53 protein-coding genes and 1 riboswitch (1 of these 54 running past the window's edge) are annotated in these 57671 nt (G+C 68.8%); of the genes, 30 read left to right on the plus strand and 23 right to left on the minus strand.

Going from position 1 to position 57671, the window contains the following annotated elements; all coding sequences use genetic code 11:
* Positions 1–225: 225 nt before the first annotated feature.
* From ACH442_RS10440 to ACH442_RS10465, 6 genes are all read left to right on the plus strand, one after another.
* Complete coding sequence (locus ACH442_RS10440; RefSeq protein ID WP_396337675.1) at positions 226–1449, plus strand: NAD(P)/FAD-dependent oxidoreductase; 1224 nt, start codon at positions 226–228, stop codon at positions 1447–1449.
* A 9-nt stretch (positions 1450–1458) separates the two neighbouring features.
* On the plus strand, positions 1459–2616 hold the full coding sequence (locus ACH442_RS10445) for a hypothetical protein (protein ID WP_396337676.1): 1158 nt from the start codon (positions 1459–1461) through the stop codon (positions 2614–2616).
* A gap of 763 nt (positions 2617–3379) precedes the next feature.
* Positions 3380–8257, plus strand: a complete 4878-nt coding sequence (locus ACH442_RS10450; RefSeq protein WP_396337677.1) for a DEAD/DEAH box helicase — start codon at positions 3380–3382, stop codon at positions 8255–8257.
* Between the two features lie 750 nt (positions 8258–9007).
* Positions 9008–9760 carry a hypothetical protein gene (locus tag ACH442_RS10455; protein ID WP_396337678.1) on the plus strand — a complete coding sequence of 251 codons (753 nt, stop codon included), beginning with the start codon at positions 9008–9010 and terminating at the stop codon, positions 9758–9760.
* Positions 9761–10244: 484 nt separating this feature from the next.
* The gene (locus tag ACH442_RS10460; RefSeq protein WP_396337679.1) at positions 10245–11174 is read left to right on the plus strand and encodes a restriction endonuclease; all 930 of its coding nucleotides are present in this window, start codon (positions 10245–10247) and stop codon (positions 11172–11174) included.
* A gap of 510 nt (positions 11175–11684) precedes the next feature.
* A riboswitch (cyclic di-AMP (ydaO/yuaA leader) is annotated at positions 11685–11763 on the minus strand.
* A 364-nt stretch (positions 11764–12127) separates the two neighbouring features.
* A complete protein-coding gene (locus ACH442_RS10465) occupies positions 12128–13141 on the plus strand; it encodes a hypothetical protein (RefSeq protein ID WP_396337680.1) in 1014 nt (337 codons plus the stop codon).
* A 396-nt stretch (positions 13142–13537) separates the two neighbouring features.
* Here the strand turns inward: ACH442_RS10465 and ACH442_RS10470 are convergent, their stop codons facing one another.
* On the minus strand, positions 13538–13705 hold the full coding sequence (locus tag ACH442_RS10470; RefSeq protein WP_396337681.1) for a hypothetical protein: 168 nt from the start codon (positions 13703–13705) through the stop codon (positions 13538–13540).
* Positions 13706–13773: 68 nt separating this feature from the next.
* On the opposite strand from ACH442_RS10470, the gene ACH442_RS10475 reads away from it, so the two are divergent.
* The gene (locus ACH442_RS10475; protein WP_396337682.1) at positions 13774–13902 is read left to right on the plus strand and encodes a hypothetical protein; all 129 of its coding nucleotides are present in this window, start codon (positions 13774–13776) and stop codon (positions 13900–13902) included.
* Between the two features lie 73 nt (positions 13903–13975).
* The gene (locus ACH442_RS10480) at positions 13976–14596 is read left to right on the plus strand and encodes a hypothetical protein (protein WP_396337683.1); all 621 of its coding nucleotides are present in this window, start codon (positions 13976–13978) and stop codon (positions 14594–14596) included.
* 334 nt (positions 14597–14930) lie between these two features.
* On the opposite strand, the gene ACH442_RS10485 is transcribed toward ACH442_RS10480, so the two are convergent.
* The gene (locus ACH442_RS10485; protein ID WP_396337685.1) at positions 14931–15713 is read right to left on the minus strand and encodes a helix-turn-helix domain-containing protein; all 783 of its coding nucleotides are present in this window, start codon (positions 15711–15713) and stop codon (positions 14931–14933) included.
* Positions 15714–15787: 74 nt separating this feature from the next.
* On the opposite strand from ACH442_RS10485, the gene ACH442_RS10490 reads away from it, so the two are divergent.
* The 8 genes from ACH442_RS10490 to ACH442_RS10525 all read left to right on the plus strand — a co-directional run bounded on the left by ACH442_RS10490 (position 15788) and on the right by ACH442_RS10525 (position 21343).
* Positions 15788–16291, plus strand: a complete 504-nt coding sequence (locus tag ACH442_RS10490; RefSeq protein ID WP_396337686.1) for a hypothetical protein — start codon at positions 15788–15790, stop codon at positions 16289–16291.
* Between the two features lie 69 nt (positions 16292–16360).
* Complete coding sequence (locus tag ACH442_RS10495; RefSeq protein ID WP_396337687.1) at positions 16361–16681, plus strand: ArsR/SmtB family transcription factor; 321 nt, start codon at positions 16361–16363, stop codon at positions 16679–16681.
* Complete coding sequence (locus ACH442_RS10500; RefSeq protein ID WP_396337688.1) at positions 16678–17184, plus strand: SRPBCC domain-containing protein; 507 nt, start codon at positions 16678–16680, stop codon at positions 17182–17184. Before ACH442_RS10495 ends, ACH442_RS10500 begins: the two co-directional genes overlap by 4 nt.
* 111 nt (positions 17185–17295) lie before the next feature.
* Positions 17296–17931, plus strand: a complete 636-nt coding sequence (locus tag ACH442_RS10505) for a GntR family transcriptional regulator (RefSeq protein WP_396337689.1) — start codon at positions 17296–17298, stop codon at positions 17929–17931.
* Between the two features lie 72 nt (positions 17932–18003).
* Positions 18004–18693, plus strand: a complete 690-nt coding sequence (locus ACH442_RS10510; RefSeq protein WP_396337690.1) for a cysteine hydrolase family protein — start codon at positions 18004–18006, stop codon at positions 18691–18693.
* Between the two features lie 3 nt (positions 18694–18696).
* Positions 18697–19356 carry a cysteine hydrolase family protein gene (locus ACH442_RS10515; RefSeq protein WP_396337691.1) on the plus strand — a complete coding sequence of 220 codons (660 nt, stop codon included), beginning with the start codon at positions 18697–18699 and terminating at the stop codon, positions 19354–19356.
* Positions 19353–20966, plus strand: coding sequence for a regulator (locus tag ACH442_RS10520; protein ID WP_396337692.1), 1614 nt, complete (start codon positions 19353–19355; stop codon positions 20964–20966). The genes ACH442_RS10515 and ACH442_RS10520 overlap by 4 nt, the downstream gene beginning before the upstream one ends.
* 8 nt (positions 20967–20974) lie before the next feature.
* Positions 20975–21343, plus strand: coding sequence for an AtzH-like domain-containing protein (locus ACH442_RS10525; RefSeq protein ID WP_396337693.1), 369 nt, complete (start codon positions 20975–20977; stop codon positions 21341–21343).
* Positions 21344–21349: 6 nt separating this feature from the next.
* Here ACH442_RS10525 and ACH442_RS10530 read toward each other — a convergent pair whose 3' ends face one another.
* Both ACH442_RS10530 and ACH442_RS10535 read right to left on the minus strand, forming a co-directional pair.
* Entirely contained in the window at positions 21350–22246 is an 897-nt protein-coding gene (locus ACH442_RS10530; RefSeq protein ID WP_396337694.1) for a glycosyltransferase family 2 protein, read from the minus strand.
* A 171-nt stretch (positions 22247–22417) separates the two neighbouring features.
* On the minus strand, positions 22418–23032 hold the full coding sequence (locus tag ACH442_RS10535; RefSeq protein WP_396337695.1) for a DNA-directed RNA polymerase II: 615 nt from the start codon (positions 23030–23032) through the stop codon (positions 22418–22420).
* A gap of 104 nt (positions 23033–23136) precedes the next feature.
* Here ACH442_RS10535 and ACH442_RS10540 point away from each other — a divergent pair, with 104 nt between their 5' ends.
* The 3 genes from ACH442_RS10540 (at position 23137) to rpiA (ending at position 25721) form a co-directional block, all read left to right on the plus strand.
* Entirely contained in the window at positions 23137–24360 is a 1224-nt protein-coding gene (locus ACH442_RS10540; protein ID WP_396337696.1) for a GNAT family N-acetyltransferase, read from the plus strand.
* Between the two features lie 187 nt (positions 24361–24547).
* The gene (locus ACH442_RS10545; protein ID WP_396338119.1) at positions 24548–24970 is read left to right on the plus strand and encodes a hypothetical protein; all 423 of its coding nucleotides are present in this window, start codon (positions 24548–24550) and stop codon (positions 24968–24970) included.
* Between the two features lie 49 nt (positions 24971–25019).
* Complete coding sequence (gene rpiA, locus ACH442_RS10550) at positions 25020–25721, plus strand: ribose 5-phosphate isomerase A (RefSeq protein ID WP_396337697.1); 702 nt, start codon at positions 25020–25022, stop codon at positions 25719–25721.
* On the opposite strand, the gene ACH442_RS10555 is transcribed toward rpiA, so the two are convergent.
* From ACH442_RS10555 to ACH442_RS10565, 3 genes are all read right to left on the minus strand, one after another.
* Positions 25718–26635, minus strand: a complete 918-nt coding sequence (locus ACH442_RS10555; protein ID WP_396337698.1) for an alpha/beta hydrolase — start codon at positions 26633–26635, stop codon at positions 25718–25720. The two genes, rpiA and ACH442_RS10555, sit on opposite strands and share 4 nt — an antisense overlap.
* Positions 26636–26637: 2 nt before the next feature.
* Complete coding sequence (locus ACH442_RS10560; RefSeq protein ID WP_396337699.1) at positions 26638–27834, minus strand: DUF1015 family protein; 1197 nt, start codon at positions 27832–27834, stop codon at positions 26638–26640.
* A gap of 265 nt (positions 27835–28099) precedes the next feature.
* Entirely contained in the window at positions 28100–28726 is a 627-nt protein-coding gene (locus ACH442_RS10565; RefSeq protein WP_396337700.1) for a disulfide bond formation protein DsbA, read from the minus strand.
* A 127-nt stretch (positions 28727–28853) separates the two neighbouring features.
* On the opposite strand from ACH442_RS10565, the gene pepN reads away from it, so the two are divergent.
* Positions 28854–31412, plus strand: a complete 2559-nt coding sequence (gene pepN, locus ACH442_RS10570; RefSeq protein WP_396337701.1) for an aminopeptidase N — start codon at positions 28854–28856, stop codon at positions 31410–31412.
* A gap of 127 nt (positions 31413–31539) precedes the next feature.
* Entirely contained in the window at positions 31540–32079 is a 540-nt protein-coding gene (locus ACH442_RS10575) for a Uma2 family endonuclease (RefSeq protein WP_396338120.1), read from the plus strand.
* Here ACH442_RS10575 and ACH442_RS10580 read toward each other — a convergent pair.
* Positions 32076–32459 carry a DUF5130 family protein gene (locus ACH442_RS10580; protein WP_396337702.1) on the minus strand — a complete coding sequence of 128 codons (384 nt, stop codon included), beginning with the start codon at positions 32457–32459 and terminating at the stop codon, positions 32076–32078. The genes ACH442_RS10575 and ACH442_RS10580 overlap by 4 nt on opposite strands.
* Positions 32446–32733, minus strand: a complete 288-nt coding sequence (locus ACH442_RS10585; protein WP_396337703.1) for a hypothetical protein — start codon at positions 32731–32733, stop codon at positions 32446–32448. Before ACH442_RS10585 ends, ACH442_RS10580 begins: the two co-directional genes overlap by 14 nt.
* A gap of 205 nt (positions 32734–32938) precedes the next feature.
* Between ACH442_RS10585 and ACH442_RS10590 the strand changes: the two genes are divergently transcribed.
* Both ACH442_RS10590 and ACH442_RS10595 read left to right on the plus strand, forming a co-directional pair.
* A complete protein-coding gene (locus ACH442_RS10590; RefSeq protein WP_396337704.1) occupies positions 32939–33403 on the plus strand; it encodes a hypothetical protein in 465 nt (154 codons plus the stop codon).
* The gene (locus tag ACH442_RS10595) at positions 33400–34191 is read left to right on the plus strand and encodes a class F sortase (protein WP_396337705.1); all 792 of its coding nucleotides are present in this window, start codon (positions 33400–33402) and stop codon (positions 34189–34191) included. The genes ACH442_RS10590 and ACH442_RS10595 overlap by 4 nt, the downstream gene beginning before the upstream one ends.
* On the opposite strand, the gene ACH442_RS10600 is transcribed toward ACH442_RS10595, so the two are convergent.
* Positions 34192–34749, minus strand: a complete 558-nt coding sequence (locus tag ACH442_RS10600; RefSeq protein ID WP_396337706.1) for an HNH endonuclease — start codon at positions 34747–34749, stop codon at positions 34192–34194.
* A 190-nt stretch (positions 34750–34939) separates the two neighbouring features.
* Between ACH442_RS10600 and ACH442_RS10605 the strand changes: the two genes are divergently transcribed.
* Genes ACH442_RS10605 through ACH442_RS10615 form a run of 3 tightly spaced genes read left to right on the plus strand, consistent with a single transcriptional unit; the run spans position 34940 to position 37749 of the window.
* The gene (locus ACH442_RS10605; protein ID WP_396337707.1) at positions 34940–36037 is read left to right on the plus strand and encodes a mechanosensitive ion channel family protein; all 1098 of its coding nucleotides are present in this window, start codon (positions 34940–34942) and stop codon (positions 36035–36037) included.
* Positions 36034–36429 carry a globin gene (locus tag ACH442_RS10610; RefSeq protein WP_396337708.1) on the plus strand — a complete coding sequence of 132 codons (396 nt, stop codon included), beginning with the start codon at positions 36034–36036 and terminating at the stop codon, positions 36427–36429. The genes ACH442_RS10605 and ACH442_RS10610 overlap by 4 nt, the downstream gene beginning before the upstream one ends.
* Before the next feature lie 57 nt (positions 36430–36486).
* Complete coding sequence (locus ACH442_RS10615; RefSeq protein ID WP_396337709.1) at positions 36487–37749, plus strand: PKD domain containing protein; 1263 nt, start codon at positions 36487–36489, stop codon at positions 37747–37749.
* Positions 37750–38147: 398 nt separating this feature from the next.
* Here ACH442_RS10615 and ACH442_RS10620 read toward each other — a convergent pair whose 3' ends face one another.
* From ACH442_RS10620 to ACH442_RS10640, 5 genes are all read right to left on the minus strand, one after another.
* A complete protein-coding gene (locus tag ACH442_RS10620; protein ID WP_396337710.1) occupies positions 38148–38729 on the minus strand; it encodes a YbjN domain-containing protein in 582 nt (193 codons plus the stop codon).
* A 129-nt stretch (positions 38730–38858) separates the two neighbouring features.
* Positions 38859–39518: a hypothetical protein gene (locus ACH442_RS10625; RefSeq protein ID WP_396337711.1), complete on the minus strand. Its 660-nt coding sequence runs from the start codon at positions 39516–39518 to the stop codon at positions 38859–38861.
* The gene (locus ACH442_RS10630; RefSeq protein WP_396337712.1) at positions 39515–39934 is read right to left on the minus strand and encodes an acyl-CoA thioesterase; all 420 of its coding nucleotides are present in this window, start codon (positions 39932–39934) and stop codon (positions 39515–39517) included. Before ACH442_RS10630 ends, ACH442_RS10625 begins: the two co-directional genes overlap by 4 nt.
* Positions 39927–41603, minus strand: coding sequence for an energy-dependent translational throttle protein EttA (ettA, locus tag ACH442_RS10635; RefSeq protein ID WP_396337713.1), 1677 nt, complete (start codon positions 41601–41603; stop codon positions 39927–39929). Before ettA ends, ACH442_RS10630 begins: the two co-directional genes overlap by 8 nt.
* A 95-nt stretch (positions 41604–41698) precedes the next feature.
* Positions 41699–42196 carry a hypothetical protein gene (locus ACH442_RS10640; protein ID WP_396337714.1) on the minus strand — a complete coding sequence of 166 codons (498 nt, stop codon included), beginning with the start codon at positions 42194–42196 and terminating at the stop codon, positions 41699–41701.
* Positions 42197–42363: 167 nt separating this feature from the next.
* Between ACH442_RS10640 and ACH442_RS10645 the strand changes: the two genes are divergently transcribed.
* On the plus strand, positions 42364–43761 hold the full coding sequence (locus tag ACH442_RS10645) for a trehalose-6-phosphate synthase (protein WP_396337715.1): 1398 nt from the start codon (positions 42364–42366) through the stop codon (positions 43759–43761).
* Positions 43762–43821: 60 nt separating this feature from the next.
* Here ACH442_RS10645 and cobA read toward each other — a convergent pair whose 3' ends face one another.
* Genes cobA through cobC form a run of 3 tightly spaced genes read right to left on the minus strand, consistent with a single transcriptional unit; the run spans position 43822 to position 47164 of the window.
* Positions 43822–45030: a uroporphyrinogen-III C-methyltransferase gene (gene cobA, locus ACH442_RS10650; RefSeq protein ID WP_396337716.1), complete on the minus strand. Its 1209-nt coding sequence runs from the start codon at positions 45028–45030 to the stop codon at positions 43822–43824.
* Positions 45027–46079 carry a nicotinate-nucleotide--dimethylbenzimidazole phosphoribosyltransferase gene (gene cobT / locus ACH442_RS10655; protein ID WP_396337717.1) on the minus strand — a complete coding sequence of 351 codons (1053 nt, stop codon included), beginning with the start codon at positions 46077–46079 and terminating at the stop codon, positions 45027–45029. The genes cobA and cobT overlap by 4 nt, the downstream gene beginning before the upstream one ends.
* Entirely contained in the window at positions 46076–47164 is a 1089-nt protein-coding gene (cobC, locus tag ACH442_RS10660) for an Rv2231c family pyridoxal phosphate-dependent protein CobC (protein WP_396338121.1), read from the minus strand. Before cobC ends, cobT begins: the two co-directional genes overlap by 4 nt.
* A 39-nt stretch (positions 47165–47203) precedes the next feature.
* Between cobC and ACH442_RS10665 the strand changes: the two genes are divergently transcribed.
* The gene (locus tag ACH442_RS10665) at positions 47204–49345 is read left to right on the plus strand and encodes a transglycosylase domain-containing protein (RefSeq protein ID WP_396337718.1); all 2142 of its coding nucleotides are present in this window, start codon (positions 47204–47206) and stop codon (positions 49343–49345) included.
* Positions 49346–49663: 318 nt separating this feature from the next.
* On the opposite strand, the gene ACH442_RS10670 is transcribed toward ACH442_RS10665, so the two are convergent.
* Both ACH442_RS10670 and ACH442_RS10675 read right to left on the minus strand, forming a co-directional pair.
* Positions 49664–50365, minus strand: a complete 702-nt coding sequence (locus ACH442_RS10670) for a TIGR03086 family metal-binding protein (protein WP_396337719.1) — start codon at positions 50363–50365, stop codon at positions 49664–49666.
* Positions 50366–50562: 197 nt separating this feature from the next.
* The gene (locus ACH442_RS10675) at positions 50563–52641 is read right to left on the minus strand and encodes a cobyrinate a,c-diamide synthase (protein WP_396337720.1); all 2079 of its coding nucleotides are present in this window, start codon (positions 52639–52641) and stop codon (positions 50563–50565) included.
* Positions 52642–52779: 138 nt separating this feature from the next.
* Here ACH442_RS10675 and ACH442_RS10680 point away from each other — a divergent pair, with 138 nt between their 5' ends.
* Both ACH442_RS10680 and ACH442_RS10685 read left to right on the plus strand, forming a co-directional pair.
* Positions 52780–53820, plus strand: a complete 1041-nt coding sequence (locus ACH442_RS10680; protein WP_396337721.1) for an SURF1 family protein — start codon at positions 52780–52782, stop codon at positions 53818–53820.
* A gap of 10 nt (positions 53821–53830) precedes the next feature.
* Complete coding sequence (locus ACH442_RS10685) at positions 53831–54367, plus strand: hypothetical protein (protein ID WP_396337722.1); 537 nt, start codon at positions 53831–53833, stop codon at positions 54365–54367.
* On the opposite strand, the gene ACH442_RS10690 is transcribed toward ACH442_RS10685, so the two are convergent.
* From ACH442_RS10690 to ACH442_RS10700, 3 genes are all read right to left on the minus strand, one after another.
* A complete protein-coding gene (locus ACH442_RS10690) occupies positions 54362–55900 on the minus strand; it encodes an ATP-dependent DNA ligase (protein WP_396337723.1) in 1539 nt (512 codons plus the stop codon). The genes ACH442_RS10685 and ACH442_RS10690 overlap by 6 nt on opposite strands.
* Positions 55901–56241: 341 nt before the next feature.
* Complete coding sequence (locus ACH442_RS10695) at positions 56242–56535, minus strand: hypothetical protein (protein ID WP_396337724.1); 294 nt, start codon at positions 56533–56535, stop codon at positions 56242–56244.
* Positions 56536–56564: 29 nt separating this feature from the next.
* Positions 56565–57671, minus strand: partial view of an FAD-dependent monooxygenase gene (locus ACH442_RS10700; protein WP_396337725.1) — the 3' portion only. Its footprint extends 372 nt past the window's final position; 1107 of the gene's 1479 nt are visible here — the last part of the coding sequence; the start codon falls outside the window, past its right edge — the gene reads right to left on this strand; its stop codon occupies positions 56565–56567.

Genomic DNA, 57671 nt, shown 5'->3' on the forward strand with positions numbered 1-57671 from the left:
GACGGCGCCGGCCCTGCGATCAGGGGACTATCTAGAGCAGAGTGCTGGGGATTCATCAGGCCTACGTACAGCGCAGGGTCGCGAGACCCTGTAGTGACCGAGGCCACCTCCGGACACAGAGGCCGGCCTAGCCCGAGTCCCACAAGGCGACCATCACTCAGCATGCCGCCGACGACCACCTGCCCCCAAGGCTGGAGCGAGCGAGGTCGAAGTAGTCTGGGTCTTGTGAGCCCCGAAAACTTCGACGTGATCATCGTCGGCGCAGGACCCGCAGGGGCCACTGCAGCACTCGCCATCCTCAAAGAGGCACCGACGCTGTCGATCTGCTTGATAGATCGTGACGAATTTCCACGCGACAAGTCTTGCGGTGACGGACTTGGGCCTGGGGTTCGTCGTGTACTGCGTGAGCTGGATGGGCTCGAAGTTGTCGCCGACGCTCCAAGCCCTCCGGCGGTCCGAGTCGGTGGTCCTGACGGCTGGGAGGGCTACGCAGAAGGCCCCCAGGTTCAGGGTAAAGATCTTTCTGGCTTTGTTCTCCCGCGATTTGTCTTCGACGCGCGACTCGTGGATCTTGCCCGGAAACGTGGAGCCACTGTCATCGAACGCACCAAATTCGTAAGCTCCAAGCTGGTCGACGGCCAGCGCGCGATTTCGGTGTCTCACGACGGTCAGACGCGTACGCTCCACTGTAAGATTCTTGTCGGCGCGGATGGAGCCTATTCTCGAGTGAGACGAGAGTTGGGCGTCGGCAAGGCGTTGGATAAAGATACGCACATCGCGATGCGCGCATATGCCAAAGTTAATTTCGCGGGACTGTCTTCCGGCGAAGCGCCAGGGCTTCGCCTAGATTTCGACGAGCAAACTCTTCCTGCCTATGGATGGGTATTCCCGACTGGAGATGGCGAAGCCAACGTCGGAGTTGGCATACCCCTCACCATTCTCAAGAAGCGCCAACAGGATCTCGGTAAGCTACTTGATGACTATGTGGCGGCACTAAAGTTGCGAGGGATCCATGTCGAAAGCATCGACCGCCGCCTCAGCCACCTCTTACCGCATGCCGCCAGTGTGCCACGAATGGCACATGACCGCGCCGTTCTCATCGGAGACGCTGCGTCCACGATCAACACACTCAGCGGTGAGGGAATCTATTATGGAATGGCGGCCGGACAACTTCTAGGGAAGTCTCTAGCCGCGGCCACGGGGGAGAATCCCGATGACATCAATCGCGCCCTCCGGACGTTCGAGGAAGAATTTCGCAAAAAATTCCGACTTCACTTCCTGAGTTGCGCCGTTGGCCATAAGTTCCTTCGTTCCAAAACTTGGGCCCGAGCGGTTATCAAGGCTAGCGTAAGAGATCAGCGAGTGATGGATGACGCTGCATTCTTGTTGTTCGATGAGCAGCGAATGAAGGTATCGACGGGGTTGCGAATCTTGAGGCACGGCTTCTAGAGTTGACATGTGACCCCTCTACCTTGGACGGTCGAACGCCCTGATCTGCTGCTTGCAGAGCGCTTAGTAACCCAGCAGCAGATCCGAATGCTGACGCCGTACTGGCGTATCGGATCGCGCGTCGCCCGATGGGGGCCGGCGAGGCGGATTTGGAAAGCCGCCATGCCCTTTTCGCAGTATACGTCGGCCCCTGTGCCCTTGGCTGCATCTGTGGTACTAGGAATTCCACCCTACCTCATATTCGTCGTTTGGATGATCCAACGCGTTAGCGATGTCGCAAGTGTCGACTTCCAGTGGCGAATGTGGGTCGCGGGTATCTGGATTCTCGTATCTCCTGCGCTCATTACGGAGTGGGAGAGGCGCTTTCTGACGCTTCATGGCGTAATGATCGACACTGCGCCCGACGATGGCTGGGATGTTGGACGCCTTGTTCGTGTTGATGCGATTGCCGCCAAGCTTTGGTATTCTTACGTCGGCGTGACGGGAATTTTAGTCCCCGTTGGATACCTGTTGAGCCGAGATTTTTTCCGCCAACGAACCGGTCCGGTAGACGTCGATGACGTGTACTTCTGGATTGGCCTAATCATCATTGTGATGCTTGGCATATCATTCGGGGTAGGCAACTGGGGAATCGCAAAAACTCTTGTCTATTCATGGAATGCCCTCGATAGAGAAATTTCTTGGAACCCCTTCAAGCCGCGTCAGGTTGCAGGCTTCGAGGCGCTATCCTTCTTCGCTTACTCTACCGGCCTGCTTTATTCGCTGGGAGCGGTCTTCCTTCCCGGCGTTTATGAAATGATTCCCGACCTACCGATAGGTGCAAGGTTCATCGGGATTGCCATTGCAGCTGTACTTATTTGTGGCGGCTCAGCAGTTTTCATTCTTCCGTCTATTTGGATTCACCGTGTAGCAAAGGCTCAACGGGATTCCGCGCTCGAATCCTACTCAAAGGTTCTGACAGATTTGAATGCGGCGGTCTTGGTAGACGCGCCTGGCGTGGATTTTGCTGCCATGTCGAACAGAGTCAGCGCCATCGCATGCCTCCGGTCTTTGATAGCTACTCAGCGGACCTCTCCTTCGGCGGTTTGGCTTGGAACTCGCGTTTTCGCGCTATTCTTGCTGCCCTTGATCGTAAGTGCCGCACAGGCGGTAGTTGGCCTGAAGTAACCATTCCGGAATGGTTAATGGGGCCGTGAGCGACAGGGTATTTATCAAGCCCCGGTTCGATGGAGAGTTATTTAGTTGTTTTCCGAGGGTGCGACTGTACACCCCCATCTCACTGACCGTGAGCGCAGCGGCCTGCTGGTCATACAGTTGACAATCCCGGATCGGCCGAACTCGCGCTAGGTCCGATACCCGCGGCCCTTCCTGTCGTGGTCCGTGAGGTCATGGTGGAAGCCTCATCCATCGCGACGATCACCAACTGGCTCGCTCCGACACTGGGATAGCGAACGCTCCTCCGCCACGTCCCTCATATCATACTTGGTAAATATTGGCACTAAGCCGGCTCTGTAAACAAGGCCGCCTTAATGACGACCCTGCGTAGCGCCGCGTTCAGCAACCATCGCAGCACTGGCGCAACCGGCTGGTTTCGTTAAGGCATCTCAGGGCTGGGGCGCCGTCGTTGACTTGAACGAGGGCGATGCAGGGCTGGGCCCTAAGGCCGTTCGTACCGGCGATCACGAGTCCGCTTGCCGCTGTTGGGATGCCGCCGAAGTCGTGACAGGTAACGCTGAGTGCGGCTGGCGCGATACGCGTTCCAGAAGTAAAGCCCGCTGGTCGATGATGGCTCGCTCCCTAGGAGTTATCACTTGGCCGAGCACTATCGCGGTAGTGACCTCAGGTAGCAGTAAAGTCCTGAATACTTCCGATGCCATCTTCTCGGTGCGCCAACCCGCGCGCCGTCGACTGTGATAGGAGCCGAGGCGCAGTGGCGACGACCACGACGGTGCATGACGTCATCAAGGCGATCCGCGACGACTCCGGCGTGAACCGCGACCGCGGTACCCGCTTCGAGGAGCTGATGCTCCAGTACCTAAGCACTGACCCGCAGTGGACCGAACAATTCAGCCGGGTGTGGATGTGGGCTGACTGGCCCGGAACGGCGCACGATAAGCGGGATACCGGGATCGACCTGGTGGCTCAGGATCGAGAGACCGGGAGCTTCTGCGCGATCCAGTGCAAGTTTTACGAGCCGCAGCATACAGTAAGTAAGGAGGACATAGACTCCTTCTTCACAGCATCCGGCAAGGGTGGCTTCACCCGCCGGATCATCATCTCCACAACCGAGAAGTGGGGCGTCCACGCTGAGGCCGCACTAGACGATCAGCAGATTCCCGTCACCCGTATCGGCTTGTCCGACATCGCCAACAGTCCTGTGGAGTGGCATTTGCCGGCGGTTGGTGAGCCGGTTGAAATGACTTTGAGGGCGAAGAAGTCGCTGCGCAAGCACCAGCGCGAGGCCATCGACGACGTCTTTGCCGGCTTTGAAAAGCACAGCCGCGGCAAGCTAATCATGGCGTGCGGGACGGGCAAAACCTTCACCAGTCTGAAGATCGCAGAGCGATTGCTGAAGGACCGTGCCCAGAACGAGGGAAACGAGCACGCTACCGTCCTGTTCCTGGTTCCCTCTATCGCGTTGCTGTCACAGACACTCCGAGAATGGTCATATGAGGCCGAGGTGCCGCTGCGTAGCTTCGCGGTGTGCTCCGACGTGAAGGTCGGCAAGCGCCAGGTCTTGGGTGACGACAATGATATGTCCACCCACGATTTGGCCCTACCCGCTACTACCGACCCCGATCGGCTGATCGAGCAGATAGCCAGCGTGGACGCGACTCCCGGACTAACCGTGGTGTTCTCCACTTACCAGTCCATCGCCACGATTTCTGAGGCGCAGAAGAAGGGCCTCCCCCGCTTCGACTTGATCCTATGCGACGAGGCCCACCGCACCACCGGCGTCACGCTGGCCGGCCACGATGAGTCGGCCTTCGTCCGTGTCCACGACGACGACGACCTGAGCGGGAACCGCCGCCTCTACATGACCGCGACCCCGCGCATCTACAGCGAGGACACGAAGACGGAGGCGAAGTATGCAAACGCCGTCCTTGCCTCGATGGACAACGAGCAGACGTACGGTCCCGAGTTCCACCGCCTGGGCTTTGGCCAGGCCGTGGAAAGAGGCCTTCTCACCGACTACAAGGTCCTGATCCTCACGGTCGACGAGGGTGTGGTAGCGAAGACCCTCCAACAGGGCTTCGCAGGTGGGACATCCGAGCTGAACCTCGATGACGCAGCAAAGATCATCGGCTGCTGGAATGCAATGGCCAAGCGTACCGGCACTTTCGCGGACGGCTCCGGGTTCGCCGAAGGTGAGACACCCATGAAACGGGCGGTCGCCTTCGCCCGCTCTATCGCCGACTCCAAAGCGATCGCCGCCCGCTTCAACGAGGTCGTTGACGCCTACGACGACGCCGACGATGAGGTACTGCACTGCGAAGTTGACCACGTCGACGGCACGTTCAACACCCTGCAACGCAACGCACTGTTGGATTGGCTCAAGCAGGATTCTGGCCCGGCCAACGCTCGCATCCTGTCCAATGCCCGCTGCCTGTCCGAAGGCGTGGATGTCCCCAGTCTGGACGCCGTTCTCTTTCTCCACCCTCGCAACTCCGTAGTTGACGTCGTCCAGTCCGTCGGCCGGGTTATGCGCCTGGCCCCAGGAAAGAACTACGGCTACATCATCCTTCCTGTCGCTGTGCCCGCCGGCATGCCCCCGGAGAAGGCACTTGCCGACAACCAGCGATTCAAAACGGTTTGGCAGGTCCTTCAAGCCCTGCGTGCCCACGACGACCGCTTCAACGCGACCGTCAACCAGCTTGAGCTCAACAAACAGAAGCCTGACAACAAGATCGGCATCGGCAGCATCGGCGCTGGCGACGAGTCTGTCGGCGATAAGGATGGTTCCAGCACCATCGACAGCGCCAAGGCTGCCAAGGAGAAGGAAGCCCAGAGCGCCCAGCACATCCAGGAGGCGCTGTTCTCCGTGAGCGACTGGCGGGACGCGGTCTACGCGCGCATCGTCGACAAGGTCGGCGAACGGCACTACTGGGAGGACTGGGCTAAAGACATCGCCCAGATCGCCGACCGCCACGTCACTCGCATCAAAACCGCGCTGACAGTCGCCGAAAAGAAGGCTGCCTTCGACGAGTTCATCGGCGAACTGCGGGCGAATATCAATCCCGGCGTCAGCGAGGCCGACGGCATAGACATGCTCGCCCAGCACATTGTCACCAAACCGGTCTTCGACGCTCTATTCAAGGACTACGGTTTCGCCGACCACAACCCCGTTTCCAGGGCTATGCAGCGGATGCTCGACATCCTCGATGATCAGGGCCTGGACGCCGAAACGAAGACACTCGAAGGTTTCTACCAATCGGTGAGGGTCCGCGCCGAGGGCATCGACAACCACGAGGGCCGCCAGCGGGTTATCGTCGAACTTTACGACAAGTTCTTCAAGACTGCCCTGCCGAAAACCGCCGACGCCCTCGGCATTGTCTACACCCCCGTCGAAGTCGTCGATTTCATCATCCGTGCCACAGACCAGGCCCTTACCAAGCACTTCGGTCGTTCTTTGTCCCACGAGGGCGTTCAGATCATCGACCCGTTCGCCGGCACCGGCACCTTCCCCGTCCGCCTCCTCCAGTCCGGCCTGATCAAGCCGACGGACCTATTGCGCAAGTACACGAGCGAGCTCCACGCCAACGAAGTCGTCCTCCTGGCGTACTACATCGCGGCCATCAATATCGAGGCGGCCTTCCACGACCTCAACGGCGGCGACTACCAGCCTTTCGAGGGCATCGTGCTCACTGACACCTTCCAGCTCGCCGAGGGCACGGCAAAGCTCGACGGGATGGACGTCCTGGAAGGCAACAGCGAGCGCGCGAAAAAACAGCAGAAGCAAAAAATCACCGTCGTTGTCGGGAATCCGCCCTACTCAGTCGGACAGGGAAGCCAGAATGATAATAACCAAAACCTCAAATACGAGGCGCTAGATGAGCGCATCAAATCCACATACGGGGCCCTCACAAACGCGAAGTCGCGACGAACGCTATACGACTCCTATTTCCGCGCCATCCGCTGGGCCTCGGACCGCATCAAAGATGAGGGAGTAGTCGCATATGTCTCCAATGGTGGCTACATCGACGGCAACACTTACGACGGCTTCCGCAAGTCTTTGCTTGACGAGTTCGACGCGATCTACTGCTACAACTTGCGAGGGAACCAGCTAACGGTTGGCGAGCAGGCTCGCAAAGAGGGCGGAAAGATCTTCGGCTCGGGTAGTCGGAATACGGTCGCCGTTCTGATCCTGGTAAAGGGCGGTGTGGCCGTCGGCACAGCCTCAGATTGCGCACTCTACTACCGTGACATCGGAGACTACCTCAGCCGCGAAGACAAGCTACGAATTCTTGGGTCTCAGAACCTCGACACCGTAGAGTGGGAGCAGCTCACGCCGAACTCAGACGGGGACTGGATCAACCACCGCGATGAACGATTCGCGACTTTCCAGCCCATCGGAAACAACGAAACGGCGGCACTCTCCGACCGCACCTTCGCTTTTTATTCTCTAGGTCTGGGAACAAATCGAGACGCCTGGGTCTACAACTACTCCGAGCAACGACTAAAGGAGAATGTGGCGTCGACGATCAACTTCTACAACCACCAAGTAGAGGAGTTCGTCGAGCACTGCAAAACCGCAGGAATCGTCCGCCCGCAGACAGCAGATGCCGAAAGATTTATCGACCGAAACCCTAAAAAGATCAGCTGGTCTTCCAGCCTAATCCCGAAGGTAGCAAAATCGAAGAAAATTGCTTTCAATCAAACTAGAGTAGTCACCAGCTTCTACCGGCCATTTAGCCGGCAAAAGGTTTACTTCGATCGAGACCTGAATCATCGACCCGGCAAACTTCCTCAAATGTTCCCGACGCCGAAGCATGAAAACTTTGGATTTTATGTCAACGGGTTCCATGCGACTGCCGAATTCGCTGTCCTAGCCATCGATTTAATCCCCTGCCTCGACCTCTTCGGTAAGGGTGGCGCTTTCTTTCCTCGCTACACCTACCATGCAATCGGTAGCGATGACGACCTTTTCACCGCCACTTCAGGTGGGACGGCTGGCTACGAGCGCGTCGACAACATCACCGACGTCACCCTCCAGGGCTACCGCACCACCTGCAACGACCCGGCAATCAGTAAGGACGATGTCTTCTACTACACGTACGGCCTGCTCCACTCCCCGGATTACCGCGAGCGGTTTGCCGCCGACCTGAAGAAGTCGCTCCCCCGCATCCCCAAGGTGCGCGAGTTTCGGGAATTCGCCGAGGCAGGTCGCAAGCTCGCCAACCTGCACATCCAATACGAGGGAGCGGAGCCCTACAAGGGAATTGTCGAGACGGTATCCGGTGACGCATCCAATACCCCGCACCACGAGCTGTACCGGGTCGCCAAGATGAAAGTTCCCAAGGTCAAGGGCAAGTCGGACAGCTCGACGATCATCTACAACAGCCGCGTGACCCTCACCAATATCCCTGAGGAGGCGTACCGGTACCAGCTCGGCGCCCGTTCCGCGATCGAGTGGATCATCGACCGCTACCAGGTCAAGGTCGACAAAGACTCCACCATTGCTAACGACCCCAACGACTGGTCGGATAATCCGCGCTACATCATCGATCTCCTCAAGCGGATCGTGACGGTCAGCCTGGAGACGATGAAGATTGTGGACAAGCTGCCGCCCCTGGACATTCTGGACTAGTAGATGAAGCAGAAGTGAACACTGCCCACGTGGGCAGTGTTCACTTCTGGCAGCGAAGGGCCGGCTGCGACGCGGGAGATACTCCAATAGGCGGCCCAGCTTTCGCGGGTGCCCTGCGCGCGGCCAACAGATTCCCGCTCAGTCTCGCGGGAAGGCCGCGCTCTGCACTTCGGCTTTTCGGCTATGAGGTGGGCTAGCCGCCTCAAGCCTCCCTTAAGGCCATCGGCGAAAACAAGACCGTGACCCAGCACGGCGAGGCAGTGTTCGCCGCACTCCGCGCGTTGCCGGGTGTCGAGGAGGGGCCGGAGGTCCTTCGGGGCGGGCGCAAGGTCCGAATGCGGCGGTGGGCTGGCACCACGGCCGGTGACGGCGCAGCGCCGAGCACGGGGAGTTAGCGCCGAGCGCCGAGCGTGGGGGTCGTGCACAGCGGCAGCCACAGAGCGTTCAGGAGAGAAGCAGGGTTCGTTGTTGTTACTGCCCGGAGGACCCAGACAGGAACGGTAGGGGGATTCGCCCAAGAGAGCACCGAGACCACAGCCGGGGTCTCGGCGCTCTCGGCGCTAACGACGACTGACAGCCGGCCTCACCTCGCGTTGTCGGCGCGGTGGTGTGTGCGGTTGGCCGCCGTGGGTGGTTCCCAGTCGGCCCGGCTCGCTGGCATTGCGCAAACTCGCCCCAGTCGGCCCGGCGATCTGCAAAATCAGAGGCGGCGACACCGGACCGCGGGGGGGGGGGGGGGGGGGAACCACAGTGGGGAACGGCCAGCAGAGGAAAACCGGCTCGTCCAAGAAGCGGGCGGGGGCAACCAACAAGCCTCCTGCTGCTCCGAAGTCTCAAGCGCAAATCCCCGACCCGAAGCTGAATACTCCTCCTCTGCGAACTCCGGCCGAGAAGAAGCCGAGCAAGTGGAAAGAACCCGCCCTTTGGATTTCGGTGTTGGCACTCGTGGTGTCGGCTTCAAGTTCCGTATGGGCGTACATGGCTGGCGACCTAGCTAAAAAGAACCATGAACGGCGATACGTCAACCGTGTGTTCTGGTCAGATGTCGGACCCAAGGACGACAAAGGTGGTCCGTATCTCTACCTGCAAAATCGCAGCCAGGGCGAGTTGCGTGATGTGGTACTGCGGACCACCCTGGTGCGTTCTCTCGAATTCGACCTCAGCCCGTCGCCCAGTTCTACGCCGACCGTCCCAGGAGGACCGGCATCCAGGGGGGTTTCCTACTCAATTCCGAATGTTCCACCCTGCCGCGAGCTGCTGGTTCGTGCGCCAGGCGGCGTGGATACCAAACGCTATTTCCGGATCCTGGACGCAATCGTCTTCACGGATGCGGATAAACAGCGTTGGTCGAAGTCCTATTCTGGCGACACCTCACGGGTTCAGGAGCCTGCAAAGGGCACTGATGTCGAACCCGACCTTGAGGCTGTGGTCGAGGTGCTGAGTAGACAGGAGCTCGACGCGGAACCCGGAGAAGAGGAACTGAGGAACTGCACCGACTCATAGCGCGTCGGCAGTGAATCTCCCCTACCCCTCGCGAACCAGCGTAGGGGTATACCCCCACTCGGCAAGGGGCCTACCCCTCCCCATCCCCACCCTCGGCCAGGTCGGCACGGTGGACCATGGTCCATGCCTCCACGTCGCCGACCAACCAGAGCTTGCCCTGCGCCAGGTCGGCCACGGGCTTAAGCGAGTGAACTGATCATGTGTTCTCGACGAGCGTGACATCACGGTGCGCGGTCTTCCGCAGACATCAACTACGAGCAGGGTCACCCGTCCGCACGGCGAACCGTCTGGATCGCCGCACCCTACGGCAGATGTGCCGGTGCTCGAGTCGGCACATGAGACCGAAACCCGTGTCGGAGCGATGCTTGGGCAAGGCGTCCGGCGTGGACCCGCCCTGGCGGCTTCCGGGTGTGGATGCCTAATCTCAGTCGATGGCGGGTCGTTCGAAGTGGCGGACCGTCTCGGTCCAACGGGATGGGAGTCGATGAGCGAGAGCCGGGCGGCGAAGCGGATCTCTGGTGCTGCGTACAACGCTCTGCGAGCCGCATTGGCCGGCGTGTTCTGGTATCGGCCGACGCTGGAGAAGTTCCTACGGGCCGCGTTGCGCGAGCATCCAGAGCTGCTGGCTGGGGTGAACTTCGGGGTGTCAAAACGGGAGATCGCCGACGAGGTGGTCGACCGGCTTATCGAGGGCGAACGGGTCTACCAGCACGCGAGCGTGCAGTTGATGGTCGAGCTGGCAAACATGCAGCGATTCCCGGAGCTGGAGCGGCACGAGAACGCGGACAAGTGGCTGCCTCGGGCGCAGGCCGCCGTCGCCGATCTCAAGACCTACACGGCCGCCTACGAGGACTTGATCAGCGAACGCGAGCGGCTTGACGCCGAGCAGGCGGCCTACACCCAACAGGCCGAGCTGCAGCGGCGTTTCGCCCAGGACCTCGACGACCTGCGCGGCCGGTTCCTGGCCATGCACGGCATGGTTGACGTGCACGAGCGGGGACGGCAATTCGAAGACTTCCTCAACACCCTGTTCGCGCTGTTCGACCTCTCGCCACGGCTGGCCTACTCCTTAGCGACCGAACAAATCGACGGGTCGATCAGCTTCGACACGGACGACTACATCATCGAGGCGAAGTGGACCAAAGACCCGGTCAGTCGGGAACAGGCCGACGCATTCGCCAAGAAGGTCGAGCGTAAGGGCAAGAACGCGCTTGGGCTGATCATTAGCATCAACGATCTGAGCGAGCCCGCGCGCACTACCTATAGCGAGGGCACCTGCTTCATGACTATGAGCGGCTCCGACCTATTTGCCATCCTCGAAGGACGCATTCCGCTCGACGACGCGCTGCGGCGCAAGAAGCGGCACGCCAACGACACCGGCAGTTGCCACTTCCCGGTCAAGGAGATGTTTTGACCCGTCTGCTGCTCGGCGAGGGGCGGACGGCCGGGACCAGGTCGCTCAGCAGCGCTCCGAGCCCACGTCAAAATCCTATGCACTCGAAAGCATGCTGAGCCTGAGCCCGAGCCCGAGCCCGACGATGTCCCGTCCAGTGCCTCCGACGGCTTACGCAGGGGGAGCTTGACCACTCGGCGGGATAGCAGGTGGCTGGGCACCAGCCGCAGAGGGCGGCTGGCCACCTCTGCCAAGCAACTCCATCACCCATGGACCTACGGCGCGTAGGCCAGAGATCCACTCGGTAATGGGAAACGCCTTGGCGATTGGCGGGGCTTCCTTCAACGCCTCGACACCATGGAGCTTCACGATGGCGTAGCAGAAGAGAAGCCACATTCCCCAGGCGAGGACGGGTACGAGAATAAGGGCGACGATCCAGTGCAACTCACAACTCCCGCAGGAACACGAACGCACGACGGATTAGCCCCGCTGAACACCTTGACCTAAGCGATGATCTTGGTGGAGCGAGGTGTAACTGTCGGGTTCGGGCGGGAGGGCATGCCCGGCCGCGGTCGGGCGGCTTCACCCCAAGACCCACGCAAGGTGGATCGGTTGGGCAGTGCGCTATGTAAGTTACCAGCGTCGCTCAACGCCACCAAGTGAACCTGAGCAGGTTCTCCCCGAGCGATGACCGCAGTCCGCTTCCCAGCTATCTCGGCGGCCCGAATGGATGAATCGCCTTAGTTTGGCCGTCGAACTGGCTGCAGCTGAGCCGATATCAGCTAACTTTTGCGTGGCGGTCCGGAGGCGGTCGCCCGCTGCGAGGCCCGGGATCCCCGGAAGGTCAGGGCCGTAAGCAGTTCAAGGGTGGTGCCCATGCCTCCAGCTTTCTTCCACCGCACACCCGCTCTACCCTGCCGATTGATCATCAGGTTCTGCAGCGGTCCGGGACGCCAGCAGTCGAGAGGTCAGTCATGGCAGTCGCCACGAACCCCAACCGATGGAAGAAGCGGCGTGAGCTCAGCGCCGAGCCGAGCCACCTGGCCCGGCGCGGGATCCCTCCTCGCGGAGAGGTGATCGCACCACCACTCGGGCAACAGGTTCTGCAGGCCACACTGCTGGAAATCTTTGCTCATCCAACCCGCGAACACCCGTGGAATCCCACCGGTCGGACTCTCACCGAGCTGTATCTGTGCTACGGCAGCTGGGTCTCCCCGCAGCCTGATCGCATCATCATGGGCTCAACCCTCGCGCAACGGATGGCCAGCTACCTACTGCCATACGTCAAGAACATCGACAGCGACTTCCCCCATTGCAGAGGCATCCCCGGTCTTCGGTACCGGCGCGGTGCCCGGTACGGGTACGAGCTCGTCCACCTGCCAACCCAGACAACCATTGAGATCCGCGACGGGAACCTGGGCCGCAACGAAAGGCTGCTCGACGAAGCCCAGTGCAACCGCGACGACCCCGGCTACATCCCGCTGTGGCAGGAGACCGACCTGACCGAGGTCGAGCGGCAGTGGAACAACATCTGGCGCCCGAGCAATCACACCCCGCTGAACAGCGCATGGTTCAACGCCCTGCGGATGCTCGACACCTACCCCGACGGCACCCGCAAAAGCGCCCGCGATGCCGTCTTCCAACCGGCCGCCACCGACGGAACTCCGGCCTACCTGCGCTGGTGCGGCACACTCACCCCCCAGGACGCAGTCGACAACCTCACCACACTGGGCGTCGGCGCATATGGTGAACCCCTCACCCTCTCCGCCACCGCGCCCGGCTTCGCGATCGCCACCGCCGGCGGCGTGAGCATCGAACTCCACCAACGACCCGTATGCCCCGGATGCCGCGAGACACAAAACAAGTGGCACGGCAGCACCGCAACTCGATCTCGCGGGCCGGCGAATGTCGGCGCGCCGACCACGACGACCGCGCCCGGCCCGTTGAGGCGCCCGAAAAACGACTACACGTCCGCAGTCTCAGCCTAGAACCCCGCCCCGTCCGCCGCAGCCAAGGCGCCTGGCAGCTTTCGCCATGTCGTCGAAGTCCTCCCCACGGGGCACCGGGCACCGGGCACCGGGCACCGGGCACCGGGCACCGGGCACCGGGCAAATGATAGGGATCTTGCTAGGGAACCAACCGGAACGGCCCGCCCAGCCCTGGGATGCACCGGGACGAAGCTGAAACGAGACAGCAGGTCACGGGCATTTTATGGGACCGGGCGGGCCGCTCCGGGATGATCGACTTGTTGCTTCCAAACTGATTACGCGAGTTCGATTCTCGTCGCCCGCTCCGACATGAAGGCCCAGGTCAGCGATGGTTTCGCTGGCCTGGGCCTTCGTCATTCACCCGCCCGGATGATCTTGCGGATCATTAGCGAGCCGTTAGCTCGTCTCGCCCTTCCCGCACCTGTCCTTCTTGTTGCCCTCGGCCTTCTCAACGGCCTTGGCGATCCGCCGATCCATGGCCGAGGCGATCTCGTGGTCGCGCTCGCTCGTCGCGTGCTGGTGGATCAGCGCCGCCCGCATCGACGCGTGGCCCATCCGGTGCATCGGCTCCCGGCACCGCGGACCGGCTCGGGAAGATCGAGAACAACCGGATCGAGCTTGACCGTCTGTCGGTGATCAAGTCTCTCGCTGATGTCCTGGACGTCTCGCTCGGCGATCTGCTCGCCGGACCGTCACTGGTCGAGTGGACCCCGGACGGCGGGATGGAGACGGTGCCGGCTTCGGCCCGCTCGGCATGCTGACGGCGTTCGGCCGGCGAGCCGGCCAGCACGGATATCACTCGGCGAGTTGCGTGGAGGCTGCGATCATCAGGCGGTGAAGGTCTGGTCACACGGCAACGAGCGGTACGAGCTCACCTCGATGTACAGCGTCCCTGGTGACGTCTGGTACTACGAGCTGCGAGGGTTGGCAGAGTCACCCGGAGCCCGGCCGTACCTGACCATCTCGATTCCCGACGCGACTCCGGATGGGCCGTTCACGCCGATGCCGGCTCAGCACATCGTGGTCTATGCCGACGGCGGCGTCTTGCCCTGGCCGATCCTCCGGGAGCTGATCCAGCTGCTCGAATCCAGTGGTGACCTCGTAGAGGAGCAGCGCGACCTGTCGAGCGGGTCGGTTGGGCTTCCACCGACCCTCAACAGTTGGTCGTACGAGGGCCGGCGGTTCGAGGTCAACCAGTTCCACCACGGCGACGCCGGCTCGTGGTGCTACGAGCTGTACGAGGTCGATCCGGACAATCCCGAGAACAACCACCTCGAGGTTCGGATCCCCGACGCCTCACCGGAGGCCGGCCCGTTCGTCCCGATGCCGGCCGACCACGTCACCCTGACCATGCACGGGCACTGGGCACTCCCTTGGCCGGTCTTCCGCCGCTTCCTCGACGCCATACAGGCGGCCGGAGACTTCGTGGAGCCTGCCGCCGGCAAGCGGCCCTGACGATCACTGCGGGTGGTCACCGGCAGCCGTGCTTCCGACGATCGGCTGCCGCGCCGCTTCGCGGGGGGCCGGCATCGTGACGGTGGTCGCGCGCTTGGATTTCGCCGCCGCGCCGGTCGAAGTGCTCGTGGGCTTCCGGCGCCCGGTCGAGGGGCAGCTCGTGACTGACGATGAAGGACGGTTCGGCTTTGCCGGCGGCGATCAGGTCGGGCAGCTGCCGGTTGTACTTCTTGACCGGGCCGGGCGGTCAGCCCGGGTGCGGGGCGCGACAGGTACGCAGGGTGCGGATGCCGGCCGGGTCGAGGAACGTCACCTCGCGCGGGCGGCTCTCGGATCAAACTTCCTGTCCCGAACGACCAGCTCCCGCTCTGTTGCCAGGTGACCGGGTCAGCAGGCGGCGCAGGGCGGCCGGTGGTGAGCCCGTCTCCGCCCGGATGGCGCGGGTCATGTGGGCCTGGTCGGCGAAACCGGTGCGGGCGGCGATCACGGCCAGGCCGGCTCGATCGCCGGCGGTCAGCTCGTCGACGGCGGCGCGGACCCTCAGCCGCCGCCGATACGTGCTCAGCGTGCACCCGGTGACCTGGTGGAACGAGCGCGACAGGTGCCACGGCGACCAGCCGGCGGACGCGGCCAGAGCGCTCAGATCAGCGGACGGGTCGGTGTGCAGCAGCTCGCGGACGCTCTCGACGACCGGATGCGCCCGCCGGAGCGCCCGGGATCGGGGCAGCAGGGCGGCCAGCAGCTCCGCCAACAGGTCGGGGCGGTCGGCCGGCGGGGACACCAACAGGCGGCGGTGGATCAGGTCGGCTCGCGGTGGGACGTGCACCGGGCCGGAGCCGGCGAAACGGTCGGCGAGGTCGGGCGGGACGGTCAGCGAGGTGCAGACGTCACCGCCGGCCGGGTGGCTGATCCGCTGCGTCTCGCCGGGACGCTGCAGGTAGCCCGTGGTGACGTCGGCCAGGGTGGCGCGGCCGTCGACGTGCCGGACGAACACGCCACGACGGACGAGCACGATGGCCGCCGTGGTCACCGGCTCCTCCGCGGGGTGGCCGCCGGGGCAGCGGACCGCGGTGGCGGCGGCCCAGCCGGTGGTCAGCAGCGCCCGGAAATCCAGCATGCGGCCGACGGTAGCGGCGGGGTACGACAAGAACGTTCAAGACCGCGACGGCGGCCCACCGGCAGGGTGGGCGCATGACTCTTCTCGGGGAACTCGCGGCTGACCGCCCGTACGGGGAAATCGAAGCTCTTGATCTTTATGGTCGTCTGATCGGCAGCTGGGACGTGGTGAACCGGTATCGGCAGCCGGACGGTGAGTGGATCACCGGGACCGTGGTGTGGACCTTCGGGTGGGTGCTCGCCGGGCGCGCGGTGCAGGACGTGATGTGGTTCACCGCGCCCGGGCCGGACGGGTATCCGGTGCGCAGGACGGGCAGCACGATGCGGCTGCACGACCCGGAAGCCGGCCACTGGCACGTCGTCTGGTTCTCGCCGCTGGGGCGGACGTGGACGCTGACCGGCCGGGCCGGCGACGACGGCGACATCGTCCAGGAAGGGCGGCAGGCCGACGGGACGACGGTGCGGTGGCTCTTCACCGACGTGACCGAGGCGAGTTTCCGCTGGCTGGGGTACATCTCGACGGACGACGGCGGAAGCTGGGAGCTGGAGCAGGAGATGCTGGCCCGCCGGCGTCTCTGAGCGCGGGATCCGAGGTCGGCGGCGGCTCCGGCGTTGACATGTGACCTTATGGTCACATAACTTTGTGTCATGACGGACGACGATCGGGTGTTCAAGGCCTTGGCCGACCCGAGCCGTCGGTTCCTGCTCGACCTGCTGTTCGCGCGGGACGGCCGCACGCTCACCGAACTGGAGTCCGAGCTGGAGATGACGCGGTTCGGCGTCGCCAAGCACCTCAAGGTGCTCGAGGAGGCGGGACTCGTCGTCACGCGCCGGTCGGGGCGGGAGAAGTTGCACTTCCTGAACGCCGTGCCGATCCGGCAGATCCACGACCGGTGGATCGACAAGTACACCGAGCACCAGATCACCGCACTCATCGATCTCAAGCGCACGCTGGAGGAAGAGTCATGACCGAGACCAAGGTGTTCCGCATCTGGATCAAGTCGACCCCGGAGAAGATCTGGCAGGCCATCACCGATCCGGAGTGGAACGCGAAGTACGGCTACGCCTGTCCGCAGTTCTTCGAGCTGACCAAGGGCGGCACGTTCTACTCCAACGCCAACCAGGGCATGAAGGACTACGCCGCGGCGCAGGGCTTCGACATGCCGGACCCGATCCTGGACGGTGAGGTGCTGGAGGCCGACGCCCCGCGCCGGCTGGTGCTGACCTGGCGGATGCTGATGGACCCGGGCACCGCGGCCGAGGGCTTCACCACGCTCACCTACGACATCGAGGACTCGTCACCCGGTGTCTGCCGGCTCACGCTCACGCACGACGTGACGAACGCGCCGGCCGTGGCCGCGATGATCTCCGGAAACACCGACCCGAAGGCCGAGGGTGGCGGCGGTTGGGCCTGGGTCCTCAGCGATCTCAAGTCGCTGCTGGAGACCGGCCAGGTGCTCGCCGACGCCTGAGCGTCGCCGGAGGGGCCGCGGGCGGGTGCGCCCGTGGCCCCGCGGGCGGGTGCGCCCGTGGCCCCGCGGGACCGGCACGGCGGAAGGGGCGGCTCCTGACAGACTGGGCGCGTGAGCGACCCGGAACTGGCGGCGTACAGCCTCGTCGAGTTGGCCGTCGACCGGCTGCGCAGGGACATCCTGAGTGGGCGCACCGATCCGGGCGAACGGCTCGTCGAGGAGCAGCTGACCAAGCGGCTCGGGATCAGCCGGGCGCCACTGCGCGAGGCGATGCGCCTGCTGGCCGAGCAGGGCCTGGTCGAGCACATCCCGCGGCGCGGCGCGCGGGTGGCCACGCTCTCCGACGACGACGTGCGCGAGCTGTACGAGGTCCGCGACGTCCTGGAGCGCCACGCCGTCACCTCCGCTCCGGAGCGGCCGGACCTGACCCGGCTGACGCAGGCACTGGACACGATCCGCGCGGCGACCGAGAGCGGCGACCGGCTCGAGCTGGCCAACGCGCACCGCCGCTTCCACGTGGAGGTGGTGGCACTCAGCGGGAACCGGCAGCTCACCGCGCTCTACGAGACGGTCCTGGTGAAGATCCAGCTGTACATGGCGGTGAACATGCGGCGCGAGGCGGAGATCGCTCGGGCGGCGGACGGGGTGCATCGGCACGAGCGGTTGTTCACGGCGGTGCGGCTCGGGGACGTACGGGAAATTCTTTCGGCTCTTGATGAGCACGGAGCGCGCGCCTACCTCGGTTGAAGATCACGCTGAGAAATCACGGCGTTACAAAGCGCCGATTCCGCGGAAACAGAACTGTCGACAATCGACGATATGCCGACGATCGGGAGTGTCCGCGCCAACCCTTATCCCTGGCCCTACGACGGCACGGTGCCGGTCAGCCGCACCGCGCTGATCTGCATCGACTGGCAGACCGACTTCTGTGGCCCCGGCGGATACGTCGACGCCATGGGTTACGACATCGAGCTCACCCGGGCCGGGCTGCCGGCCACCGCCAAGCTGCTGCAACACGTCCGCGACCTGGGCATGCTCGTGATCCACACTCGCGAGGGACACGACCCGGACCTCTCCGACCTGCCGGCCAACAAACGGTGGCGGTCCGCGCGGATCGGCGCCGAGATCGGCGGGCCCGGTCCCTGCGGCCGGATCCTGATCAAGGGCGAGCCGGGCTGGGAGATCGTTCCCGAGGTCGCCCCGGTGGCCGGCGAGGTGATCGTCGACAAGCCCGGCAAGGGCGCGTTCTACGCCACCAACCTGGACCTGGTGCTGCGCACGCACGGGATCACCCACCTGATCCTGACCGGCATCACCACCGACGTCTGCGTGCACACGACGATGCGGGAGGCCAACGACCGCGGATACGAGTGCCTGATCCTGAGCGACTGCACCGGTGCCACCGACCCGGGCAACCACGCGGCGGCGCTGCACATGGTGACCATGCAGGGCGGTGTCTTCGGCTGCGTGGCGACCTCCGGCGACGTGATCGCCGCGACGGAGGGGTGAGCCGTGCCGACCGTCGCCGCCGAGCCCGGCCCCTTCACCTTCGACCCTTCGACGACCGCGCTGCTCGTGATCGACATGCAGCGGGACTTCCTGCTGCCCGGCGGGTTCGGCGAGAGCCTCGGCAACGATGTCGCCCAGCTCCGGCGGACGATCGAGCCGCTGGCCGCGCTGCTGAGCGCCTGGCGGGCCGCAGGCTTGCGGGTCATCCACACGCGCGAGGGTCACCTGCCCGATTTATCGGATTGTCCACCGGCGAAGCTGCGTCGAGGGCCCATGATCGGCAAGAAGGGGCATTTCGGCAAGATCCTGATCCGCGGTGAGTACGGCCACGACATCGTCGACGAGCTGGCACCGCTCGACGGAGAGACGATCATCGACAAACCGGGCAAGGGTGCGTTCTATGCCACCGATTTGTCCGACGAGTTGAAACACACCACGTCGTTGATCGTCACCGGCGTCACCACCGAGGTCTGCGTACACACCACCGTCCGGGAAGCGAACGACCGCGGCTTCGAATGCCTGGTCCTGGCCGACTGCGTCGGCTCCTACTTCCCGGAGTTCCACAGCGCCGGCCTGCGGATGATCGCCGCCCAGGGCGGGATCTTCGGCTGGGTCGCGGAATCCCCCGCAGTGATCTCCGCCCTCGAAGGGGTGAGGAAATGACCGCCACCACCGCTACGGCCAAACTTCCCTACTGGGTCCGGGGTGACACCAACGCCTTCTTCGGCTTCGGCGTCAACGTCCTGGTCAACGTGCTCACCCTGACCGGCCTCTGCCTCGGCGTGATCAAGATGCCGGCCTCCGACGTGTTCGGCGTGATCCTGCCCGCCCTGGGGATCGCGCTGGTCGCCGGCAACATCTACTACACCTGCCTGGCGCGCCGGCTCGCCACGCGGGAGAACCGGACGGACGTCACGGCGATGCCGTACGGCCCGAGCGTCCCGCACATGTTCATCGTCATCTTCGTCATCATGCTGCCGATCTACCTGACCACGAAGGACCCGGTCAGAGCGTGGACGGCCGGCATCGCCTGGGCGTTCATCATCGGCGTGATCGTGCTGATCGGGGCGTTCGTCGGGCCGTACATCCGCAAGTACGCCCCGCGGGCGGCGCTGCTCGGCACCCTGGCCGGCATCTCCATCACGTTCATCTCGATGAATCCGGCCGGCAACATGTGGAAGGCCGCGTGGATCGCCCTGCCGGTCTTCGGCCTGCTCCTGATCGGCCTGCTCACCGACGTGAAGCTGCCCGGAAACCTGCCGATCGGCCTGGTCGCGCTGCTTGCCGGCACCGCGATCGGCTGGCTCGGCGGGGCGATGTCGGTGCCGGACGTGACGGCCGCCGCCGAGGACATCGCGTTCGCGTTCCCGCACCTCGAGGTCGACCTGCTGATCGACGGGCTGCGGGACATGGCGCCGCTGCTGGCCACCGCGATCCCGCTCGGCGTCTACAACTTCACCGAGGCGATGACCAACGTGGAGAGCGCGGCGACCGCCGGCGACCGGTACAACCTGCGCAGCGTGCTGCTCGCCGACGGCGCCGGCGCGGTGATCGGGTCGTGCCTGGGCTCGCCGTTCCCGCCCGCCGTCTACGTCGGCCACCCGGGCTGGAAGGCAGCAGGCGGCCGGACCGGTTACTCCATGGCGACCGGCGCGGTGATCGCACTGCTCTGCTTCTTCGGTCTGTTCGGCCTGCTCGGGGCCATCTTCCCGACCGCGGCGATCGTGCCGATCCTGCTCTACATCGGCCTGCTGATCGGCGCTCAGGCGTTCCAGGCGACGCCCCGGGCGCACGCCGCGGCAGTGGTCGCCGCGCTGATCCCGAACATCGCGAGCTGGGCGACCGGGCAGATGGACAATGCGCTCGCGGCGGCCGGCACCACCGCGGCCGCGGTCGGCAACGACGCGCTGACCGGGGCCGGTGTCGTCTACGACGGGCTGAAGACGCTCGGCCAGGGGGCGATCCTGGCCGGGCTGGTGCTCGGCGCGATCGTGGCGTTCATCATCGACAAACGCCTCTGGCACGCGGCGGTCTTCGCCGGGTCGGGCGCGGCGCTGACGTTCGTCGGGCTGATCCACGCCGAGAAGGTCCGGTGGAACGCGAACGGGCAGGTGGCGCTCGGCTACCTGTTCCTGACCGCGATCCTGGTGCTGGTCGCCCTGACGAAGCCGGCGCCGCGAGTGCCCGAGCCCGGTGAGCCGCCGGCCGTGGAGGGCAACGCGTTCACCGAGGCCCCCGAGGGCGGCGTGCCGGTGTCCTCGGCGACGGCCTGAGGCGCCGCGTGGAACGGGACCGGCCCGAGGTGATCGCCGAGGTGGCGGCGGCGTTCGAGGCCTACGAGCGGGCGCTCGTCGAGCGCGACGTCGACGCGATCATGAGTTTCTTCGCCGACCGGGCGGTGCGCTTCGGCGTCGCGGACCGGCAGGACGGCGTCGAGGAGCAGAGGAGGTGGCGGGTCGCTCAGGGCCCGCTGCCGCCGGGCCGCTTCCTGAAGGAGACCCAATTGCATACGTACGGCGACAGCACCGCCGTCGTCACGACACTCTTCGGATATCCGGGGTCCGGTGTGCTCGGCCGGCAGACACAGGCGTGGGCGCGCCTGCCGGAGGGCTGGCGGATCGTCACCGCGCACGTCTCCGAACCGGCCTGAGCCCCGTCAACCCACGTAGCGGCGCGCGGTGGAGCGGCGCTGCGTCTCGTCGAGCACCCGCAGCCGCGCCTCCACCGGGAACGGGCGCGGCTTGCGGTTGGCCAGCAGCCAGCCGACGCCACGGGCGGCGTCGAGAGCGGCCAGCAGGGAGGTCCGATCGCGCGGCACGGTGCGAGCAAGAAAAACCGTCCGGCGTACGGCCGGGCCCACCGGCCGCCGCAGCCAGGTGAACCAGAGCGTGTTGCGCAGCCCGATCCGTCGCCGGTGGGTCGAGTCCCGCAGCTTCGACGCGCGGTGGTGCACCGTCAGGTCCTCGAGATAGCACAACTCCCAGCCGCGCCCGAGCAGGTCGGTGGCGAGCAACTCCTCCTCGCCGCCGAGCCAGAGCCGCTGGTGGAAGCCGCCCGCCTGCTCGAACGCGGTGCGCCGGACGACGGACGCGCCGGCCAGGAAACTGCCGAGGGCGGGGCCGGGCAGCCAGTCCGGGCCGGGGACCGGCGAATCGCGCAGCTCGGCGACGATCGGATCCTCGGTGCCGGCCGGCTCGACCACGATGCGGGCGTTGAGCAGGGCGACCCGGGGATGGGCGTCGAGGACGTCGGCGGCCCGGGACAGCGAGCCCGGCGACCACCACGTGTCGTCGTCACAGAAGGCGACGTAGGGGGTGTGCAGCCGGCGTACCCCCAGGTTGCGGCCGACCGCGCCGAGGTTGCGGCCCGCGGCGACGACGTCGACCCCGGGGAACCGGTCCCGGATCGCTCCGGCCGTACCGTCCGTGGAGCCGTTGTCGACCAGGACCACGGGTGGTTTCTCCGGGAGCGCGAGCAGGCGCTCGACGCAGGTCAGCGCCTCTTCCCGACGCTGCCACGTGATGACGACCACTCCGACCCGCGACTCTCCCACGGCCGCGGCGAATACCCCCAACCGCCTGGTCCAATCCCAGCAAAAAGCGCAATTCGCCCGCCGATGCCGGGAGGGCCGGGAAACAACCAGCGAAGCACAGTTGTTCTTCGACCCTCCCGGCATCCACCTAGAAGGGCGAAATGCCCGCCGAGCGGAGCGAGGCCATCAGACTCAACCGAACAGGTTTTTCGTCCAGTTGAAGGCGTCCATCACCCAGGCGGTCTGCTGCAGGAACGTGAAGCCGACACCGGTCAGGTAGAGCCCCGCCACCATGTGCGCGCCACGCGCGGTGTGGCGCGGCCGGTTCAGGTAGCGCTCCAGGACCAGGCGGCCGACGAGCCGGGCGAGCGCGAAGACACCCACGCCGACCAGCAGCGTGATCACGAACACCATGACCGGGACGGCCAGATCGCCGCCACCGGAGAGCGCCCAGATGCCCCAGCAGACGAACGCGAACAGCACGGCCGCGGTGCTCCACTCGCCGCCGCGACGCAGCCGGCGCAGATGCCAGCTGATGCTGTGCTGCTCACGCGGGGCGGAGGGCTCGGGCCAGCCGGTGCCGGTCGGCTCGTGCACGGCGGTCTGGTCACGGCGCTCGGCGCGCGGGGTGACCGAGGCGCGGCCGCGGCTGAACGGCGACTGCGGCGCCGGGGAGACCGGCTCGTGCGGCCGGGTGGGCTCACCGGCCTCCGGAACGGCCGGCGCGGTCACCGTCGGCGGCTCGGCCCACGGATCCTGCGGCGGCATGTCGAGCGTCCGCTCGGACCACTGCGGTTGCTCCGGCATGATCCTCCTCTTTCCGACGGTCGGCCGGACGGCCGTCCTGATCCGAGAGTAACGAGCCCGCAAATAGGTGGCCCGTGCCCACGCGAGTCCGTTACACAAGCTCCATGGACGACGGCATCCGGCTCCGGCCCGGCACGCACGAGGACTTCCCGGCCATCTGCGACCTGCTCGGGGTGGTGTTCCACGAGGAGTTCGAGGGGGAGGCGAAAGCCGCCGAGCGGGACGTCTTCGAGCCCGAGCGCTCGCTCGTCGCCGACGACTCCGGGCTGGTGGCGGGGCATGCGCAGGCCTTCAGCCGGGAGTTGACCGTGCCCGGGGCGATCGTGCCGGCCGCGCACATCTCCGGCGTCGGCGTGCAGCCCACGCACCGGCGGCGGGGCCTGCTGACCGCCCTGATGCACCGCCAGCTGCACGACATCGCGGCGGCCGGCCGGGAGCCCCTGGCGGTGCTCTGGGCCAGTGAGACGACCATCTACCCCCGGTTCGGGTACGGCGCGGCGGCGTCCCGCCTCACGTTCGACGTCATGAATCGGGAGGTCAGGCTGACCGTCCCGCCCGTGGAACCGGCCGGGCGACTGCGGATGGGTGATCCGTTCGCGCTCCTCTCCGACCTCGGCAAGCTCTACGAGCAGGCGCGGGCCGGGCGCGTCGGCTGGTCGGAGCGGGACGACCGCTGGTGGCGGTTCGTGCTCACCGACGCCAAGGACGACCGGGACGGCGCCACGAAACGGTACGCAGTGGTCCACGACGGCCCGTCCGGCCCGACCGGGTACGCGTTGTGGCGGGTCAAGCACGCCTGGTCGCACCACGGGCCGGACGCCGAGGTGCAGGTCCGTGAGGTGGTCGCCGCCGACCCGGGTACCTATCAGGCGCTGTGGCGGTTCCTGCTGGGCATCGACCTGAGCCGGCGGGTGACGTTCACCATGGGCGCGGTCGACGAGCCGCTGCCGCACCTGATCGACGAGCCGCGGCGGCTGGGCCTGTCGCTCACCGACTCGCTCTTCGTCCGGCTGGTGGACGTGCCCGCGGCGCTGGCCGCCCGGCGCTACCGGGCCCCGGTCGACGTGGTGCTGGAGGTGGAGGACCCGATCCTGCCGGCGAACGCCGGGCGGTGGCGGCTGACCGGCGGGCCGGACGGCGCCGCGTGCGTGCGGACCGGCGACCCGGCCGACCTGACCGCGACGGTGACCGACCTGGGCGCGGCCTACCTGGGCGGGACGTCGCTGAGCACGCTCACGGCGGCCGGGCGGGTGCGGCTGCTGACCGGGAACGATCCGAGCCTGGCGTTCGGCTGGCACCGGGCGCCCAGCGCTACCGAGGTGTTCTGAGGGGTAACGTCGGGCCATGGCTGAGCCCGAGCGTCGCCGCCGGCGCGTGCGCCCTCCGTCCGGGAACAACAACGTCCCGGAGGAGCCGGCCGCGCCGGTGCCCGCGCCGCCGCCGTCCGCCCCCGTTCCCACGGCACCGCCGGTTCCCGGGCCGCCGGCCACCCCGGCCGCTCCGACACCGGGGCCACTGTCAGCTCAGGCCGCTCCGACACCGGGGCCGCCGTCAGCTCAGGCCGCTCCGACACCGGGGCCACCGTCGGCTCAGGCCGCTCCGACACCGGGGCCACCGTCAGCTCAGGCCGCTCCGACACCGGGGCCGCCGTCGGCTCAGGCCGCTCCGACACCGGGGCCGCCGACAACTCCGGCGTCGAAATCGTTCGCGCGGCCCACGAAACGTCCCGCGCCGGGCGGCGGCAACCCCGAGGACCGGGAGGTCGAACGGGGCCTGCGTGGGCTGGTCGGATCGGGATCGTCGCAGGTCAGTGTGGGGGCCGCGCTGCGCGCCCGGGACGCCTGCCGGCCCACCGAGGACGATCTGGCGGCCGCCGAGCGCGACCTGGTGATCGTACGGCGGAATTGGTTGCCCCGAGAGGATCTCCCCAGGCGCTGATTACGATGTGGATGACCACCTCCCCGCTCCTGGAAACGGTTGCCATCACATGCAGTGGAAGAACCGCCCCAACGGCCTGACCTGGTCGGGTGTCATCAAGAACGAGGAAGCCAAGCGGGAGGCGGCGGCGCGGCTGGCCGCCGAGCTGCAGGACGGGCAGACGGTCGGCATCGGCTCCGGCTCGACGAGCTTCCTGACCCTGCAGGCGCTCGCCGCCCGCGCCGAGAAGGAGGGGCTGTCGTTCACCGCGATTCCCACCTCGATCGAGGTGGCGAACGCGTGCGCCGCGCTGGGCCTGCGCACCGCGACGCTGAACGAGGTCCGGCCGGACTGGTGCTTCGACGGCGCCGACGAGGTGGACGCGAAGAAGCGGCTGATCAAGGGGCGGGGCGGCGCGCTCTACCAGGAGAAACTGATGATGGCCGCGGCGCCGAAGGCGTTCATCGTGGTCGACCAGTCCAAGATCGTCGAGCGCCTGGGGCAGAACTTCGCGGCACCGGTGGAGATCGACCCGGCCGCGCTGAGCCTGATCTTCGAGAAGCTGGCGGGCTTCCCCGGCCTCGAGGACGTCGTGCTGCGCCCGGCCGGCGGCAAGGACGGGCCGGTCATCACCGAGCGCGGCAACCTCACCCTGGACCTGACGTTCAGCCGCATCGAGGACGACGCCCACACCCGCCTGAAGCAGATGTCGGGCGTCGTCGAGACGGGCCTCTTCTTCGGGTACGACTTCGAGCTGATCCTCGCCGGCTAGAACGTCAGCGCGGCCTTCAGGGCGGCGGCCACCTGGTCGGCGGCCGCCCGGGCCCCGTCGATCGTGGCGATCTTGCGGGCGAAGCCGTGGTTCATCCCCATGTACCGGGTGTGCACGACCGGCACCCCGGCGCTGACCAGCGCGTCCGCATAGTCGGCGCCCTCGTCGCGCAGCACGTCGTACTCCGCGGTGATGATCAGGGTGGACGGCATCCCGGACAGGTCGGCGACGGCCAGCGGCGCCACGTCCGGGGTGAGCCGGGTCATCGGGTCCGGGACGTAGGTCTCCCAGGCCAGCCTCATCGAGGCCCGGTCCAGGCCGTACTCCCCCAGCTCGTCGTAGGACTCGGCCGAGGTGAGAGGGTCCAGCGCCGGGTAGATCAGCGCCTGGAAGTCCAGCGGGGTGGCGGCGTCGCGCTGCCGGCGCGCGACGACCGTGGCGAGCTGGCCACCGGCGCTGTCCCCGCCGATCGCCAGCCGGGACGCGTCGACGCCCAGATCCGCGCCGTTCTTGCGGACGTGCGCGAGGACCGCCTCGGCGTCCTGGAGAGCGGCCGGGTGCGGGTGCTCCGGGGCGAGCCGGTAACCCACCGAGAGCACCGCGAGGCCGGAACGGTCGGCGACCCGGCGGCAGAACCGGTCCACCGTCTCGACGCTGCCGTAACACCAGCCGCCGCCGTGCAGGTAGACGAAGACCGGGGCGTCGGCGCGGGTGGCGTACAGCCGGCAGGGCACGCCGTCCGCGTCCAGGTCGGCGACGACCGGCAACGGCAGCGCGGGGCCGGTCTCCGCCTCGTTGGACTCCTCCATCGCCGCACGGGCCAACTGAAGTCGTTCGTACGGTTCCGCCGGGAGCTGCTCGGCGGTGGGGCGGCGGCGAAGGTTCGCCGCCGCCGTCACCTGCGGGTGGAGCATGATCAGCCGAGCTGGGCGAGGACGAGCCCGCCCCGGGCCTTCGGCGTGAACCAGGTGCTCTTGCGCGGCAGTTTCAGCCGGGCCAGGTTGACCTCGACGAAATCCTCCACCGTCACCGGGGCGATCAGCACGGCCAGCTCGGCCCGGCCGGCGTCGACCTCGCCGCGCAGCCACTCGACCGGGTAGTCGCCGCCGATGTACGAGATGCGCTTGTCACCCGGGTCCAGCCCCAGGACGTCGCGCAGCAGGACCCGCTCGACCAGGGCGTGGTCGAGGTTCTCCACCGCCGAGCCGGCCGGGTCGGCGGGGAGGCCGACCGCGTACGAGCGGCCCGCGACGTACATCTCCATCGTCCCTTTGCCCGGAAGCGCCGCCGCCCGCGGCAGCTCGGTGACCGTCGCACCGGCCGCGCGAAGGCGCTCCAGCAGTTCCTCCGGCGTCGCCGGAAGCTCGCTGATCAGGCGGTTGTAGGGCTGGATGGCGACCGAGGCCGGCGTGGTGATCACCGCGAGGAAGCGCGGCAGGCCACCGGTCTGCGCGGCCAGGCTGCGGTGGTTCCCGTCGGCGACGACCAGCTCGCCGCCGGAGGCCAGGGCGGTGAGCCGGTCCTGCAGCTCGCCCGGCCCGACGACCCAGATGGCGTGGGTGCGGCCGGTCTGGTCGGTGTCGGTGGCCTCGGGCTCGCCCGCGGCGTCGCAGGCGTCGGCGAGAGCCGCGTGCAGTTCCTCACCCTTGCCGGTCTGCAGCAGCAGCACCGGGGAGAGCAGGGTCTGCAGCGACTCGGCGAGCGCGACCCGCTCGCGGACCTTGGCGATGAAGACGTCCTCGTTGCGGATGACCAGGCCCGGCTCGTCGGCACTGGTGGAGATCTGGTCGGTGTCGACCATGCTCCACAGGCCGTAGGCGGGGGCCTCGTCCTTCGCGGTGATCCGGTAGAGCACCACGACGTGCTCAGTCTGCCGGTAGTGGCCCTCGGACTTGTCGCGCTCCAGCCGGACGACGGCGTCCGGGAGAGACTCTGCGAAGGTCTGGCCGAGGGACTCGGGCGCGAGATGCGGCATTTCCACGGCCAACGAGCTGTGCGGGTTGGCCGTGATGATGTCGGTGATTTCGGCGTCGTCGGCGAACTCGTCGTAGTTCTGGGCTCCGGTACCGCCAGTGGTGATCCAGGCCCGGCTGATCGGGTGCACGACCGTCATGGCAGGCAACTTACCCGGCGGACCGGCGATGCCCACCCACCGGCATGTTCCGGCGTGACCTGCTCAACTGGGCCTGCCGATGCTTGTTCACCGGGCGTTGCACCGGGCGGGCCGTCACGATGATCGGCGGGGCGACGAGTCCCGCCAGTTCAGGGGATAAATCTGGCCATACTTCGCGCTGGACGCCGATGGTCATGCCGACCGCGTCGTTGGATGAGGTGTACATCACCCCATCCAACGACGACGCCCGGAGACAAGTGGCGAACTAGTCGAAAATCGGACCGATGTCGCGGCTGCGCTTCAGCTCGAAGAAGCCGGGCGTCCCGGCGACCAGCACGACACCGTCCCACAGCTTGCCGGCCGCCTCACCCTTCGGCGCCGGCGTGACCACCGGGCCGAAGAACGCGACCTTCTCGTCCGGGTTCGGGCCCGGGGCGTGGATCACCGGGGTGCCGACATCCGTGCCGACCGGCTTCATACCGGCGTCGTGGCTGGCGCGCAGGGCCTCGTCCCGCTCGTCGGTGAGCGCGGCGGCGGCCAGCTCCGGGTCGAGGCCGACCTCGGTCAGCGCCTCCCGGAACAGTTTCTCGTCCAACTCGTACTTCTGCAGGTGGATCCGCGTGCCGAGGGCGGTGTAGAGATCCCGCAGGACCTCCGGGCCGGCGGTCTCGGCGGCGGCGACGCAGACCCGGACCGGGCCCCAGCCGCGGGTCATCAGCTCCTTGTACTGCTCGGGCAGGTCCCGGCCCTCGTTGAGGACCGACAGGCTCATCACGTTGAAGCGGACGTCGAGGGGGCGCACCCTCTCCACCTCGAGCAGCCAGCGCGAGGTCATCCAGGCCCACGGGCAGAGCGGGTCGAACCACATGTCGACGGTGGCACGTTCAGTCATGGCTCGATTGTTCCCCGCGCAAGTACTTTCTCGCTCGCCCACGGCCGAAGGCGGGACGGGTGAGGTGTGACACGAGCGCGGCGCATAGGCTGCGAGGAAAAGGCAGTCAGCTCGAAGGAGAGTGCACGTGGCCGGTGTTCACAACCTGACCCAGGTCGAGGCCGCGGAGCGGAGTCGATTGCTCGAGGTGTCCGCGTACGACATCGCCCTCGATCTGACCGACGGAAACGGCGACCCCGGGTCCGAGACCTTCCGCTCCATCACCACTGTTTCGTTCACCTGCTCCGAACCGGGCGCGGAGACGTTCATCGAGGCGGCGGCGGCCCGGCTGACCAGCGCGACGCTGAACGGCCAGCCGCTCGACCTGAGCACCTGGTCGGCCGAGAAGGGCCTGCCCCTGCCCGGCCTGGCGGCGTCGAACGTGCTGGTCGTGGAGGGTGATTTCGCCTACTCGGCGAGCGGGCAAGGCCTGCAGCGCAGTGTCGACCCGGTCGACTCCGAGATCTACCTCTACAGCCAGTTCGAGACCGCGGACGCCCAGCGGGTCTACGCGGCGTTCGACCAGCCCGACCTGAAGAGCGAGTTCACCTGGCACGCGACCGCGCCGGGCCACTGGAAAGTGGTCTCGAACATGCCGGTCGAGCGGGAGGAGCCGGCCGCCGGAGGCGCCCGGACCACCCACTTCGCGAAGTCGCCGCGGATGAGCACGTACATCACGGCGATCTGCGCCGGGCCGTACCACGAGGTCCGCGACTCGCACGACGGCATCGAGCTGGGCGTCTTCTGCCGCGCCTCGATGGCGCGCTACCTGGACGCCGACGACCTGTTCCTGATCACCAAGCAGGGCTTCGACTTCTTCCACGAGCAGTTCGGGGTGCGGTACCCGCTGCCGAAGTACGACCAGCTGTGGGTGCCCGACTTCAACGCCGGCGCGATGGAGAACTTCGGCTGCGTCACGCACGCCGAGGCCCACTACATCTTCCGGTCGCAGGTCACCGACTACGAGTACGAGCAGCGGGCCAACACGATCCTGCACGAGCTCGCCCACATGTGGTTCGGTGACCTGGTCACCATGCGCTGGTGGAACGACCTGTGGCTGAACGAGTCGTTCGCCGAGTGGGCCAGCCACTGGTGCAACACGCACGCCACCCGGTTCACCGACGCCTGGTCGACGTTCCTGTCGATCCGCAAGTCCTGGGGTTACCGGCAGGACCAGCTCTCCTCCACCCACCCGGTCTACTGCGAGATGCCGGACCTGGAGGCGGTCGAGGTCAACTTCGACGGCATCACGTACGCCAAGGGTGCCAGCGTCATCAAGCAGCTCGTCGCGTACGTCGGGCTGGACCCGTTCCTCACCGGCCTCCGGGAGTACTTCAAGAAGCACGCCTGGGGCAACGCCACCTTCGACGACCTGCTCACCGAGCTGGAGACGGCGTCCGGCCGGGAGCTGCGCAAGTTCGCCGCCCAGTGGCTGGAGACCGCGCAGGTCAACACGCTGCGCCCGGTCGTCGAGCTGGACGACCAGGAGCGCTACACCAGCGTCACGGTGCTGCAGGAGGCGCCGGCCGGGTTCCCGACGCTGCGTACCCACCGGATCGGGATCGGCCTGTACGACCTTCAGGGCGACCAGCTCGTCCGGCGTGACCGCCTCGAGGTGGACGTGGCCGGCGAGCGCACCGAGATCACGGCGCTGGCCGGGGTCAAGGCGCCGGACGTGCTGCTGATCAACGACGACGACCTGACGTACGCGAAGCTGCGCCTCGACGAGCGTTCGCTGGGGGTGCTGGTCAACCACATCGCCGGGTTCGACTCGGCGCTGCCGCGGGCACTGTGCTGGGCCGCCGCGTGGGACATGCTGCGCGACGCCGAGCTGGCCGCCCGGGACTACGTCCAGCTGGTCGTCTCCGGTCTGCCCGCCGAGAGCGACATCAACCTGACCACGGCCACTCTGCGGCAGGCGGCCAGCGCGCTGGTCAGCTTCGCCGACCCGCAGTGGGCGCCGCAGGGCTGGGCGATGCTGGCGAAGCTGGCGCAGACCCAGCTCGCCGCGGCCGAGGCGGGCAGCGGCTGGCAGCTGACCTGGGCCCGCGCCTACATCACGGCGGCCCGTACGCCCGAGCAGGCCGAGGTGCTGCGTGGCTGGCTCGGCGACGGGGACAAGCCGGAGGGCCTGGTCGTCGACACCGAGCTGCGCTGGTCGCTGCTGCAGGCGCTCGCCGCGATCGGGGTGGCCGCCGAGTCCGAGATCGACGACGAGCTGGCCGCGGACAAGACCGCCAGCGGCGAGCGGGAGGCGGCGATCGCCCGCGCGCTGCTGCCGACCGCCGAGAACAAGGCCCGCGTGTGGGCCGAGCTGACCGGGCCGCAGACCCCGCCGAACTGGCTGAACCGCTCGCTGCTGCAAGGCTTCCAGAGCACCCGTCAGGTGGAGTTGACCGCGCCGTACGCGGAGAAGTTCTTCGCCGTGGCCGGTGACGTGTGGGCCCGGTCGGACAGTGAGCCGGCGCAGGAGTTCGCGACGCTGGCGTACCCGACGTTCCAGATCAGCGAGGAGACGGTCGCGCTGACCGACGCCTGGCTGGCGCAGGACGGGCACCCGGCGTCGCTGCGGCGGCTGATCGCCGAGGGCCGGGACGGGATCCTGCGGGCGCTCAAGGCCCGGGCGAAGGACCGCGCCTCGTCCTGACCGGATGAACGGAACACGACGGCCCCGTCCGGTTCGCTGGATGGGGCCGTTTTTCCTGCGTACTGCAAGTTGCATCGGCACCTGATGAGTAGGCTGACAACCCGCGGCCAAGGAGGTGCCCGTGACGATGCTGAGCCAGGGTTCGCCGGTGCGATGGAGTGCTCCGGACGGCAGATGGACCGAGCCCGACCTGCACCTGTTCCCGCAGGACGGGCACCGCTACGAGATCGTCGACGGGAGTCTGCACGTCGCCCCGCCGACCGGCCCGGAACACGACTCCGCGGTCGACGAAGTGGTGATCACGTTGCGGACGGCGGCGCCGCCCGACTGGTGGGTGTGCGCGCGGCTCGGCGTCGCGATCGGCACGAGCAGCCTGGTTCCCGACGTGACCGTGCTGCGGCCGCGCTCGACCGGGGGCATCTGGGCCGACCCGGCCGACGTGGCGCTGGTCGTCGAGGTGGAGTCACCCGAGACGGCGCGTTACGACCGGCTGCTCAAGGCAGCGGTCTACGCGTCGGCGGGCATTCCGGCGTACTGGCGGGTGGAGCCGGGCGTGGCGCTGAGCGTCTACGCGCTGGAGGGCACGGCCTATCGCCAGATCCAGCGGATCGAGGACGCCGAGGTCAAGCTCGACGCCCCGTACCCGATGAGGGTCAGCTCTTTTTAAGAGCGACCGGCGTGCGACGCCAACTGGTCGAGGCCGATCATCAGGCCGCCGATCAGGTCGCCGCCGGAGAACGAGCCGGCCATGCCGAAAGCGGCCAGCTTCGCGTCCCGGTCGGTGATCCGCTTCCGGGCCTCGTCGCCCGTGACGATCTCCAGCCGGCGCTGGCTCGGCGAGACCGCGAGCAGCACCGCCTTCTGCGGGTTGGCGATCTGCGCGTGCAGTTTCTCGGCCGACTCGCGGATCGGCTCCTCGAGCTCGCCGAGGTAGATGCTGAACGTCAGGCCGGTCGCCTGGTCGGCGATCCGGAGCGCCTCGTCCAGGCGCAGCAGCTGACGGGTCGTGAAGGGACTCTCGCCCTCGACCGGCTCACCACTTGTCACTTGCGCCTCCTGTCGGGCCGGGCCGGACCGGAGCGCCGGAACTGTCCTCGATGACGAGTCCGCGCTCGATCGCCGGGGTCACGTGGCCGTGGTCCGCCGCGGCGCTCTTGGGCGCGGACAGGAACCACATCGGCGCGAACTCGTACGGCCGCCCCGGACGGTACCGACGGGACGGCTTGGCCTTGTCGGAGCCGGCGAAGACGATCGTCGCCACCGCGCCGATGACCGCGGCCGGGATGATCACATAGACCAGAACGGTTGTGATTACAGACAACTGAACGCCCCCAGGCGCCGGTGATCCTCATTTGAGTCGAACATCAATCACGGTAGCGGAGCACGAGTCGTGCCGGACCGTCGGGTCTCGAACCGGGGTCTCACGCCGTCGGGATCTACGCGGAATGTGCCTGGCGATGCGAAAATCACCTTCACGCGCCGTCCGCGTGCTTTCCGCCCGCCAACGGCAAGAGGGGGGATTCTCGATGCGCCTGGCCGCAGTTCTGTTCCTACCGGCGCTCGCGGTGCCGGCCCAGGCCGCCCCGGCGGTGTTCGTCGAGGCCAACCCGAGCACGGTGCGCGCCGGGGACCAGCTGTCGCTGCGCGCCTCCTGCGACGACAACCTGAAGGCGGCCACGGTCACCGCCGGCCCGATCGGCTCGGTGCCGGTCGAGCCGGAGTTCGGCTTCCTCACCGCGACCGTCAAGGTGCCCACCGGTCAGAAAGCCGGCGACTACCCGGTGGTGCTGCACTGCCCGGACGGGAAGAGCGCGAGCACCACCCTGCACGTGCTGGCCAAGGTCGAGCCGAGCCGCGGGCCGGCCACCGGGGGCGGGGGCACGGCGCCGGAGCGGACCGCTCGGCTGCTGATCGGGGGCGGGCTCACGGTGATGACGGCGGCTGCCGTGCTCGCCCTGGTGTCCGCGCGCCGCCGGCAGGCCGCACGGTGAGCGACGAGGCCGGGGTGCCCGAAGCCGTCCGCCGCAAACGCCCCGCTCAGATCAGCGCCCCGCCCGAGGGTGTGGTGACCGGCCCGCTGCCGGCGCCCCGCCCGCAGGGTGGCCGGTCCGCCTTCCGGGTGCCGCGTCCCCGCCGGACCCCGGCCCCGCGTCCCGCCCCGGCCCGCCGGCGCCGCCGGCCGATCGGCTGGATCGCCCTGATCCTGGCGTTCCTCGGGCTCTTCGCCGTCGGCATGGGCCTCGGCGTCTCCAGCGGCTTCGACCTGGGCCTGTTCAGCGGGCCGGACGAGCCGCCGCCACGGGCGTTCCCGGTGCTGGAGCCGAGCCGCCCGGAACGGCTCACCATCCCCGAGCTGAAGGTCGACGCCCCGGTCCTGGACGTCGGGCTGGCCGCGGACGGAACGGTCGACGTGCCGCCGCTGAAACGGCACAACGAGGTCGGCTGGTTCGACGGCGGGCCCACCCCGGGGCAGTTCGGGCCGGCTCTGTTCGTGGGGCACGCCGACACCCGTACGGGAGAATCGGTCTTTCATGATCTTGGAAAGTTGAAACCGAAACAGCTGATCGAGGTGGGCCGCGCGGACGGGACGGTCGCGGTGTTCGAGGTGAACTCGGTCGAGCACTACGACAAGGACCGGCTGCCCGTGCACCGTGTCTACGGTGACTACAGCCGGCCCTCGTTACGCCTGATGACCTGCGGTGGTACGTGGCTCGGGGGTGACCAGGGCTACTCCGACAACGTCGTCGTCTACGCCTCGCTGATCAGAGCCAGGAAATAGTTACGCCGCCTCGGCCTCGAGGGCCGGGGCGGCGTGGTGGTCAGGAAGATCCAGCCAGTCCCTCCAACGGGGATCGGGCGTGCGGTGCCCGAGCACCCGCCAGGCCACCCCGCGTGGGGCTTGCGGTATCGCATGCAGCCGCCAGCCGAGCTCGGCCGGGGTCTTGTCACCCTTGCTGTGATTGCACTTGGCGCAGGCGGCCACCACGTTCTCCCAGGCGTGCAGGCCGCCGCGGGAGCGCGGGAAGACGTGATCGATGGTCTCGGCCGAACCGCGGCAGTAGGCGCAGCGGCCGCCGTCACGGGCGAAGATGGCCCGGCGGGAAAGACCGACGTGTGTGCGGTAGGGCACCTTCACATACCGCGTGAGACGGACCACAGAGGGGACCGGGAGTTCCTCGTGCGCGCTGTGCAACATGCCGTCACCGTCGGAGACGCACTCCGCCTTGTCGGTCAGGACGAGGATCGTGGCTCGACGCACCGATACGACGCACAGAGGCTCGTAGGTAGCGTTCAGGACCAACGCGGAAGAGCCCACTATGGGTCGTATGTCAGGCATCGCGATCACCCTTCCGGTGTCAGTTGCTGTGTAGCGCTCCCGTAGCTCAGCCGTGTGTGATCTGGGCCTCGCTGACGAAGCCTGTGCGCCAATAGTCCCTGATGGATGACGAAATGGCGAGCACAATCTGTGGCCGGGCGGTAAACGTCTGACGTCGCCGGCTCAGCCGGACCCGGTACTTTGACTCCCCGTGTGGCTCCTCGCTCCGACCCCCGCTCCGTCCGCCTCGGTGAACGTCTTCACCACCCCCGATGTCACCGCGTCGTGCAAGTCCGACGCGTTCTGCACCTGGCTCTATCAGCAGACCGACAGTCAGTGGCTCGCCAACAGCGGCTACCTGATCATCGTGAAGCCGATCCGGATCCTCGCGATCATCCTGATCGCGCTGCTGATCCGCTGGGCCCTGCACCGGGCGATCAGCCGGCTCACCGCGAGCACCTCGCGGGCCGCGATGCCGGCGCTGCTCAAGCCGCTCCGCGAGAAGGTCGTCGAGTCCGCCGAGGAGGGGCAGTTCATCCCCGAGCGACGGCGCCAGCGGGCCGAGGCGATCGGCTCGGTGCTGCGCAGCTTCGTCAGCGCGGTGGTCTTCACCATGGCGGCGCTGCTGGTGATGGGCGAGTTCGGCTTCAACCTGGGCCCGCTGCTGGCCAGCGCCGGCATCGTCGGCGTCGCCCTCGGTTTCGGCGCGCAGAGCCTGGTCAAGGACTTGATAGCGGGCCTGTTCATGCTCCTGGAGGATCAGTACGGCGTCGGCGACACCGTCGACCTCGGCGAGGCCACCGGCGTGGTCGAGAGCGTCGGCCTGCGGATCACCACGGTCCGCGACTCACGGGGTGTGCTGTGGTACATCCGCAACGGTGAGATCGTCCGGGTCGGCAACAAGAGCCAGGGCTGGGCGATGGTCGTGATCGACGTCCCGATCGGCTTCGTCAACTCGGAGGAGGCGATCGCGGTGCTGAAACGGGCCGCCGAAGCGGTCGCCCAGCACCCGGAGCACAAGACCGAGTTCATCGAGGCGCCCGACGTGGTCGGGGTGGAGACCCTCACCGTGGACGGCGCGACGATCCGGACGATCGCGAAGACCACCGCCGACAGCCAGGCGATCGTGCAGCGCGAGTTGCGCCGGGCGCTGACCGAGTCACTGGAGACGAGCGGGCTGTCCGAGCGGATCGCCGCGTCGCGCCTCGTGCCGCGCTCCGCGGTGCCCCCGGCGTGGTACCCGGGGCCGGCCGATCCGCCCCCGCCTGCGGACGAGCCACGGCCCGGGGCTGGCAGGATGGACGGGTGAGCGCACCCGTACCGGAAGAGGCCAGCTTCTTCACCGCTGTCGGCGGCGAACCCACGTTCCGTCGCCTGGTCGCCAAGTTCTACGAGGGGGTCGCCGCCGACCCGCTGCTCCGGCCGATGTACCCGGAGGAGGATCTGGGCCCGGCCGAGGAACGGATGCGGCTCTTCCTGATGCAGTACTGGGGCGGCCCGAGCACGTATTCGGAGACTCGCGGCCACCCCCGCCTGAGGATGCGGCACGCCCCGTTCCGCGTCGGCCCGGCCGAGCGGGATGCCTGGCTGGCCCGCATGCGCACGGCCGTCGAGTCGCTGGCCCTGCCCGAGCCGCAGCAGACGACGCTCTGGGATTATCTGGAGCGCGCGGCGTACTTCATGGTCAACAGCGAGACGTGACGCCCTCGCTGGTGGTTCGTTGATCGGGATGTCCATCCCCGATCCAGGAGCCGCCCCATGCGCCGTCGCCTGCTGGCCGTCGCCACCGTCCTCGTAGCCACTGTGGCCGGCTCACCGCCACCGGCGGCGGCCGACATCACGCAGTCCGGGATCGTCTCGGCGAACCCGGTCGACTGGACCCCGCACGTGCTCGACGGCACGGTGTGGGCGCTCGCCGTCGTCGGTGACACGGTGATCGTCGGCGGCGCGTTCACGAAGGTCGCCGACAGCAGCCGGCGAACCACGCTGAGCCGCAAGAACATCTTCGCGTTCGACCTGGACGACGGCTCGATCCGGTCGTTCGCCCCCGAGGTGGACGGCGCCATCTACTCGCTCGCGCCGGGCGCCGACGGCACCGTCTACGCCGGTGGCGCGTTCAAGAGCGTCAACGGGGTCGCCCAGCGCGGCATCACCCGCCTCTGGCTGGGCAGCGGCAACCGGGACACGTCGTTCCGGGCGAAGGTCAACTGGGGTGACGTGCGGGCGCTGGCCACCCGGGGCGACCGCCTCTACGCCGGCGGCACGTTCTCCGCGATCAACGGCACCGAGCGGGTCGCGCTGGCCCGCCTCGACGCCGAGACCGGAACCGTCGACCAGGGCTTCGACGCGCAGCTGAGCGGGCCGGGGCTGAGCCGCGTCCGGGTCGAGCACCTCGACGTCACCGCGGACGGCCGCAAACTCGTCGCGGTCGGCGCGTTCCTCAAGGCCGACGGCTACACCCGGACCCAGATCGCGCAGTTCGACGTCGGCGGGTCGTCGGCGGAACTCTCCCGCTGGTACACGCGGGCCTACGAGCCGCAGTGCATGAAAGGCTTCGACACCTACCTGCGGCAGGTGAAGTTCTCGCCCGACGGGTCGTACTTCGTGGTCGCCGCCACCGGCCGCGCCTCCTCCGCGCAGAAACTGTGCGACTCGGCGGCGCGATTCGAGACGAACCGGATCGGCGAGCAGCGGCCGACCTGGGTGCAGCGGACCGGCGGGGACTCGCTCTACGCCGTCGCGATCACCGGACCGGCCGTCTACCTCGGCGGGCACCAGCGCTGGTTCGACAACCCCTACGGCACCGACGGCAACGGCCCCGGGCCCGGCGCGGTCTCCCGGCCCGGCATCGGCGCGGTCAGCCCGATCACCGGCAAGGCGCTGTCCTGGAACCCGACGCGGGCGCGCGGGGTGGGAGTGCGCGCTTTCCTCACCGTGCCGCGCGGGCTGCTGGTCGGCTCCGACACCGACGAACTCGGCAAGGAGTACCACGGCCGCCTCGGCATGTTCCCCCTGGACTGAGACCCTTCCAAGATCAAATTCTGCATTGCCTGTCTCCGCCGGGGTACAGACCGTCGCTCCCGCGGGGACCCTTGCGGGCCGAGCAGGGCGCGGGGCGCCCAGAACGCTCGGCCCGCAAGGGCGGCGTCCGCGGGTGGGCACGGTCAGAGCAACACACCCGTCGAGGCTGTTGAGTTGCCCGCCCGGAGTCCGCGACGCAGGCGGGCGGTCCGGGCGGCGGGCGGGTCCAGCACGGGTTTGTCGCCCTGAGCGGGACCACCCACGGACGTCGCCCTTACGGGCCTCGCGTTCAGGGCCGGCCACGGCCCTGCGAGGCCCGGAAGGGTCCCCGCGGGAGCGACGATCGGCGACCACAGCGGAGCCAGGACCTGAAGATCTTGATGTTGATCTTCAGGTCCTCAGAGCAGTGCGCCCTCGTCGTGGAGCCAGTCGACGAACGACGTGGCGACAGCGGCGCCGCAGTCGAGCAGCTCGACGAGCAGCGGGTCGTGGGCTCCGGCGGCCAGCGGCACCTGCAGCTCGGCGTAGATCGGGAGCTGCCCGCGCTCGGTCGGGTCACCCACATACGCCTTGCAGAAGCGGCGCGTGTGGTTCCACTCGTTGACGATCCGGTAGGCGCGGTCGGCCCAGTCCGGCGGGACGGTCGCGTGGGGACGGGCCCGCATGACCAGGATCTCGTCCTCCGGCCCCTCCAGCGTGAACAGCACGGCGTGCCGCTCCCACATCGCGAGGAGGCTGCCGCCGCCGTCGGCGAGGAACCGGATGTCGAGCAGGTCGAGGGCCTTGCCGATGCGTGCCAGCGACACCTGCTCGACCTGGTCGCAGGAGCCGGACGACGGCAGTTCCGCCGGTGGGCCCGTGCGACCTGGCTCACGTTGGGCCGGGACACTCACGCGGACGGTGCTCTGCACCGCCACCTCGCCACCGGTATCCGGCTCGTTATCCGCGGCCGTTCCCGGACGCCAAGACCACCACGGCATCGTGCCCACCTCGCTCCCCAACAGACCCGCTGCCGGACGTTGCAGTAGATCCGAGGGCCGACGGTACCCAACCGTTTCCTAAAGGTCATCCCCCCAACGGGAGGGCGGGACCGGAAGGCCGATAGAGCCTCACCCGTTCGGGTGAGTTGGCATCGGCGTAACGGTCAATTTGTGGGCGCTCTGTCGCCACGCGACTCCATATGGTGCTGAAATTCCCACCCAGTGTCCCGCTGTCCTAACTCGAGCCTCGGCCGGCTCACCGCCGCGCGGGCCCAGAAAACCCATCCGGGCGACCGCCTGGACGAGTCGCTGGGACACCTGGACCGGCTCGCCGCGCTCGTGCGTGACGACCAGCGCGACGTGATCGAGGAGTGCGTCGCGGACCGCCCGCTGACCGACGACGCGACCGGCGACCCCGCCCGCGGCGATCTCCCGCAGGGTCCCGGCGGCCGCCGCGGCGAGCTGAGCCAGCTCGGTGCCGGAGATGGACTCGACGGCGGTGCTCCTCGCCGGTGGCAACGGCCAGCGCCACTGCGTGTCCCGCCGCTCCGGCAACTCCTCGCCACCGGCGGCCAGGACAGCGAGCAGACCGGCGGCGGAGACGGTGGCGTCACCCGGACCGGGGCCGGCCACCTCGCGGGTCACCAGCACGTCCCAGGGCAGGTGGGCCCAGAGGGCGGTCCGGCCGCCGGTCGACCGCAGCCGGACCGGTGCTCCCGGGTCCAGCCGGGTCAGGCGGGCCAGGAACGCGCCTGCGTCGGGAACCCCGAGCAGGCCGTGGCCACTCATGACCCGCCCCCGGAATACGGCTTCAGGAAGTCCTTCTCCGCGGGCGTGAGCCGCCGGGGGTGCCCGTCGGCCAGGTTGTACGGCACGCAGACGGACTTCGCGCGGCTGGCCAGGACACCGTCGTCGAACAACTCGTACGACACGGTGAACGCCGCCGCCCGCAGCTCGGAGATCCACATCTCGACGCGCACCGGCTCACCGAAGTCGACCGGGCGCAGGTAGTCGATCTCGTGGCGGGCGATGACGATGCCCTCCTCGAACGAGCCGAGGCCCCGCTCGCGTGCCCCGACGAAGAACATCGCCACGCGCGCCTCCTCGTACAGGGTGAGGAAGCGCGCGTTGTTGACGTGCCCGTACGCGTCCATGTCGGACCAGCGCACGGGCACGTCGTAAACGAACCTGCCGGAATCAGTCACGCGTCAGCTTGCGGTACGTGACCCGGTGCGGACGGGCGGCGTCGGCGCCCAGCCGGTCGATCTTGTTCTTCTCGTACGCCTCGAAGTTGCCCTCGAACCAGAACCACTTGTCCGGCTCCTCGTCGGTGCCCTCCCACGCGAGCATGTGGGTGGCGACCCGGTCGAGGAACATCCGGTCGTGGGAGATGACCACGGCGCAGCCGGGGAACTCCAGCAGCGCGTTCTCCAGGCTGGAGAGCGTCTCGACGTCCAGGTCGTTGGTCGGCTCGTCGAGCAGGATCACGTTGCCGCCGATCTTCAGCGTCATCGCCAGGTTGAGCCGGTTGCGCTCACCGCCGGAGAGGACCTTGGTCGACTTCTGCTGGTCCGGCCCCTTGAAGCCGAACGCCGCCACGTACGCCCGGGAGGGCATCTCGACCTTGCCGACCATCATGTGGTCGAGACCGTCGGAGACGACCTCCCACAGCGTCTTGGACGGGTCGAGACCGGAACGGCTCTGGTCGACGTACGACAGCTTGACCGTCTCACCGATGCGCACCGAGCCCTCGTCCGGCTGCTCGAGCCCGACGATGGTCTTGAACAGCGTGGTCTTGCCGACGCCGTTCGGCCCGATGATGCCGACGATGCCGTTGCGCGGCAGCGAGAACGACAGGTTGTTGATCAGGGTCCGGCCCTCGAAGCCCTTGGTCAGGCCGTTGACCTCGATCACGGTGTTGCCCAGACGCGGGCCCGGCGGGATCTGGATCTCCTCGAAGTCCAGCTTCCGGGTCTTCTCGGCCTCGGCCGCCATCTCCTCGTACCGGTCGAGGCGGGACTTGCTCTTGGTCTGGCGCGCCTTGGCGTTCGAGCGCACCCACTCGAGCTCCTCGGTGAGGCGCTTCTTCATCTTCGCGTCCTTGCGGCCCTCGACCGCCAGACGCGCTGCCTTCTTCTCCAGGTACGTCGAGTAGTTGCCCTCATACCCGATGGCGCGGCCACGGTCCAGCTCGAGGATCCAGCCGGCCACGTTGTCCAGGAAGTACCGGTCGTGGGTGATGGCCAGGACGGTGCCCGCATACTTCGCGAGGTGCTGCTCCAGCCAGCTCACGCTCTCCGCGTCGAGGTGGTTGGTGGGCTCGTCGAGCAGCAGCAGGTCGGGCGCCTCGAGCAGCAGCTTGCACAGCGCGACCCGGCGGCGCTCACCACCGGAGAGCTGGGTGACGTCGGCGTCCGGCGGCGGGCAGCGCAACGCGTCCATCGCCAGCTCGAGCTTGGAGTCGACGTCCCACGCGTCGAGGTGGTCGAGCTCCTCCTGGAGCTTGCCCATCTCCTCCATCAGCTCGTCGGTGTAGTCGGTGGCCATCTGCTCGGCGATCTTGTTGAACCGCTCGAGCTTGGCCTTCGTCTCCGCGACCGCCTCCTCGATGTTGCCGAGAACGGTCTTCGCGTCGTTGAGCGGCGGCTCCTGCGCGAGCATGCCGACGGTGTAGCCGGGCATCAGCCGGGCCTCGCCGTTGCTCGTCTTGTCGAGCCCCGCCATGATCTTGAGCAGGCTGGACTTACCGGCGCCGTTCGGGCCGACGACACCGATCTTGGCGCCCGGCAGGAAGCTCAGCGTCACGTTGTCGAGCACGACCTTGTCGCCGTGCGCCTTGCGCGCCTTTTCCAGGACGTAGATGTACTGGGCCACGGTGTGCCCTACCTCCGCGATCGTCGATGTTCGGTGCCGAATCAAAGGACAATCTTTCCAGGTCCCGCGGTCACCTCCAACGCCAACCCCGGCGGTCAGCCACCCACCACCTTCTCGGAGCGCACCGTGACGTCGCCCCTGGTGATCAGCAGCCGCTCGGTGTTCACGTCGAAGGTGGTCCCGTCCCAGCTCGCGACGGCCCGGAAACTTCCGTCGGGCTCGTGCTCGACCCCGGGCAGGAAGAGCGCGGTGGAACCCTCCACCCACTTGGCCTTCTCGCCACCCTTGTTCGCGTGGTAGAAGAGGTTTCCCCCGTCGTCCTGGCAGATCCAGACCACTGAACCGCGGTCCGTGGTGACCCGCAGGACCTGCGACAGAATCCCGATCGCACCGATGTCACGGGCCATCTTCTGGGTATGTGACGTGCACTCCCCCTCCGTCGGCAGCATCGTCGGCGGCGACGACGACTCCCCCTCGGCAGGAGTGGCCGAGGAGGTGCCCGAGCTCGAGGCCGACGATTGTTTACGGTGCTGATTCAGGAGGTATCCGCCGATCATGCCCAGGATCGTCAGCATCGCCGTGGCAATCACCACAGGATAGAAAATCGGGCGGCGCGGCCGGGAATGATCATCGAGGGATGCCACCGGCACAGGATGGCACCCCGGTCAAAACCGCAGGACCGGTAGACGGGTACGACCCGGGCTGGCTACGCACAGTAGGCTCGGCTTGGGAACAGAAACCACCCGGAGGTGTACTCAGCGTGGCCGAGCGAAGTTCCTTCGTCGTCGTAGCCAACCGTTTGCCCGTGGACGAGGTCATCACGCCGGACGGGGAACGCCAGTGGCGGCCCAGCCCGGGCGGCCTGGTCACGGCGTTGCACCCGGTGCTCACCGAGCACCGTGGGACCTGGATCGGCTGGGCTGGCGGCGACGGTGCCGTCCACGAGCCGTTCGAACTAGAAGGCATCAAGATCCATCCGGTGCCACTGAGCGCCGAGGAACTCGAGCGCTACTACGAGGGCCAGTCGAACGCGACGATCTGGCCGCTTTACCACGACGCCGTGGAGACCCCGGTCTACAAGCGTCGCTGGCGCGACTCGTACCGCCTGGTCAACCAGCGGTTCGCCGAGGCCGCGGCGGACGTGGCGGCCGAGGGCGCCACCGTCTGGGTGCAGGACTACCAGCTCCAGCTGGTCCCGGCGATGCTCCGCGAGATGCGCCCCGACCTGCGGATCGGGTTCTTCCTGCACATCCCGTTCCCGCCGATCGAGCTGTTCATGCAGATGCCGTTCCGCGCCGAGATCCTGCGCGGGCTGCTCGGCGCCGACCTGGTCGGCTTCCAGCAGCGGCTGGCCGCGCAGAACTTCGTCCGGCTGGCCCGGCACCTGCTCGGCCTGCGCTACGAGGGCCAGTCCATCCAGGTGGACGGCCGCAAGGTGAAAGCCGGCGCGTTCCCGATCAGCATCGACACCAAGGAGATGGAGCGGCTGGCGGCCGACCCGGCGGTGCAGGCCCGGGCCAAGCAGATCCGCGCCGAGCTGGGCGATCCGAAAACGGTCATCCTCGGCGTCGACCGGCTCGACTACACCAAGGGCATCGAGCTGCGCCTCAAAGCGTTCCGCGAGCTGCTCGCCGACGGCAAGCTGAACGTCGGCGACGCGGTGATGGTGCAGGTCGCGACGCCGAGCCGGGAACGGGTCGAGCACTACCAGACGCTGCGGATCAAGGTCGAGCGCGAAGTCGGCCGGATCAACGGCGAGTTCGGCAAGGTCGGCACGCCCGCCGTGCACTACCTGCACCAATCCGTCGACAAACAGGAACTCGCCGCGATGTACGCGGCCGCCGACGTCATGATGGTGACCCCGCTGCGCGACGGGATGAACCTGGTCGCCAAGGAGTACATCGCCTGCCGCGGCGACACCGGGGGCGCGCTGATCCTCAGCGAGTTCGCCGGCGCCGCCACGGAGCTGCGCCAGTCGTTCCTGTGCAACCCGCACGACCCCGACGGGGTGAAGGACGCACTGCTGCGGGCGATCAGCTCCTCGCCGGCCGAGCTCAAACGCCGGATGCGGGTCATGCAGCGCCATCTGCGGACACACGACGTGGCGCGCTGGGCCCGCACGTTCCTCGACGAGCTCGGCGCCGACGAGAAGGACTGAGAACCACGCTGTCCGGCGCCGGGCCGCTTCAGGCCCGGCGCCGATTGCTCCGGTACGCCGTCAGCCCGCGGCCGGGGTGAACGCCTCCGTGACCGCGACGACGTCGCCGATGACGACGACCGCGGGCGGGCGGATGCCGGCCGTGACGACCTCCTGCGCGATGGTGGCGAGCGTGCCGCGCAGGGAGCGCTGGTGGGCCGTCGAGCCTTCCTGGATCACGGCGACCGGGGTGGACGGGTCGCGGCCCTCGGCGAGGAGGCGTTCGGCGATCTTCGGCAGGTTCTTGAGGCCCATCAGGACGACCAGGGTGCCGCGGAGGCGGGCCAGGGACGGCCAGTCGACGAGCGAGTCCGTGTGGTCGGGCGGGATGTGCCCGGAGACGACGGTGAACTCGTGAGCCACCCCGCGGTGCGTGACCGGGATGCCGGCCAGCGCGGGCGCCGCGATCGAGCTGGTCACGCCGGGCACGACCAGTACCGGGACGCCCGCCTCGGCACAGGCCAGAGCCTCCTCGCCACCACGGCCGAAGACGAAGTTGTCGCCGCCCTTGAGCCGGACCACGAACTTGCCCTGCAACGCCCGGTCGACCAGGATCCGGTTGATCTCGCCCTGCGCGGCGGACGGCCCGTACGGGATCTTCGCGGCGTCGATCAGCTCGACCTCGGGCCGCAACTCGCCGAGGAGCATGCCGGGGACGAGCCGGTCGGCGACCACCACGTCGGCCGCGGCGAGCAGGCGGCGACCCTTGATCGTGATCAGCTCCGGGTCGCCCGGGCCGGCGCCGACGAGCGCGACACCCTTGAGTTCGGGCGAGGCCGGGGGTGCGGCTTCGAGCGCGTGCGCGACCAGGTCACGGACCGCCATCGCGCGCCGGCGGTCGCCACCGTCGGTGACCGCGACGGTCACCTGACCGTGGCGGGTCACGGCGGGGGTCCAGGCGGTGGCGGCGTCGCGGTCGTCCGCCCGTACGCAAAAAATTCTTTGATCCTCGGCGGCCGCGCTGACCTGGGCCGCCGCCTCGGGGTCGTCGACCGCGACGTGGACCAGCCAGGCGCCGCCGACGTCGGCGGCCTCGAACCGCCGGGGCGTCCAGGTGGCACGGCCGGCGTCGACGTGGGCCTGCAGGGCGGGCGTGAGCACGGGCGAGACGATCGCGACCTGCGCGCCGGCCGCGATCAGCGCGGGGACGCGGCGGGTGGCGACCGAGCCGCCGCCGACGACGAGGACGCGGCGGCCCTCGAGGCGAAGGGCGAGGGGGTAAAGGCTCATTTCTCCGACACTCCCGCGGAATCGAACGTGGCGACCTCGTGCAGGACCCGGACGGCGGCCGCGACGATCGGCAGCGCCAGCACCGCGCCGCTGCCCTCGCCGAGCCGCATCCCGAGGTCGAGCAGCGGTTCGAGGCCGAGGTGGGCGAGCGCGACGGTGGCGCCCGGCTCGGCCGAGCGGTGCCCGGCGACCATCGCGGCGACCGCGTCCGGCGCGAACGCGGCGGCGGCGAGCGCGGCCGAGGCGGCGATCACCCCGTCCACGATCACCGGCACCCGGTTCGCGGCGGCGCCCAGGACGAACCCGGTCAGCGCGGCGTGTTCCAGACCGCCGACCGTGGCGAGGACGCCGAGCGGGTCGGCCGGGTCGGGGGTGTGCTTCGCGAGCGCGGCCGCGATCACGTCGGTCTTGCGCGCGAGCGTCTCGTCGTCGATGCCGGTGCCGCGCCCGGTCACGGCGGCCGGGGCGGACCCGGTGAAGACCGCGATCAGGGCCGCCGCCGGGGTGGTGTTGGCGATCCCCATGTCGCCGGTGAGCAGGCATTTCGCGCCCGACGCGACCAACTGACCGGCGACCGCGACGCCCAGCTCGACCGCGGCCAGGGCCTCCTCGCGGGTCAGGGCCGGCTCGACGGTCATGTCCCGGGTGCCGCGGCGGATGTTGGCGTCCAGCAGGGTGGCGCCGCCGTGCAGCGGGATCGCGACCCCGGCGTCGACGACCATCACGTCCGCGCCGGCCTGCCGGGCGAACGCGTTGACCACCGCGCCACCGGCCACGAAGTTCGCCACCATCTGGGCGGTGACCTCCTGCGGCCACGGGCTGACGCCCTGCGCGTGCACGCCGTGGTCACCGGCGAAGACCGCGACCGTGGCCGGCTCCGGCAACGGCGGCGGGCAGACCCCGGCCAGCCCGGCCAGCCGGACCGACAGCTCCTCCAGGTGCCCCAGCGAGCCGGCCGGTTTGGTGAGCCGGGACTGCAGGTCACGCGCGGCGGTCACGGCCTGCTCGTCGGCCGGGCGGATCGCCGCCAGGGTGGTCTCCAGGGTCACGATCGCTCCTCGATCACTTCTTCCAGGGCCGCTATGAATCGGTCCGTGGTGGCAGTGTCGCGCACCGCAATCCGTAACCAGTCGGGGCCCAGCCCCGGGAAGGTGTCGCCACGGCGTACCGCGAATCCGCGTTTCCGCAGCTCAACGCGGATCTCATCGGCACCTTCGACGCGGACCGGAACGAAAGCCGACGCCGGATCGCCGGGAACCGTGACCTTCGGCACCTCCCTCAGCCGTTCCACCAGATGGATTCGCTCGGCGGCGACCGCGGCCGCGATCTCGCGCTCGGCGGTGACCGCGGCCGGCGACGCGCACGCGGTCGCCGCCGCGAGGGCCGGCGTGGAGACCGCCCAGAGCGGCTGGGCGGCGGCCAGCCGGGGCACCAGCTCGGCCGGGCCGAGCAGATATCCGATCCGCAGGCCGGCCAGGCCCCAGGTCTTGGTCAGGCTCCGCAGGACGACGAGACCGGGCAGGTCACGGCGTTCGGCCAGCGACTCCGGTTCCTCGGGACAATTCTCCCGGTACGTCGTGTCGGCGAACGCCTCGTCGACCACCAGCACGCGGCCCGGCCGGGCGAGCTTCGCCACGTCCCCGGCGGGGTGCAGGACCGACGTGGGGTTGGTGGGGTTGCCGACGAAGACCAGGTCGGCGTCGTCGGGGACGAGCGCCGGGTCGAGCCGGAAGCCGTCCTGCTCGCGCAGCAGCACCCGCTCCACGACGTGCCCGGCGTTCTGCAGGGCGGCCTCCGGCTCGGTGAACTGCGGGTGCACCACGACCGGCCGCCGCGCCCCGCGCAAAGCCTGCGCGAGCAGCACGAACGCCTGGGCGGCACCGGCCGTCAGCAGCACCTCGGACGGGTCCCGGCGGTGCCGCTCGGCCACCGCGGCGGTGGCCCCGGTCGCGTCCGGGTAGGCGGAGAGCCGGCCCAGCGCGTCGCGGATCGGATCGGCGAGCCAGCCGGGCATCGGCTGGTGGCGCACGTTGACCGCGAGGTCGATCAGGCCGGCGCCCACCTCGGCGTCGCCGTGATGATCGAGGTCGTACGTCATGCGCTCAGCATGCCTGACTGGCGTTCTCCGGCTGATTCGTGGGGAACATGAGGCGATTTGTCATACCTTCAGAGAGTGACTGACCGACGCCCCACCGTAGCCGGAAGAGTCGCCCTCCTGATCCGTGCCGGGCTCATCGCGGGCCTGGTCCTCGCCGGCCTCTCCTATCCCTTCACCGCGCTCGCCGGGATGGGCGTCAAGGCCGGCACCGACGCCCTCGGCAACATGCCCGAAGAGCTCGTCGAGGTGCCCGCGGCGCAGACCACCTACGTCTACGCCAAGGACGGAAAGACGCTGCTGACCATGTTCTACGAGGAGTACCGCAAGCAGGTCGCCCTCAAGGACATGTCGCCCTACATCACCCAGGCCATCGTGGCCTCCGAGGACACCCGCTTCTACGAGCACCACGGGGTCGACGCGAAAGGCGTGGCCCGCGCGTTCGTCGCCAACCAGCAAGCCGGCGGGGTGTCCCAGGGCGCCTCGACGCTGACCATGCAGTACGTGCGGATGGCCCTGCGGGACAGCGCCTCCACCCCCAAGGAGGCGCTGGAGGCCACCGAGCAGACGGCCAGCCGGAAACTGCGCGAGATGCGCCTGGCCATCGAGGTCGAACGGCAGCTCAGCAAGCAGGAAATCCTCCAGCGGTACCTGAACAACGCGTACTTCGGGCACCGGGCCTACGGGATCTACGCGGCGTCCGAGGTGTTCTTCTCCAAACCCGCGAAGGACCTCACGCTGAACGAGGCGGCGCTGCTGGCCGGGCTGGTCAAGGCGCCCTCCGCGTACGACCCGGCGATCCGCGACCAGGATGCCGCGCTGCAACGCCGCGACTACGTGATCGACCAGATGCTGAAAATGGGTTCGATCACCGCGACGCAGGCGGCGAGCGCCAAGAAAGCCAAGATCAAGCTGAAGCTGAGCACGCCCCCGAACGACTGCGTGTCGATCAACAACAAGCACAACGACTGGGGCTTCTTCTGCGACTACTTCAAGAACTGGTGGCGGGAACAGCCGGCCTTCGGCCGCAACGTCCTGGAACGCGAGGAGAACCTGCGCCGCGGCGGCTACCGCGTCGTCACCTCGATCGACCCCAAGGTGCAGTCCTACGCGATGGAGCACGTCCTGGACAAGGAGAGCCGCAACAGCCCGTTCGCCCACGGTGAAGTGGTCATCCAGCCGGGCACCGGGCGGATCGTCAGCATGGCCGTGAACCGCCGTTACTCACTCCAGCAGGACGACAACGGCAAACACAGCGATCGGAAACAACATGACGTACGCGGTAACTACCCCAACACCGTGAACCCGCTGCTCGGCGGTGGGGACATGGCCGGTTACCAGGCCGGGTCGACGTTCAAGATCTTCACGATGCTGGCCGCGCTCGACGCCGGGCTGCCCCTGTCCACGTCGTACTACGCCCCGGAACGGTACGTCTCCAAATACATCACCGCGCCCGGGCCGGCGACCTGCGGGACACACTGGTGCCCGAAGAACTCCAGCAAGTCGATGACCGGGAACCAGACCATGTGGAGCGGCTTCGGCAAGTCCGTGAACACATACTTCGTCCAGCTCGAACAGCGCGTCGGGGCGGACAAGGCCGTCGCGATGGCGGAGAAACTCGGGCTGAAATGGCGTACGGCGGTGGACAAGAAACTGGCCACCCCGGAACACGCGGCCGGATGGGGAGCATTCACGCTCGGGGTCAGCGACGCCACCCCGATCGAAGTCGCCAACGTGTTCGCGACCGTCGCGGCGGAAGGCAGCTACTGCGAGCCGCTGCCGGTCATGTCAATCCGCACCGCCGACGGCAAGAACGCCACCTACCACGGGAAACTCGTCGCGGCGCCACGCTGCAAACGGGTCTTCAGCCAGGACGTGGCCCGGGCGGCGACCGACGCCGCGCGCTGCCCCACCGGGTACGGCGCGGCCCGCGGCAGCTGCGGCGGATGGGGAACGTCCGAGATGGTGTACGGCACGCTCGGGCGGCCGGTCGCCGGGAAGAGCGGCACGACCGACAACAACAAGACCGCGTGGTTCAGCGGATTCACGCCGCAGCTGGCGGCGTCCGCGTTCGTGGCCGACCCGGACAACCCTGAGCACTATGTGGGGAACGGGCGGTCGACGATCTCGAAGTACACGGTGGCGCAGACGTTGCGGGACGCGTTGAAGGGGCAGCCCGAACTCAAGTTCACCCCACCCTCCGACAAACTCGTCTGGTAACCGCCCGCCCGGCGGAAGCCGGCCGAGCAGGCCCGACGCCGTCGAGGACGGCCCGACCGAAGACGGCGGCACCGGGCCCGGCCACGACCCCGGCCTCCCGGCAACAACCCCGGCCTCCCGGCCACGACCGGGACCACAGCCCGGCTGCCGCCGGCACCGGAACCGGACGACGGCCGGGACCACAGCCCGGCTGCCGCCGGCACCGGAACCGGACGACGGCCGGGACCACAGCCGGGCTGCGCCCGGGCCGAGCCCGGCCGGTGCGTGAGCGGTGGGCCGGGAGGCGGTCAGGTGCCGGTCGGCCGCGCGGCCGTAGCCTCAGCCACGGGACCAGCTCGCGTCTTCTCGTCCGCCCGGGGTGCGTGGGTCAGGCGGAACCGGGGGCTGCTCGCGGTGCAAGCGGGCCGCTGGGACGTCGTGCACCCGGGATGGTCGCCACGACGGGTTACGGCCGGCGAGGGCCAGGGCGCGCGGCAGATCCTCCTCCGCGTCCTCCGGATCGATGGTGACGTGCGGGCCGAGGAAACCCGGTGTGCCCTCGGGCGGGCCGCCGGCGAGGAAGTCGATCAGCGTGACCAGCACGCGCGGGTCGGCGGCGAAATCCTGGCCGGTGGCGCGGGCCAGATCCCACCCGTGCATGACCAGCTCGTTCGCCGCGACGGTGCCCATCTGGCGGGCCGGCATCGACACACCACCGGCGCGGGCCGTGCCGAGCCAGGCAGCCGGATCCTTCCAGGCGGTGGCGAGCTCCTCCAGCCGGACCGGCAGGCGGCTGCGCCAGTGCGGTGACAGGTGGGCCGCGGACGGCACCGGCGGCGCACCGTCGCCGGAAGCGTCGGCGCCCTTGCGAGCGGCCAGGGTGAACGCCTCGGCCAGGCCCATCAGGTGATCGAGAAGGGTCGCGACGGACCAGCCGGGGCACGGCGTGGGAGCGATCAGCTCGCGGTCGTCGATCCCCAGCAGCAGTGCCCTGAGCTGACGAACCGGCGGGTCCAGATCCAGCGGCAGGCGAGCGGCCACGATCGTCCTCCTTCGGTTGTCGTCCCCTCACGTTACGAGGCGGGTACGACACTTTCCGGACCGCCGGACGCCGTTTTGGCACGGTGGGCGGCTTCCGGCGATCAGCCCGGCGGATCACCTCCCGGTCAGCGCATCAGGCACGCCGCGGGTCCGGCGGGCACCGCCGCGAAGCCCGGGGCAGCGGTGGCCGGAATCGGTCAGGACGGGATCTGGATGTCCGAGGTGGGACGGTTGTCGGCGGCGCCGGGGTGGGGGCCGCCGTGGATCGGGCCGCCGTTCGGTGTGCCGGAGCCGGGACGCGGCGGGTTCGGGCCGTTCGGCGGGAGCGGCGCGTTCGCATAACCGTCGGGCGCATAACCGTCGGGCACGTAGTTGTCGGGCGGGTAGCCGTCCGGCGCGTAGCCGTCGGGCACGTAACTGCCGGGCGCGTAGCCGTCGGGGAGGGCCGGCGCCGCCGCATAGCCGTCGGGCGGGGACATGCCGGGGCCCTGCGGGCCGGAGGCCGGGCCGGGCGAGGCGCCACCGGCGACCGGCATCGGCCCGGAACCGTGCGCCATCGCCGGGACGAGGCCGCCGCCGGGGCCCCCCACCGGGACCTGACCGGGGAGTTCCTGCCCCGGGCCAGGAACTCCCTGTGCCGGACCGGGGATCCCGTGGGACGGGCCGGGTGCGCCCATCGGCATGGGCGGGGCCATCTGCGGAGCCGGGCCGTTCATCGGGTGACCGTGCCCCGCCGTCTGCGGCTGAGGAACCAGACCGTGCCCCGCCGTCTGCGGTTGTTGGGCCGGACCGTGCCCCGCCATCTGCGGCTGAGGAACCAGACCGTGCCCCGCCGTCTGCGGCTGAGGAACCAGACCGTGCCCGGCCATCTGCGATTGCTGGGCCGGACCGTGTCCGGCCGTCTGCGGCTGAGGAACCGGGCCGTGCCCGGCCGTCTGCGGCTGCTGGGCCGGACCGGCCACCGCCGCCGCGACCAGGCGCTTCGCGATCTCCGGCGCCGCCGCCCAGTGCAGGCCGAGCTGCGAGGCGTGCACCTGCCGCCAGACGAACCCCTCCGGGTTGCCGCCCGCCCACGTCCACGCCGGCGTGGACCCGGCCCGCGGCGTCACCAGCGCGCGGTGCTGCTTGTACCCGGTGATCCGCGCACCGGCCGGCGCCAGCACGGACGTGGCCGGCGCGGTCGCCTCCCGGTAACCGGCGACGGTCTGCTCCCCGGTCACGCCGGTGATGTCGAGCACGCCGCACATCGCTCGCCCGTCCAGTTCACGGCCGAGCCACGGCAGGGCGACGCCCTCGGCCACGATCGGCCAGCCGTCGCGCGCGAACTGCGACACGCCGGCGCACAGCCTGCGGTTGGCGGAGAGCTCCTCGGCGTACCCCTCGGGAAGTCCGGAACCCACGATCAGCGCCCGCGTGCCCGGCGGCAGCGACTCGTCACGGAGGGGGTCGACGATGACGACGTCGGCGCCGGCCGCGGTCAGCAGCTCGGCCGTCTCGACGTACGTGTAAGGGGCCCCGGGACCCCCGGCGAGCGCGATCACCGGGCGCATCTCGACCGGCTCCCCCGCCTCGGCCGGTGTCCAGATCGGGCCGGGCAGGGCCGGTGCCGAGGTGGCGAGGGCCATCAGCCGGTCCAGGTCGAGGGACTGCGCGACCGCCTCGCCGAGGCGGCGCACCGCGCGGCCGGCCTCGACCGTCCGGTGCGCGACCGGCACCAGGCCGTTGGTCCGGGAGGGCAGCACGTTGGGCAGGTCACCGCGGCGGAGCGCGCCGAGCACCGGCATGCCGATGTCGTCGAGGGCGCTGCGCAGCATCTGCTCGTGGCGGGGCGAGGCGACCCGGTTCAGGATCACGCCGCCGAGGTGCACCATCTCGTCGAACATCCGGAAGCCGTGGACCAGCGCGGCCAGCGAGTGACCCATCGCGGCCACGTCCACGACCAGGGCGACCGGGGCGCGGAGGGCGGCGGCGACCGCGGCGGTGCCGTCGATCTCGGGCTGCCCGGTGAGGCTGTCGAACAGGCCCATCGCGCCCTCGATGACGGACAGTTGCGCCCCGGAGGCGCCGTGCCCGAAGAGCGGGGCGATGCGCTGCGCGCCGACGAGGCGCGGGTCCAGGTTGCGGCCGGGGCGGCCGGCGGCCAGACCGAGGTAGGCCGCGTCGGTGTGATCGGGGCCGACCTTGAAGCCCGCCGTCGGGACGCCGCGGGCCGCCATCGCCGCGAGCAGACCGACGGCTATCGCGGTCTTGCCGTGGCCGGACGACGGCGCACTCACGACCAGACGAGGCTGGGCGGTGATCAATGTATCCCCCGGGTGGTTTCGCGGACCCGCGGTCACGTGCTATTGGCCGCCGGAGTTCGCACAGTACCCGGCTGCGACGGCCGCTGCCGACACGCCGGGTAGCCTCGGGGGGTGTACCGGTTCCTGCTGACACCCCGCTGGCTGGCCGCTGCCGTCCTGGCGGTGGTCGCCTCGGTGATCATGGTGATGCTCGGCAACTGGCAGCTCCGGCGGTACCACGAGCGCCACGACATCAACGTGCGGATCGACGCGGCGGACTCGGCACAGGCCGTCCCGCTCACCTCGGTGCTCGCCGCCCCGACCGCCCCGGGAACGCCCGGCGCGTCCCCCGGCAAGGCGCTGGCCTGGACAAAGGTGACCGTCACCGGGCGTTACGACCCGGCCCACGAGATCCAGGCGCGGGGGCGCACGGTCAACGGCGAGGTGGGATTCGAGATTCTCACTCCACTCGTGCTCGCCGATGGGACAACTGTCCTGGTCGATCGCGGTTGGGTGCCCCCGGCCGGCGCCGGTGCGCTCGCGGCGCCGCAGGCCCCGGCCGCACCGAGCGGCGAGGTGACCGTTGTCGGTCAGGTGCACCTGTCGGAAAGCCGACCTGCCCCCATCGAGCGACGTGACGGCCGGTGGGACACCCGGCGGATCAGTCTTCCGAAGCTCGCCCACGAACTGCCCTTCCCTGTGTACGGAGCGTACGTGCTGCTCACCGAGCAGACCCCGGCCAACGACGCGGCGTTCTCCCGGATCCCGATCGATCACGAGGACGCCTGGCAGAACGGGGGGTACGCGGTTCAGTGGTGGCTGTTCGCGGTGATGGCGCTGGTGCTCTTCGGCTATCAGGCGCGGCGTGAGGCGCGCGGCGACAACACGCCGTCCGACGATCGGCCGGCACCGGAACCGGCCGCCGCGTCGCCCGGCCGGCCCGAGCCGCGCGACCGCGTCGAAGAGGCCGACCAGCAGCGGGCCGCCGCGACACGCCCGCGCGACCGCGTCGAGGAAGCCGACCAGCGACAGGCCGCCGCATCACGCCCGCGCGACCGCGTCGAGGAAGCCGACCAGCGCGCCGCCGCTCGCGCCGCCAAGAAGGCCGCGAAATCGGTGGATCGCGTCGAGGAGGCGGACCGTCGCCTCGCCGCCCAGAACGGCGCCGATTAATGTCCGGGTCATGACCTTCCCGCCGGACGACCCCTGGGGCACCCCCGCACCGCCGCCCACCGGCGGCCCGTCGTTCCCGCCCACCGGCGGCCCGTCGTTCCCGCCCACCGGCGGCCCGTCGTTCCCGCCGACCGGTGTCCCGCCGGTTCCGCAGATTCCGCCGCAGATTCCGCCCGGTCCGCCGCCGGTCGCGTCCGGGCCGGTCATCGTCCGGATCGCGGAGATCGAGATCACCTCGTCGGCGATCCGCACCCCGGTCGGCGACTTCCCGCTCGCGGGCTCGCGCTGGCAGGTCAACGAGTTGTGGGTCACCCAGCGCCGCACCCCGCTCTGGGCCAAGATCGCCGGTTTCGGGCTGGCGGTGTGCACGCTCGGGCTCAGCCTGCTGCTCCTGCTGATCAAGGAGTCGCCGCCGCAGGGCACGGTCACGGTCACCCTGACCAGCGGCCCCCAGCAGTATGTGGCCCGCATCCCGGTCGACCACGAGGACGAGGTGGTCACCATCAATCAGCAGATCAATTACGTACGCAGCCTGGCCGCCCTATAACGTGCCACCGATCGCCCGGACGGCGTCGATGGTGTCCGCTTCCGCCGCGGACTTGTCCTCGCGGTAACGCAGCACCCGGGCGAAGCGCAACGCCACCCCACCGGGATAACGCGGTGACGTCTGCACCCCGTCGAACGCGATCTCCACCACCTGCTCCGGGCGCACCCGCACCACCCAGCCGTTGTCCTCCACGGCCAGTTCCTTGAAGCGTTCGGTCTGCCAGCGCAGCAGCTCGTCGGTGAGACCTTTGAACGTCTTGCCGAGCATCACGAACCCGCCGGACTCCGGGTCCCGCGCGCCCAGGTGCAGGTTCGACAACCAGCCGCGGCGCCGGCCGTGGCCCCACTCGACGGCGAGAACGACCAGGTCGAGCGTGTGCCGGGGCTTGACCTTGACCCAGGCCGAGCCGCGGCGGCCCACGTCGTACGGCGCCTCGGGGGCCTTGATGACCACGCCTTCCTGTCCTGCGCCGATCGCGGCGGCGAACGCGGCCGCGGCCTGCTCCTCGGTCTCCACGGTTTCCCGCCCGACGATCAGCCCGGCCGGCAGCGCGTCGGCGAGGGCCGCCCAGCGAACCCGGCCCGGCTCGTCGAGCAGGTCCGTGCCGTCGAGGTGCAGCAGGTCGAAGAAGTACGGCACCAGGGCCGCCCCCTCCGCACCGGCCTTCCCACCGGCACGGGTGGCAGCGCGACTCGACGTCTCCTGGAACGGCCGGGGCCGCCCCTGCTCGTCCAGCGCCATCGCCTCGCCGTCCAGCACCACCTCGCGCACCGGCAGCGCCCGGACCGCGGCCACCACCCCGGGCAGCCGCTCGGTGATCTCGTCCAGGCTGCGGGTGAAGACCGCCACGTCGTCGCCGGACCGGTGCACCTGGATCCGGATCCCGTCGAGTTTCGTGTCGACGACCGCGGGGATGCCGGTGGCGAGCAGCGCCGCCCCGACGTCCGGGGCGCTCTGCGCGAGCATCGGCGTCAGCGGGGTGCCGACGGTCAGCCGGATCTCCGCGAGCGCGGCTGAGCCACCGGCCAGAGCGGCGACGGCGACCTGCTTCAGGTCCCCGGACAGAAGCAGTGCCCGGCGGACGGCCGTGACCGGCACCTGCGCGGCCACCGCGACCGCCTCGGCCAGCAGCCCGGCCTGCGCGCCCTGTCGCAACTCCCCGCCGAAGAGGCCGACGAGCAGGCGCTGCTCGTCGGCGGTGGCCGCCCCGAACAGCGCCCCGAGCAACTCCCGCCGCCGCGCCTGCGAACCGGCCCCGGCCACCGTCGCGATCCCGGCGATCGCCGCGTCCACCGCGCCCACGGTCAGGGTCGGCTCGGCCGCCGGTGCCGGTCGGTTCCGCAGCCCCGCGTAGCCCACGCCGGTCTGCCGTTGTCTCAGCTCACCGGCGAGGAACGCGGACCCGGCCGCGATCTCGTCCGGCTCCAGCTGTCGCAGCGCAGCGGCCAGCAGCTCGATCTTCGCCTTCCTCCCGCCGGTCGCGGCGACCGCGGCCGAGGTGGCGGCAATGTCCATGAACCGCACGAACCCCATCCTGTCAGCAGCGCCGCCCGCCCACATCCCCGACCGACGACCCTGCACGCCCGCCCGCGAACTGCGCTTCGACCCCGCCGGGCAACGCGGCTCGGGCACCCCGGCTGCGCGTTGCGGCCGGGACCGACCCGCCCACCTCGCGGACTCCGGTGGGCGGGACCTGCCGGGCGGCGGGGCCTGTGGACGGGTTTGTTGCTCTGAGCGGGGCCACCCACGGACATCGCCCTTGTGGGCTGAGCGTTCAGGGGCGCCCCGCGCCCCTGCTCAGCCCGGAAGGGTCCCCGCGGGAGCGACGATCGGGACCACGGCGGACGCAGGCAATGAAGAATTTGATCTTGGGTTTAGGCCGCCAGCGGCTCGTCGATGCGGAAGCCGCGGGCGCGGACCGACTCGGCGACGCGGGAGAGCTCGGCGTCGAGGCCGCACAGCGCCCGGGACAGCTCGTCGAGATGCTCGGTGAGGGTGGAATCGTCCCACCCGGAGACGTCGACGTCCCCCAGGGCCCGGACCGCGGCGCGCAGCCGTGCGATCGACTCGATCCGATCGCGAGTCCGAAGCCGATCCACGGTGGCACGCGGGCCGGTGGGCTTGACCCGGCCCGCGGCGACACTGGGAACAGCAGTTATCGAACGCATGTTCGAATCCTAACAGGATCAAGCGCCGATCACACCGCCATCGCGTGTCGGAACTTGACCTCCGCGTCGGCCGGTTCGGCGCGCGCCGCAACGAAGCCGTCCGGCCTGATCAAATAGAAGAAACCCGGTTTGAGGTACGTCGCCGGAGCGGCCGGGAAGATGTGCACCGGCAGGCCCAGATCGGGCGCTTCCGGGCCTTCCACCCCGCCGTATCCGTGGATCTGCCAGTCAGCGGTGCGCAGCACCCCGAAGTTCCCGCCGGTCCAGGGCAGGCGGCGGCCGACGACCGGGTCGCGTTTGCCGTCCGGCGTCCGTGCGTCCGGCCCGATCGGGTAGTGGATGCGGATCTGCGACACGTATTGGAACAGTCGTGACCCGCCCGCCGAGCGCGGCAGCACCCGGGTTGCGATCGGGGCGATCACCGGGATCAAGGCGGTCCGCAGCGCCCGGACGGCCCGGCGGTCGTCGGTGATCGCCTGGAAGAGCCGGTCGGTGGTGGCGACCAGCGTCTTCGCGACCGGGCGGCGCTCGGCCTCGTAGCGGTCGAGCCAGGAATCCTTGCGCCGGCCCTGCAGCACATCGGCGAGCTTGAACGCCAGATTGTGCGCATCCTGCAAACCGGTGTTCATGCCCTGCGCGCCGACCGGCGAGTGCACGTGGCCGGCGTCACCGGCCAGGAAGAACGGCCCGTCGCGGAACGCCGCGGCGACCTTGTGATGCACCCGGTACGTCGCGAACCAGCGCGCCTCGGCGTAGGTGATCGCGAAGACGTCCCGGAGGCGGCCGCGCACGTCCTCCTCGTCGAGCCGGCCGTCGCCGTCCTCGTCGTGGACCAGGCCGATCAGCCGCCAGTTGCCGCGGCCGGGCATCGGGAACCCCAGTAGGAACTCGCGCCCGCCCGGCCGCACGTTGACCGACTCGGCGACCAGGCCGGCCGCCCCGACCGCGTCGAGTACGTAGAAGCGGTGCGCGTTGGTGCTGCCCTCGAACGCTATCCGGCGCGCCTTGCGGACCGCCGAATTAGCCCCGTCGCAGCCGACGCAGAACCGGGCCCGGACGGTGTGGTTGCCGACCTTCGCCTCGACACCCTCCTCGACCTGCACCATCGCGGTGACCGGGGTCTCCCAGGCCACGTC

This window comes from Actinoplanes sp. NPDC020271, from assembly GCF_044388125.1.
GTDB lineage: Bacteria > Actinomycetota > Actinomycetes > Mycobacteriales > Micromonosporaceae > Actinoplanes.

What these genes read in the sequence shown, in the direction of transcription:
- ACH442_RS10565 (WP_396337700.1), bottom strand. Translation starts at nt 28,726, where the DNA reads ATGACTGAACGTGCCACCGTCGACATGTGGTTCGACCCGCTCTGCCCG.
- ACH442_RS10575 (WP_396338120.1), top strand. Translation starts at nt 31,540, where the DNA reads ATGCTGAGCCAGGGTTCGCCGGTGCGATGGAGTGCTCCGGACGGCAGA.
- ACH442_RS10590 (WP_396337704.1), top strand. Translation starts at nt 32,939, where the DNA reads ATGCGCCTGGCCGCAGTTCTGTTCCTACCGGCGCTCGCGGTGCCGGCC.
- ACH442_RS10470 (WP_396337681.1), bottom strand. Translation starts at nt 13,705, where the DNA reads ATGCACCGGATGGGCCACGCGTCGATGCGGGCGGCGCTGATCCACCAG.
- ACH442_RS10555 (WP_396337698.1), bottom strand. Translation starts at nt 26,635, where the DNA reads ATGCTCCACCCGCAGGTGACGGCGGCGGCGAACCTTCGCCGCCGCCCC.
- ACH442_RS10510 (WP_396337690.1), top strand. Translation starts at nt 18,004, where the DNA reads ATGCCGACGATCGGGAGTGTCCGCGCCAACCCTTATCCCTGGCCCTAC.
- ACH442_RS10625 (WP_396337711.1), bottom strand. Translation starts at nt 39,518, where the DNA reads ATGAGTGGCCACGGCCTGCTCGGGGTTCCCGACGCAGGCGCGTTCCTG.
- ACH442_RS10520 (WP_396337692.1), top strand. Translation starts at nt 19,353, where the DNA reads ATGACCGCCACCACCGCTACGGCCAAACTTCCCTACTGGGTCCGGGGT.
- ACH442_RS10490 (WP_396337686.1), top strand. Translation starts at nt 15,788, where the DNA reads ATGACTCTTCTCGGGGAACTCGCGGCTGACCGCCCGTACGGGGAAATC.
- ACH442_RS10495 (WP_396337687.1), top strand. Translation starts at nt 16,361, where the DNA reads ATGACGGACGACGATCGGGTGTTCAAGGCCTTGGCCGACCCGAGCCGT.
- ACH442_RS10620 (WP_396337710.1), bottom strand. Translation starts at nt 38,729, where the DNA reads ATGCCGTGGTGGTCTTGGCGTCCGGGAACGGCCGCGGATAACGAGCCG.
- rpiA (WP_396337697.1), top strand. Translation starts at nt 25,020, where the DNA reads ATGCAGTGGAAGAACCGCCCCAACGGCCTGACCTGGTCGGGTGTCATC.
- ACH442_RS10460 (WP_396337679.1), top strand. Translation starts at nt 10,245, where the DNA reads ATGAGCGAGAGCCGGGCGGCGAAGCGGATCTCTGGTGCTGCGTACAAC.
- ACH442_RS10600 (WP_396337706.1), bottom strand. Translation starts at nt 34,749, where the DNA reads ATGCCTGACATACGACCCATAGTGGGCTCTTCCGCGTTGGTCCTGAAC.
- ACH442_RS10540 (WP_396337696.1), top strand. Translation starts at nt 23,137, where the DNA reads ATGGACGACGGCATCCGGCTCCGGCCCGGCACGCACGAGGACTTCCCG.
- ACH442_RS10685 (WP_396337722.1), top strand. Translation starts at nt 53,831, where the DNA reads ATGACCTTCCCGCCGGACGACCCCTGGGGCACCCCCGCACCGCCGCCC.
- ACH442_RS10560 (WP_396337699.1), bottom strand. Translation starts at nt 27,834, where the DNA reads ATGACGGTCGTGCACCCGATCAGCCGGGCCTGGATCACCACTGGCGGT.
- cobA (WP_396337716.1), bottom strand. Translation starts at nt 45,030, where the DNA reads ATGAGCCTTTACCCCCTCGCCCTTCGCCTCGAGGGCCGCCGCGTCCTC.
- ACH442_RS10695 (WP_396337724.1), bottom strand. Translation starts at nt 56,535, where the DNA reads ATGCGTTCGATAACTGCTGTTCCCAGTGTCGCCGCGGGCCGGGTCAAG.
- ACH442_RS10500 (WP_396337688.1), top strand. Translation starts at nt 16,678, where the DNA reads ATGACCGAGACCAAGGTGTTCCGCATCTGGATCAAGTCGACCCCGGAG.
- ACH442_RS10465 (WP_396337680.1), top strand. Translation starts at nt 12,128, where the DNA reads ATGGCAGTCGCCACGAACCCCAACCGATGGAAGAAGCGGCGTGAGCTC.
- ACH442_RS10535 (WP_396337695.1), bottom strand. Translation starts at nt 23,032, where the DNA reads ATGCCGGAGCAACCGCAGTGGTCCGAGCGGACGCTCGACATGCCGCCG.
- ACH442_RS10690 (WP_396337723.1), bottom strand. Translation starts at nt 55,900, where the DNA reads ATGGGGTTCGTGCGGTTCATGGACATTGCCGCCACCTCGGCCGCGGTC.
- ACH442_RS10615 (WP_396337709.1), top strand. Translation starts at nt 36,487, where the DNA reads ATGCGCCGTCGCCTGCTGGCCGTCGCCACCGTCCTCGTAGCCACTGTG.
- ACH442_RS10485 (WP_396337685.1), bottom strand. Translation starts at nt 15,713, where the DNA reads ATGCTGGATTTCCGGGCGCTGCTGACCACCGGCTGGGCCGCCGCCACC.